We start from the raw sequence: 57671 nt of genomic DNA on the forward strand, positions 1-57671 counted from the left end.
GATCACCTGGCACATCAAGTCGACCACCAAGGCGCATCAGGGGCTTTACGAATACGATGCCGTCAGCCGCCTGCGTGACTCGCAACTGGGCGTGGACAAGGTCCACGATGTGCGCAACTACCTGAAGAAAGGCAAGCTCTGGGAAGCCTTCGAATCCGAAGAACGCGTGATCCTGCTGATCGACGAAATCGACAAGGCCGACATCGAATTCCCCAACGACCTGTTGCAGGAACTCGACAAGATGGAGTTCTACGTTTACGAGATCGATGAAACCATCAAGGCGAAACAGCGCCCGATCATCATCATTACCTCCAACAACGAAAAAGAGCTGCCGGACGCCTTTCTGCGTCGCTGCTTCTTCCATTACATCGCCTTCCCGGACCGCGCGACGCTGCAACGTATCGTCGACGTGCACTACCCGAATATCAAGAAAGACCTGGTGAGCGAAGCGCTGGACGTATTCTTCGATGTGCGCAAGGTGCCTGGACTCAAGAAGAAACCCTCGACCTCCGAACTGGTGGACTGGCTCAAGCTGCTGATGGCCGACAACATCGGAGAAGCCGTGCTGCGCGAACGCGATCCGACCAAGGCCATTCCGCCGCTGGCCGGCGCACTGGTCAAGAACGAACAGGACGTGCAATTGCTGGAGCGACTGGCGTTCATGAGCCGTCGCGGCAATCGCTGAGTCTCTTCATTCATCCTGCTACGAAAAAGGGCGACAGCCATGCTGCTCAACCTGTTCAACGAAATGCGTGCAGCCAGGGTGCCGGTGTCCCTGCGCGAGTTGCTGGACCTGATCAATGCGCTGAAACAGCGGGTCATCTTTGCCGACATTGACGAATTCTACTTTCTGGCTCGCACAATTCTGGTCAAGGATGAGCGCCATTTCGACAAGTTCGACCGGGCGTTCGGTGCCTACTTCAATGGCCTGGAAAAGCTCGACGATCACTTGCAGGCGCTGATCCCCGAAGACTGGCTGCGCAAGGAATTCGAACGTTCTCTGAGCGAAGAAGAACGGGCGCAGATCCAGTCCCTGGGCGGCCTCGACAAGCTGATCGAAGAATTCAGGAAACGTCTGGAAGAACAGAAAGAACGCCATGCCGGTGGCAACAAATGGATCGGCACCGGCGGCACCAGCCCGTTCGGCTCGGGCGGTTACAACCCTGAAGGTATAAGGGTCGGCGACGCAGGCGAACGCAAGGGCAAGGCGGTAAAGGTCTGGGATCAGCGCGAGTACAAGAACCTGGACGATCAGGTGGAACTGGGCACGCGCACTATCAAGGTTGCCTTGCGCCGCTTGCGCAAGTTTGCTCGTCAAGGCGCAGCGGACGAACTGGACATCGACGGCACTATCGACCACACCGCCCGCGATGCCGGCCTGCTGAACATCCAGATGCGCCCGGAGCGACGCAACACCATCAAGTTGCTGCTGCTGTTCGACATCGGTGGCTCGATGGACGCACACGTCAAGGTCTGCGAAGAGCTGTTCTCGGCCTGCAAGACCGAGTTCAAGCACATGGAGTATTTCTACTTCCACAATTTCGTGTACGAATCGGTGTGGAAGAACAACCTGCGCCGCGGTTCGGAGCGAACCTCGACTCAGGACCTGCTGCACAAATACGGCGCTGACTACAAAGTGATCTTCATCGGCGATGCTTCCATGGCGCCCTACGAGATCACCCAGCCCGGCGGCAGTGTCGAACACTGGAACGAAGAAGCAGGCTATGTGTGGATGCAGCGCTTCATGGCCAAATTCAAGAAGATTGTCTGGATCAACCCTTACCCGAAAGACACCTGGGGCTATACCGCCTCGACGCACATCGTCCGTGACCTGGTGGAAGACCACATGTATCCGCTGACACTACGCGGCCTGGAAGAAAGCATGCGCTACCTGGCCAAATAAGCGGATGTCGCTGTAAACAAGGCCAGTCATCGACTGGCCTTTTTCGGCCCGACCAACAGCATTTTCCTTTTGTAACTCCGAACTACGCTCAGGTTTCTGACAATCATTCAGACGGTCATGTGCTGACTGAGTAAGTTTTTCTGCCGTTACTCCATCGTTTTGCCTGAGCAACCGTCGCGACTTCGCGGGTTACTTATGATTGAAACGCTTGGGATCATGCAGCCTTACTTTTTCCCCTACATCGGTTATTTTCAACTTATTGCCGCGGTGGAGCGCGGACTGGTTTTCGATATCGTCAAATATAAACGCAAGAGCTGGATGAACCGCAACCGGGTATTGGACGGCTATGGCGGCTGGCAATACATCAAGGTCCCGGTCAGCGCCAGAGACGACACGCTGATCAAGGACGCCACGATCAGCGATTACAGGGCCGCCCACACACGCATCAAGAACCAGTTGCAACATTACCGCGGCAAGGCGCCATACTTCCGATACGTGATGCAGTTGATCGACCTTACCTTCGACACGCCGGACACAACACACATCTGCGATTTGAATACGCGTTCATTGAAGGTGGTGTGTGATTATCTGGACCTGCCGTTCAATTGGAAAACCTGCTCGGAGATGAAGTTCGACTTGCCTGTCATTCAACATGCCGGGCAATGGGCACTGGAAATCAGTACGTTGATGGAAGCCCGTCAATATATAAATGCCACGGGCGGCCGCGGTATATTTGTCGTCGACGAATGGCAGGAGCGCGGTATCGAACTTCGCTTCCTGGAGCCCTCTTCATTCCGTTATGACACCGCCCAGCCTTTCAACTTCATCGAGAATCTTTCGATACTGGACGTCCTGATGTGGAACGCCCCTGAAACAGTGCTGACCTATATACGCAATGAAACAAGGGCCGTCGTATGAGCGACCCCTCGGCATCATTCATGTTTCATGTGCCTCACGGTTTGGCGCGGTTTGTCCAGCCGACGGCTCGCCAAAGGCTGCGCGGATACGCTGGACGCCGGCATCGCAGCTCAGTAACAAGCTGCCCGTGGGCTTTCTCCCGAGTGAAGGCTCGACTGACGCCTAGCGCCAGTCTCTTTCCAACTGCGGCTTGCGACGCCCGCCGTTCACGACCCAGCCGAGCAACAACACAAGGCTTTCGATTACCAGCGCCAGCAGCAGTGCGCTGATGATGCCCCAGGCAATGACCTCAGGGGCCAGCAGGACTTGCCAGGTGTAACCGTTGAGCGTCTCGCGACGGATATCAGGGTCGGAAGACGTGGCGACGTAGAAAGCCCGCGAATACCAAGGTCCCTGGAGCCCCAGCCACTGACGCTCCAGCACATGCGTGCGGGTCAGCAGGGTCTCGATATTATCGGCATCGCTACGAAACACAGGGTCTTCGCTGCTGCGATAGTGTTGAATCAGTGCCTGGATATCGCCCTTGAAGAACTGCGCAGCGGTGTTGTTATAGCCCTTGATCGCTTGCTGGGCTTCGATCAGGTGCGCCTCGACACGCTTGCTGTAGTCACTGATGAAGCCTGGCACCTGAACGCCAAACAGCAGACCTGCCGTGAACAGGACCAATCGCAGATAACTTCGCAGCATGGACATCCCTCTTGCGTTGAATTCCGTATGACCGAGGCTTATGGCGTGACCGATTCGGTCGAGCCCTTGCAGACACATTCGCCCTTGCGCCACAGACTCCACTGTCCCGGCTCGTAGGCGTTCCAGTTTTCATTCGCGGTCAACGGCTCGGTGGCAATGACTGTGACCACATCGTGGGGCGTGGTTTCCGCCTGAAAATCGACAATCACGTCAACGTCCTTCAAACGGGCCGGACCGAATGGCGCGCGACGGGTGATCTGAACCAGTTTGGTACTGCAAAAGCAGAACAGCCAGTCGCCGTCACTCAGCAGACAGTTGAACACACCTTTGCTGCGGTATTCGGTGCAGGCCTGGATCAATGTCGGCAGCAGTTGTTCGACTTCGACCGGCTCGGGAAACGCTTCACGCACGCGGTTAAGCAGGTCGCAGAATGCCGCTTCGCTGTCCGTATCACCAACAGGTCGATAGAAGGTGACGCCCGGGCGGAACTCGGCCAGTTGACCGTTGTGGGCGAAACACCAGTTGCGGCCCCACAATTCGCGCACGAAAGGATGCGTGTTGGACAGGCAGACCTTGCCGACATTGGCCTGACGAATGTGGCCGATCACGACTTCGCTTTTGATGGGATAACGCTGCACCAATTGCGCGACTTCCGACTCGCTGCTGGCGGCCGGGTCCTGGAACAGGCGCAGGCCGCGTCCTTCGTAGAAGGCGATGCCCCAACCGTCGCGGTGCGGGCCGGTCTTGCCGCCACGCTGCATCAGCCCGGTAAAGCTGAAAACGATATCGGTAGGGACATTGGCGCTCATGCCCAGTAATTCACACATGCTCAGATTCTCGCTTCAGGACGTTTTGCAGCGGTCATGCGCCGCATGCTGCAGCGCAGGCCAGCGAAGCGGGACGCTACAGGCGCGGCTCGACCCGTGCGCCGCGTGCCGTAGTGGCCGGAGACGGCGCAGCGTGCTTGCGAGCATAGCGTTCGTCGCCGGCAAACGGATCGTCTTCAGCGTCTGTTTCGACGGGTTCGGCGACCGGCTGCGGTTGACGGGCCTTGCGGCTTCTCTCGATCGGCCAGCGGATCAGCACGAACAGCAGGTACGCACCGAAGGCGAACATGCCGTACATCGCCAGGTCCGAAACGGCAGTCCAGACATTGCTGCCGACCTTGAACATCAGGTCCAGCGCAGTAATGGCAACGGCCGGAGCGTAGGCGTCCTTGACGGGGTCAACCAGTGTCGGTGTGAACAGCAACACAGCGGCGATGACACGCAGCGGTTCCTTGAGGTAGCGCCACATCCAGCCGGTCATCAGAAACCACACCAACAGGCAACCCAGCGCGGCAAAGGCGTAGAGGCTCCAGGCGATCAGATAGTCGTTCTCGGTCATGTCGTCCGTTGGCAAGGCAGGTAAAGAGGCGCTTATGATAACGGCTTTTCACCGGCCCGGCTTGCCTGGGTTGTTTAATCGGCGCAGCGTGTCTTCATAATTCATCTGATTGCCACTTTAAAGAGAGCCCCGCATGTCCTTTTCGAATGCAACCTCACGCGCCCCGATCGCTCGCAAGGCTCAAGGCTCGGATCCCTACGCCTGGCTGCAGAACCGCGACACCGATGAAGTGCTCGACTATCTGAAAGCTGAAAACCAGTATCAGGAAGAACAGCTGGCGGACCAGAGCGCGCTGCGTGAAACGCTGTTTCAGGAAATCAAAAGCCGCATTCTGGAAACCGACCTGTCACTGCCCTCGCCCTGGGGTCCGTATCTGTATTACACGCGCACCACAGCGGGCGACGAATACGCACGCCATTACCGTTGCCCGCGTCCGGCGGATGACTCGAACACAGTCGATGAAAGCCGGGAAGAACTGCTGCTTGATCCCAACGTGCTGGCCGACGGCGGATTCTTTTCACTCGGTGCATTCAGCATCAGCCCAGACCATCAGCGCCTGGCCTACAGCCTGGATACCAGTGGCGATGAGGTTTATCAGCTCTACGTCAAGGAACTGGGCACCGGACACGTCAGCAGCCTGCCGTTCGAGGATTGCGATGGCAGCATGACCTGGGCCAACGACAGCCAGACGCTGTTCTTCGGTGAACTGGACGACACCCATCGTCCACACAAGCTGTATCGCCACAAACTCGGTAACGAGACCGCCAACCTGGTATTCAGTGAGCCGGACGGCCGCTTCTTTCTGCACTGCTTCCGTACCAGTTCCGAACGCCAATTGGTGCTGCTGCTCAACAGCAAGACCACCAGCGAAGCCTGGGTGCTGGACGCCGAGCATCCCGAGCAGGCTTTTACCTGCCTGGCGCCGCGCGTCGAAGGTCATGAATACTTTCCTGATCACGGGCTGCTTGATGGCGTCTGGAGCTGGTTCATTCGCAGCAACCAGAGCGGCATCAATTTCGCCCTGTACCACGCACCCGAGAAAGCGACCGGCGTTCCAACCCGCGATGACTGGCAGACGCTTATCCCGCACAGCGACTCGGTGATGCTCGAAGGTGTCGGCCTCAACGCCAAAGGTCTCAGCCTGAGTTTGCGCGAAGGTGGCCTGCCGATCATTGAGATCCGTCCTCAGGACCTGCCCGCCTATCGCGTGCAACTGCCAGACGCGGCGTACAGCCTTTATGTGCAGGACTCGCTGGAGTTCGACAGCCCACGAATTCGCCTGCGTTATCAATCGCTGAACCGCCCGCCTCAGGTCCGTCAGCTGGAACTGGCAACCGGTAAGCAGGTTGTGCTCAAGGAAACGCCCGTACTGGGGACCTTCGATGCCGACGCCTATGTCAGCCAGCGCCTTTGGGCGACCGCCGCTGATGGAACCCGGGTGCCAATCAGTCTGGTGGTCAAACGCGAACTGGCCGGTCAGGCGACGCCGCTTTATCTGTATGGCTACGGTGCCTATGGCGAAAGTCTGGACCCGTGGTTTTCCCATGCACGTCTGAGCCTGCTGGACCGGGGCGTGGCGTTCGCGATCGCGCATGTGCGGGGAGGCGGCGAGTTGGGCGAAACCTGGTATCGCAACGGCAAGCAGGAACACAAACAGAACACTTTTGGTGACTTCATTGCCTGCGCCGAGCACCTGATTGCCCAGGGGTTGACGCACTCCGGGCAACTGGTGATCAGTGGCGGCAGCGCTGGCGGCCTGTTGATGGGCGCTGTGCTCAATCAGCGTCCAGACCTGTTCAAGGCGGCGATTGCGGAGGTGCCGTTCGTGGACGTGCTCAATACCATGCTCGATCCCGAGCTGCCGCTGACCGTCACCGAATATGACGAATGGGGCAATCCGCAAGAGCCTGAGGTCTACGAGCGCATCAAGGCCTACGCACCTTATGAGAATGTCCGCGCCCAGGCGTACCCGGCCATGCTGGTGATCGCCGGCTACAACGACAGCCGCGTACAGTATTGGGAAGCTGCCAAGTGGGTCGCGAAATTGCGTGCCACGAAGACCGATGACAACCTCTTGCTGCTCAAGACTGAACTGGGTGCCGGGCACGGCGGTATGAGCGGCCGCTACCAAGGCCTGCGTGATGTGGCACTGGAATACGGGTTCATCTTCAAGGTATTGCAGACCGGCGAATGAACTTGGCACCCAACACCTGTCTTACTAGCACCGGGGGCACGGATATGCCCCCTTCTCTGTCGCCTGATTACAAGACCGAACCATGTCAGAACAACTGTCCAACCTGAACAATGCCATTCGCGACATGCTGCTGGACTGCGGCCTGTTCGACACCCTGCTGCCGAGCGATTTCCTTGCCGTGGCGGGCTACTTCAGCATCACCGACATCGAAAAGGGTGAAGTGGTGTTTGCCGAGGGCGATGCCGGAACGTTCATGTGCATCATTCATCAGGGCACGGTGTCCGTGCAGAAGCTCAACAGTGAAGGTCAGCAGGTCGAAATCGCCACGCTGCGCCGCGGCCGGGCATTCGGCGAGATGGCGGTGCTGGACGGCGAACGCCGTTCGGCCAGTTGCATCGCAGCGACAAGCTGCCAATTGCTGAACCTGGGTCGCGACTCGCTGGACAAGATGCTCGATGAAGCACCGAAGATTGCTGCCAAGATCATCCGCGCCCTGGCCATCTCGCTGTCACGACGCCTGCGCATGGTCGACGGCCAATTGCTCTCGCAACAGGTGTGAGTTTGCTCGTCCGGCGCTAAACTTGCCGATATTCCGCTTTCAATGCGCACACGAACAGGTGACACCATGAGCACGGCCAACCCGCCTTCCCACACTGCCAAGCTGGACCGTATTCTGGCCGACGCCCAGCGCGACCGCGAAATGGGCTACCGCGACAAGGCCCTGCGCATGTACCCGCACGTCTGCGGTCGCTGCGCCCGGGAGTTCGCCGGCAAGCGCCTGAGCGAACTGACCGTTCACCACCGCGACCACAACCACGATAACAACCCGCAGGACGGCTCCAACTGGGAACTGCTCTGCCTGTACTGCCACGATAACGAACACTCACGTTATACCGACCAGCAGTACTTCTCCGACAGTTCCCTCAGCTCGCCGAAAACCTCCAAGGCAACGCACAACCCGTTTGCTGCGCTGGCAGGGCTGATGAAGAAGGACGAATGACGGGAAAGCCTGCACCTATCGCTCAGCGAAGCATCTGCATGATCAAACACGTCGGGGGCGCAGGGCGTCCCATGATGGACGCCCACGCGGAGCGATGGGCACGATCAGTGTCGATGCCGACGACGCCTCGTGGTAGCAACGCTCCGGACGCACCGCGTGCTCAGTTGACGTGGCGCAACCTGACTGTCATGTAATCCCCTTGCCTTATGCCTTACGCCATCTTTCTGCCAAATCCGCAGGCTGTCCGGCCTGCGACGAACCGACCGAACGGATACGCCATCATGCTTCCCGGAACATCAAGACGAACCTTTGTGAAAGGACTGACAGCAGGGGGTCTGCTGAGCGGGCTGGGGCTTTGGCGCAGCCCGGTCTGGGCAGCGCCGCGCCCAGGTGAATCACTGGAACTGTCAGGCACGGAATTCGATCTGTTCATCGGCGAAACGCCGGTCAACCTTACTGGCAGCCCGCGCACGGCCATGACGGTCAACGGCGGCCTCCCCGGCCCTCTGCTGCGCTGGCGCGAAGGCGACACCGTCACGCTGCGCGTGAAGAACCGTCTCAAGGACAGCACGTCCATTCACTGGCACGGCATCATCCTGCCCGCCAACATGGACGGCGTTCCGGGCCTGAGCTTCGACGGCATCGCCCCGGACGGCATGTACGTCTATCGCTTCAAGGTCAGACAGAACGGCACCTACTGGTACCACAGTCACTCCGGCTTTCAGGAGCAGTCCGGGGTCTACGGGCCGCTGATCATCGACGCCAGAGAGCCTGAACCCTTCAGCTACGAGCGCGAGCACGTCGTGATGCTCACTGACTGGACGGACGAAGACCCGACCCGGCTGATGAAAAAGCTCAAGAAGCAGTCCGATTACTACAACCAGAACAAACGCACCGTGGGCGATTTTATCAACGACGTCAGCGACAAGGGCTGGAGCAAGACCGTTGCCGACCGGGCCATGTGGGCGCAGATGCAGATGGATCCGACCGATCTGGCGGACGTCAGCGGCGCCACTTATACCTACCTGATGAACGGCCAGGCACCGGACATGAACTGGACCGGCCTTTTCAAACCCGGTGAGCGAATCCGTCTGCGTTTCATCAACGGCTCATCCATGACCTACTTCGATGTGCGCATTCCCGGCCTGAAGATGACCGTCGTCGCCAGCGACGGCCTGCATGTCAAACCGGTGAGCGTCGACGAATTTCGCATCGCCGTGGCCGAAACCTTCGACGTGATCGTCGAGCCTGCCGAAGGCGCCTACACGGTGTTCGCCCAATCGATGGACCGCACCGGTTATGCGCGAGGCACACTCACCAGCAGGCCGGGCATGAAAGCAGATGTGCCGTCCCTCGACCCGCGCCCGTTGCTGAGCATGGACGATATCGGCATGGCCGGCATGGATCATGGCGCAATGAGCCACGGCAGCACGAATCAAGACAGCATGCAGGGCATGGACCACAGTCAGATGGACCACGATATGCAAGGCATGGATCACACCACCATGCCCGTGAACACCTCGCAGTCGCACCCTGACAGCGAGACCGACAACCCACTGGTCGATATGCAGGCCATGAGCACCTCATCCAGACTCGACGATCCGGGTATCGGCCTGAGAAACAACGGACGCAGAGTACTGACCTACGCCGACCTGCACAGCACATTCGACGACCCGGACGGCCGCGAGCCGAGCCGTACGATCGAGTTGCACCTCACCGGTCACATGGAAAAATTCGCCTGGTCGTTCGACGGCATAAAGTTCTCCGACGCCGAACCCTTGAAGCTCAAATATGGCGAACGAGTTCGCGTGGTGCTGGTCAACGACACGATGATGACGCACCCGATCCACCTGCACGGCATGTGGAGCGATCTGGAAGACGAGAATGGCCGGTTCAAGGTGCGCAAACACACCATTGACATGCCACCGGGCTCAAAACGCAGCTATCGCGTGACTGCCGATGCCCTCGGGCGCTGGGCGTATCACTGCCATATGCTTTATCACATGGAAATGGGCATGTTTCGCGAAGTGCGGGTAGAAGAATGAAGACTCACGTGTTGACCCCGATCCCGGGCCACCCTCGCCTGCCGATGGTACTGCTGATGGGCCTCGGCCTGATATTCACGGCGCAGGCCAGCGCTGCCGATATGCAGGGCATGGACCACAGTATGGATCACTCCGGCCACGCCATGCCGGAAACGCAGCCGGCGCAGTCCACGCCCGAGCAGAGCCGGACGCCGATTCCGGCCATCACCGATGCAGACCGGGCGGCGGTCTACACCAGCCACGACGGTCATCAGGTGCATGACGACGCCATCAATTCCTATTTCCTGGCCGAGAAGCTGGAATGGCAGAACGCGAACGACGGCAGTGCGCTGGCCTGGGATCTGTCCGGCTGGATTGGTGGCGACATCGACAGACTGGTGCTTCGCTCGGAGGGCGAACGCGTGAACGGCAAAACCGAGGAAGCGGAACTGCAGGCGCTCTGGGGACACGCTTTAACCCCGTCGTGGGACGTGGTTCTGGGTGCCCGCCAGGATTTCAAGCCCGGCGCTCCACAAAGCTGGGCGGCGTTTGGCGTGCAAGGCTCGGCAATTTCCGACCTCGACGTTCAGGCCACCGCCTTTCTCGGTGAAGCCGGTCAGACCGCTGCACGGCTTGAGGGCGATTACGATCTGACGCTGACCAATCAACTGATCCTGCAACCTACCGCCGAAATCAACGCCTACGGTAAGGACGACCCGCAACGCGGTATCGGCTCCGGCCTTTCGAGCACTGAACTCGGGCTCCGGCTGCGCTACGAAGTGCGCCCTGAGTTTGCGCCTTACATCGGCGTAACCTGGAATCGTACCTACGGCAAAACGGCCGACTACGCCCGCGAGGAAGGCGAAGACGTTAACGACGCTCGGCTTGTGGTCGGGGTACGCATGTGGTTCTGACGCGGGGCAGTCTTGTATAATCGGCGGTTTTCCCCAGAGCACCCTCCCCGTGGCCAACAAACGTTACGCCTGCATCGGTCTGTACAACCCAAAGTCACCGGAAAACGTCGGCTCCGTGATGCGCGCCGCTGGCTGCTACGGCGTGGCTTCGGTGTTCTATACCGGCAAGCGCTACGAGCGGGCGCGGGACTTCATCACCGACACCAAGAAGATTCATCAGGACATCCCGCTGATCGGCATCGAAGACCTCAAGAGCATTCTGCCGCTGGGCTGCATTCCCGTGGCCGTCGAGCTGGTCGATGGTGCGAGGGCGCTGCCGGAATACACGCATCCGGACCGCGCTCTGTACATTTTCGGCCCTGAGGACGGCTCGCTGGATCAGGACATTCGTGACTGGTGCGAAGACGTGGTCTACATCCCTACCGAGGGCTGCATGAATCTGGCCGCAACGGTCAATGTCGTGCTGTACGACCGCATGGCAAAAGGCATCAATACCCGCTCCGGCCCTCAGTTCGGTCGTGAAAAGGCCGATCCGTCCAGCGAAGGATGAAGTAAAAGCATTGAACCAGTCTCGCTGACGGGCAGTCAGTTTCTCTGAACCGACTTACACCACTCTGGAGAGCCATCATGCGCGACACCCCGATTATCGAGCGTATCGACACACCCGAGCCGTTTCAGCCGCATCCCGATCAGAACGTTCAAGGCTGGGAGCGCATCGGCTCGCTGGCAGGCGGCGTCCTGATGATGGGTAAAGGCGTACGTCGCGGCGGATTTCTGGGCCTGATTCAACTGGCCATTGGCGGCGCAGTTCTGGCACGTGGCATCACCGGCCACTGCTCGGCCAAGAGCCTGATGGAGAAAGGTCGCAGCGACCTGCAAAGCGCGCGCTCCACCATCGAACGTGCCGGTGCCGAGCTGAGCGAGTTGCAAGCCAACGCCGAGAAAGCTGTGAAAACCGCGACCGTCCACGGCATCGATGCACTCACCGAGCCAAAGCCCGGCGTCTGATCACTCAGCCTGCACGAAAGATCAGGTGATCCTCCCAGTCGTCCTCGGCCACGCTCAGCTCACTGAGCATGCGTCCGGACTGGGAGATACGCTCGTGATGCACCGCATCGCGGTCGCCGCACACCAGATGATGCCAGAGCGGCAAGTCCTTGCCCTCGCTCACCAACCGATAGCCGCAGGTCGGCGGTAACCACTTGAATTCATCTGCCTGACCCGGCGTAAGCTGAATGCAGTCCGGCACCGAGGCGCGACGGTTTTCATAGTCGGAACACTGACAGGTCTTCAGGTCCAGCAGCTTGCAGGCGATGCGCGTGTAATACACGCTGTTGTCTTCTTCGTCCTCCAGCTTTTGCAGACAGCACAGTCCGCAGCCGTCGCACAGCGACTCCCACTCGTTGCTGTCGAGCTGATCGAGGGTCTTGCGGATCCAGAAGGGTTCAACTTTGGCGGCCATGGTTCGGACAACAGTATCGGCTGTGGAAAAGGCCGCCAGTCTAGTGGCACATCGAGAGCGGGCCAAGCACTTGCGACTGCCGGTAGCCAGGCTCTTGTCAGCGGGAAAGCAAAACAGTAGCGTTAGAGCGCTTTCAATGCGGCCACGCGATGCAGGCCGTCAATGGCCCATCGAGTCACGCTCCCTTTGCCCTTCTCTCTACAGGACTCTCATGAGCACAAACTCTCGCGTCGCAGAACATGCCATCGACCCGCAATTCACCGAACGCTGGTCGCCACGCGCCTTTACCGGCGAAAGCATTCCCGAGGAAACCCTGCTGAGTTTTTTCGAAGCCGCACGCTGGGCGCCTTCAGCCTACAACTCGCAGCCGTGGCGGTTCCTGTACGCGCGCCGCGATACGCCGAACTGGGAGCGTTTTCTGGGTCTGCTGAACGAGTTCAACCGCGGTTGGGCACAGCATGCCTCGGCACTGGTGATCGTCCTCTCCAAGACCACCTTTACTGCACCCGGCGCGACCGAAGAAGGACCGGCGCTGTGGCACACCTTCGACACCGGCTCGGCGTGGGGTTATCTGGCGCTGCAGGCCAGCCTGAGCGGCTGGCACACCCATGGCATGGCCGGCTTCGACCAGGACCTGACCCGCAAGGAGCTGAAAATCCCCGAAGGCTACGCCCTGCATGCTGCCGTTGCAGTGGGCAAACTGGGTGACAAGTCGATCCTGCCGGAATACCTGCAAGGCCGCGAAACCCCAAGCCCTCGCCTGCCGGTTGCGCAGCTGGTGGCCGAGGGTGATTTTTCGCTGTAGGGGAATTGGGGCTGTCTCCCCCGGACACGGAGCGTCCTGAGAGGCGTTCCCACGCTGCGTGGGAGATGCCTGCAACAGGACTCAGGTATAACGATGAGCGCGGAGAGTGAGGAGCGATCCTTCTCCGCGTCCCTTTGGCACGGACTGAGGCGCTGTACGTGTGAGGCTGAATCTCATCCCATCAATACCCGCGTGAAAAATCCACTTCCCCACGTAACGCCGCACCGGCGCTGAAGGCTTTCAGGTTCTCGACAAACAGTTCGGTCATGGCCAGCGGCGAAGTCGGCGCGGAACTGTGTCCGGTCAACAACAGGCCGTAGGCCGTCCAGAATGGATGACGCTGTGGCAACGGCTCCTGACGACAAACGTCGATCACAGCGCCCGCCAGATGCCCTTCCTTGAGGGCTTCGACCAGATCGGCATCGACCACGGCCGCGCCACGTCCGACGTTGAGGAACAGCGCTGTGGGTTTGAAGCTGGCAAACAGCTTGGCGTCATACAGGTCTTGAGTGTCAGGCGTATTCGGCAGCAGGTTGATGACGTAATCCATGTCGCCGACCAGATTGTCGATATCGGTCAGCGCCGACACCTCGACGAAAGGCGCCTGGGTACGCGCCTCGGAGGCCACGCCGAACACCTGCACCCCGAACGGCACCAGAAACTCGGCCACGCGCTGACCGATATCGCCGGCACCGACAATCAGCGCCTTGCGCCCGGACAGACTCTGACCCGGACGATTGTCCCACTTGCGTTCCACCTGACTCATCAGACGCGCCAGCACTTCGCGTTCGTGACCCAGCATGTATGTCAGCAGAAACTCGGCCATGACCTGCCCGAAGATCCCCACGGCACGGGTCAGACGATAGTCACGGAACAGGCCCGGGATGAGCAGCGGCGTGATGCCCGCCCAAGTGGATTGCAGCCATTGCGGCTTGTGCCCCTGGCGCAACAGATTGGCCATCAGGTCCGGCTGCCCCAGCCAGACCGGACAGTCGCTGGCCATTCGGGACAGCTCCGCCGAATCGCCGCTGCTCAGGACTTCCAGATCAGGCGCAGCCTTGCGCAGCAGCTGGGTGTAAATGGGGTAATCGTGCTCGGCAATCAGGACGCGCATGCTTCAGAAACCTTAAAAACGGGACAGACAACCCACGCCAGACGCAGGCCGCTTTAAAACGTGAAGACCGATCACACCGGATCGTTGCGGCGCAGCAGCTCTTCGGGCAGATGTTCGATGTACTCGTCTTCGGCCGGCGGCATCTGCAAGTGATAGCCCTGAACGTCGAGGTTCTCCAGCACCTTGTGAATGTCCTCCCGCGCCAGTGCCCGCTCGGGGCTGAGCACCAGATCGAACGCGTGGTGCGGGGTGCCAAATGCTGCCAGCAGTTCTGGCGGCACACGTTTGAGCACGTCGCTTTTCAGGACATACAGATACATTTCATTCTTTTTCGGGCTGCGGTAAATAGAGCAGATACGCTTCAAGGCTGTTCTCCCGGCGTTGCCAGACTGTCGAGCAGCGCCTGGCCCATCAGTTCGCGACGCCAGCCACGCAGCGAATCAGGCAATTGGTAGGGACCATCGGGATAACCGCTCTTGAGCAGCGCTTCGAGGGTCTTCTTGCGCAGCATCAACTCCGGTGCCATGTCCAACTGCTCGGCGTACTGCTGTCCGATGGCGCGCAGACGCTTGAGCGAACCCGAAGCATCGACCGGCAGCGGCTCAGGCAAGGCCGCAGGCCATTCTTCAGGCGGGACACTGGCCGCGGTCTTGATCAACTCAAGCAGGAACTCGCCATCCTGACGCACGGTGCGCGGGTGCATGTCTTCGATGCGAGCCAGAGCGCCGAGGTTGTCCGGCTGGGTCTTGGCCAGCGGCCAGAGCGAGTGTTCACGCACGATGCGGTTGCGTGGCACGTTACGGGCACGGGCCTGCACCTCGCGCCAGGCACACAGGCCGCGCAACACCGCCAGCTGGGCACGGGACAGTTTCCAGGCCAGCTTGGCTTCGCGATACACCTCGTAAGGGTCGATTTCACGACGCAGGTTGGCAACCAGCTCCGCACCGTCCTCGAGCAGCCACGCAAACTTCTCGTCAGAGAGGCGCGGACGCAGGATGGCGAACAGTTCGGCCAGATGCACCGCATCTTCTGCGGCATAGCTGATCTGGGTCTCGGACAACGGACGCTGCAGCCAGTCGGAACGGGTCTCGCCCTTGGGCAGGTCGATGTTGAGGACCTCCTGCACCAGACGCGAGTAGCCCATGGAAAACCCGAGGTTCAGGTAGGCGGCTGCCAACTGAGTGTCGAACAGCGGAACCGGCAGGCTGCCAGTCAGGCGCAACAGCACTTCAAGGTCTTCGCTGCAGGCGTGCACGACCTTGATGACGTCGGGGTTCTCCAGCAGCGCGGACAGCGGACGCCAGTCGTTGATCAGTAAAGGATCAATCAGCCAGGCACGCGAACCGTCGCCGATCTGCAGCAAGGCAGCGATGGGATAAAAAGTGTCGACCCGCATGAATTCGGTGTCGAGCGCAACGAACGGCAGGGACTGCCACTGAGCGCAATGCAGGGCGAGGCTGTCGTCGTCGCGAATCCAGTGAATATCGATGGCCACACGGCTCTCCCTTGAACAATGGCGCGCAGTATATATCGCCGCCGGGTGTTATCGCGCATCTGTCGTCCCGGTCTTGCGCATCTTGATGAAAATGATTGCAGAAAATGACCGCAGACCCGACGCTGCCTGCACAGCGATCAGACTCATTGAGCACTGGCCGCTGCCTCGCTGCGGCACCCGGCAAACAGGTCCAGTGCGGGGTTGTAGACCTTGGTGTCGACTTTCAACAGACCCAGCATGGAATGAAAGAGATTGTCCTGACTGAGCGGCGTGTTGCGCTCCCTGGCCAGGCATTGTGGCGTGACGGCGTAGGAACGCTGATAGTTTTCCGACAACCAGATAAGCATGGGCACGTGTTTCTGCTGATCCGGCGCCAGCAGATACGGCGTGCCATGCAGAAACAGGTTGTACTCGCCCAGCGATTCGCCGTGGTCGGACAGATAGATCATCGCGGTATCGACTTTGTCCTGATGCGCGCGCAATACACCGATCAGCTTCGACAGCACGTGATCGGTGTACAGCAGCGTGTTGTCGTAGCCATTGACGATACTGTCGCGGCTGCAGTTGTTCAGCGCGTTGCTTTCACACACGGGGGTGAATCTTTCATATTCTTTCGGATAGCGTTTGAAGTATTCCGGCCCGTGACTGCCCATCTGGTGCAGCACCAGCACCGTATCCTTGTCCAGACTGTTGATGAACCCTTCCAGGCCCTGCAGCAGAATCTCGTCCCGGCATTCGTGGTCGTTGCACAGTTGCGGATCCTTCAGGTTGCTGACGTCCTGAAAGTCGACACGGTCGCAGGTGCCCTTGCAGCCGGCCTGATTGTCGCGCCACACCACCTGAATTCCGGCGCGCTGGAGCACATCCAGCAGACCTTCCTGATTATGAGCTTTGGTGCCGTCGTAATCCTTTCGCCCCAGGTTGGAAAACATGCACGGTACTGACACCGCCGTTTCAGTCCCGCACGAATACACGTCGGTAAACGCCACAAGGTCGCGCTCATTGCTCAGGTTTGGCGTGGTATTACGTCCGTAGCCCAGGATGCCGAAGTTTTCGGCCCTCGCACTTTCACCCACAACCAGTACGGTCAGTGACTTGCGGGTATGCGCCGCCATATCTGCAGAGCGTTTCGCATCCTCGCCGAGTTTCACGAAAGGGCGTCGGGCAGACATGACCTGCTCATTCAGATAACCCACCGACGCGCCAATATAGTTACTGGGCACTACCATCAGGCGCAATTCGTGATGATTGCGAAACAGTGAAGAAAGCCCTTGGTAATTGGCCAATGCAGCGCCACCGATTGCAAGACTGCAGACGACGCCCACGACCAGTTTACTGAACAGGTCGCGGTGCCAGCGGCGGTAATTGATCGGGGTTTTCCACAACAGCAGCGACGGCAGGATGCCCAGTAACAGGATGTAGCCAATCAGTTTCAGCGAAAGCAGCCCCTGCACTTCAGTAGCGTTGGTTTCCGCAACGTTGCGAAACATGCCCGCGTCGATCATCACGCCGTATTCGCCCATGAAGTAGGCGACTCCCGCACTGATCATGAACATCAGCATCAACACAGGCTTGAAAACGCGCCTGAACGCCACGAGCGTCAGGCATAGATTGAATACACAGAAGAGCATGACGCCGAACGCCACGCGCATGGCAATGCCTTTGGTGTCGGAACTGGTAACTGCAAACAGATGCTGCCAGAGATTGAAATTGAAAAACGACAGTAAAAAAAAGCTGGCCAGTAACGTGACGGTCTCTGGTCTGACACTTCTGATTTTCGGCATCGCACTCTGCTTATCTGATTGATATGTACCGGGTGAAGCATCAACGAGGCAACTTCCCCAATCGGGCGGACTGTAAGCAGCGCCCTATCAATTTTATGTGAAAAGTGTGCGAACACCGGGTTGGATTAATATTATTTCACGGCGAGACAGGCAGGATTCAGGCAAACCGCTGATTCCCCTCATAAAAACGCCCCCGCAAGCAGGCTTGCGGGGGCGCGTTCCATACCTTTCAGTCAATCAGACCGAACGACGACGGTAGGCACGGTAATCGGGCAGCCAGAAGTTGCGCTCGATGGCAGCCAGCAACACCTCTTCGGTGGTTTCCAGCGCCAGGCCTTCGGCCTGTGCCTCTTTGGCGACTGCCAGCGCGATCTTGCGGCTGACCTGCTGGATTTCCTTGAGCGGCGGCAGCACCGCGTCGCCCTGCCCTGTCACCATCGGTGAGCATTCGGCCAATGCGTTGGAGGCGGCCATCAACATACGGTCAGTGATGCGCGTGGCCTTGCAGGCTACTACGCCCAGACCGATGCCAGGAAAGATGTAGGAGTTGTTGCACTGAGCGATATGCACGGTGCGGCCATTGATTTCGACCGGGGCAAATGGACTGCCCGTGGCGACCAATGCGTTGCCGTCGGTCCAGCGCAGAATTTCTTCCGGCGTGGCTTCGACCTTGGAGGTCGGGTTCGACAATGGCATCACCAGCGGTTTGGCGCAGTGCTTGTGAACTTCGCGGATGACCTGCTCAGTGAACAGCCCTCGCTGACCCGATACACCGATCAATACGGTGGCGCCAGCGTGGGTGACCACGTCGAGCAGCGTCGGGAACGTCTCGGAGCCGGCAATCCACCCAGACACGTCTGCAGTCTTCTGCGCCAGACGTTTCTGAAAATCCAGCAGGTTGTCCATGCCATCGGTCAACAGGCCGAAGCGATCCACCATGAAGATGCGCTGACGGGCTTCGCTTTCGCTCAGGCCTTCGATCTGCATCGCCGCGATGATGTGTTCGGCGATCCCGCAACCGGCGGAACCTGCGCCAACGAACACGACTTTCTGCTGCCCCAGTTTTTCACCCTTGGCCTTGCAGGCCGCCAGCAAAGTGCCCACGGCAACCGATGCGGTGCCCTGAATGTCGTCGTTGAAGCAGCAGAGTTCATCGCGGTATTTCTCCAGCAACGGCATGGCGTTGGACTGGGCGAAATCCTCGAACTGCAACAGCACGTCCGGCCAGCGGCGCTGGACGGCATTGATGAACAGGGCGATGAAGTCTTCGTACTCCTTGCCCGACACACGCTCGTGACGCCAGCCCATGTACATCGGGTCGTCGAGCAGTTCACGGTTGTTGGTGCCCACGTCCAGGACGATCGGCAAGGTGTAGGCCGGGCTGATGCCACCGCAGGCGGTGTAAAGCGACAGCTTGCCGATCGGGATGCCCATGCCGCCAATGCCCTGGTCGCCCAGGCCGAGAATGCGCTCGCTGTCGGTGACCACGATGATCTTGATGCGGTCCTTGGTGGCGCTGCGCAGGATATCGTCGATGCGGTCGCGTTCAGGGTAGGAGATGAACAGACCACGGTGCGTGCGGTAGATCTTGGAGAATTCCTGGCACGCCTGGCCAACCGTCGGCGTGTAAATGATCGGCAGCATCTCGTCCAGATGCGAGTCCAGCAGCCGGAAGAACAACGTTTCGTTGTTGTCCTGAATCGAACGCAGGTAGATATGCTTGTCCAGATCGGTCGCGCACTGCTTGTACTGACTGTAGACCCGCGTGACTTGCTCTTCGATCGTTTCTACGTTCTGCGGCAGCAGCCCGATCAAATTGAATTCGACCCGCTCTTGCGGGGTAAAGGCACTGCCCTTGTTCAGCAGGGGCATTTCCAGCAGTGAAGGTCCTGCATAGGAAATATACAAAGGTCGCGAAGTGTTGGTCATTTTTTCTGATCGCCTTTTTCGTCTACTCGTTGATTCTGTGCGTCGACCGGGGCGGGCAGCCTGGCTTTTTCTTCTTTTTCTTTATATGCCAGTTCTTTCAGGGCCATACCGGACAGGATTCGGTGTTTTGAGTCAGGGCCACATCTTACCCGCCTGAAGGCCGATTGCGGCATTTTGTCGCGCAGAGAATGGCAAGATGATACTAGCGATTCAACGAGCAGACCTGCTTTCACGCCTTGCACGAAGAGGGCGCGAACGGGCATCTTTACTGCTCATTCGATGATTGCGAGACCAGCATGCCTGACCATAAGCCCTTCGCCGCCTTTCTGTTCGACATGGACGGCACTCTGCTCAACTCCGTGATTGCCGCCGAACGGGTGTGGGCGAAATGGGCCCAAAAACATGGGCTGGATGTGGACAGTTTCCTGCCAACCATTCATGGCGTAAGAAGCATCGACACGGTCCGTAAGCAGAATATTGAAGGGATCGACGTGCAGCAGGAAGCGGAAGCCATTTCCCAGGCCGAGATCGAAGATGTGGAAGGCGTGGCCGCAATTGAAGGCGTGGCTGAGTTCCTGACCTCGTTGCCCGCAGATCGCTGGGCGGTGGTCACCTCCGCCCCACTCGCCCTGGCGAAGGCACGCATGAAAGCTGCTGGTTTGGCCCTGCCTGATGTCGTCATCACCGCCGAGGATGTGACGAAAGGCAAGCCTGCGCCGGATGGCTTTCTACTCGCGGCACAGCAGCTGGGTGCTGAGCCCGGGCAATGCCTGGTGTTCGAAGATGCGCCGGCCGGCATTGCAGCAGGCAAAGCAGCGGGAGCCAGCGTGGTAGTGATCACGGCGGCCCATCTGCATCCCTATGAAGCACAGGATTGGACCCTGCCCAATTATCTGGGTTTGAAGGTCAGGGTCGAGAACGGACAACTCATTCTGACTTCCTGAAAGGTGCGCGGGTCGGGTCACTGATCGAAAACATTGAACCATCGTTTTAATCAGCTGTTCACAAATATTGAATATGAGAGGCATTTGATTACTGGAGACAAGCATGTCCCCCCCGGCAATTAACACATTCATGTGCAATCTCGCGTTCTTCGACCTTCTGCTTGAGCAATTCAGAGGCGCTGAAGGCGAACTCCCCATGGCAACGGAGTACCTGAGTCAGGCGATCACTGAAGACAACCCTGCCCACAAAGCCGCGCTCATCCGGATTGCCAAGGAAAAAATCAAGAATGCACGGGTTCTTGCCTCAATTCTGCTGGAACTGGCCAAAGGTCAAACGTCGAACCTTTCCGGCGTACCTGACAGTGCAGATTTCGGCGCCTTGCTAAAAGGAAAGGGTATTACCAGCAACACACTGGAAATGACCGAAGCCTCGGCAGAGCAGATGGATGACGACACTCAGAAGTCTTCCAGGAAGGTGCGCGATGCGAAGCAGCTCGATCATTATCTGCGCTCGAACATTGCCACAGAAGAAAAGCAGATAGCCGTGTACGAGCGACTCACGTCACTCACTTCAGACAGTCACTTCATCAGAGTCTTGAGTCAAGCAAAGCGACGTCAAATGAAGCATCTGAATGAATTCGAAGCGATGCTGAAGAGCATCAAACGCTGAGCGATCATTACCAGAGGCCCCGAGGTTGCCGGGGCGGAGTGCACTCTGTATGAGAACGCTGAAAAGCGCTACTTCTTCGCAATCAAGCCGATGGTGAATCCATCTACCGCTGCGATCCTGCCTCGCCACAACACCCCGGATTCACAAATCGGATTGCCGTCGCTTGAGTAGGTCTGACAGTCCTTCAGGTGGATAAAATGAAAAGCGGGTGTGTCTTCAGACGAGTCGCCCGGCTTGAATGACAGGATCATCTCCTTCATGGACGCGTCGGCACCGTTCGAGAACTGGGTGAACGGGGCGGAAATATCCTCGGCCAATTGCTCGAAATACGCATCATGGGAAATGAGATTACCTGACACAAGATTGCCACCGACCGTCAGAGTGACGCCCATTTCGACTTTGGTATTGGCGACAAACTTGACCAGCCACTGCAGCAGCCAATCAATCTGCTTGCCCTGCCACTTGATCTGCGCAATGACATCATCGTGATTCTGGCTGGGGGAAGGTTGCGCGTGTTCGGTTTGATCGACGTCCGACATCTGAAAGCTCCTGGCTTCACATAACGTGAACCCAAGGTATAGATCACATCGGCTGAAAGCGAAACCCGTTCAGCGCGTAATTCCTCTTTGCATCGCCACACATCACGTGTTGCTTGAATCGGCGGGACGAAAAATCAGATCGGGACAGTTTCGAGACCCATTTTTCCTGCAGGTGCACAACCGGGACTTCAGCCAAAACCTGTGAAAATTAACTGCGACGCAATGTCGCATTCAGGTATCGTTTGGTAAATTGCAACAAATTGTATCAGTGCCTGCCAGGGAGGCCTTGGCCAGAATCCGAATAGAACCGATTGATAAAGGGGGTCCGTGTTGGATCTGTCGTCCGCTGCCTGGGTGTTTCACGATACCCGTCTTATTGTCTGCTGCCTGATTGCAATCGCCACGATCATCGTGCTTATCAGCGCTACCAAACTCCCACCTTTTCTATCGATACTGGTCGGTACGTTCATTGCCGGGATAGGCGCCGGGCTGCCCGCCGAAGCCGTTGCCAAAGCGTTCAGCAAGGGCGCGGGTGGTATTTTGGGCGAGGCTGGCATCATCATCGCACTGGGTGCCATGCTCGGTGCGCTGATGGCCGAATCCGGCGCTGCGGACCGCATCGCATCTACCCTGTTGGGGCTGGGCAAGGGCAAGACGCTGCCGTGGGTCATGGCGCTGGTAGCAATGGTCATCGGTCTGCCGTTGTTCTTCGAAGTCGGCCTGGTGATGATGGTGCCGATCATCTTCGTCATGGCGCGCCAGTCGGGTCAGCCACTGCTGAAAATCGCCATCCCGGCGCTGGCCGGCATGACGACGCTGCATGCGCTGATGCCTCCCCATCCCGGTCCATTGATTGCAGTCAGTGCCTTGCACGCCGATCTGGGGCTGACCATGCTGCTGGGGCTGTGCGTTGCAATTCCCGCGGTCATTCTTGCAGGGCCTCTTTACGGTAACTGGCTGTCAAAGCGCATGCACATCGAAGAGCCTGCCGATCTGGGCAAGCTGTTCAGTGCCAAGCCTGACGTCAGCCGCCAGCCTGGCTTTGGCATGTCGCTGCTGATCATTCTGCTGCCAGTGATTCTGATGCTTGGCAGCACGCTCGCCAAAGTGGCAATGGAGCCTGAAAGCAACGTTGCGCTGACCTTGAAGTTTCTCGGCGAACCACTCGTTGCACTGAGCATCGCGGTGCTGGCGGCAACCGTGTGCCTGGGCTGGGCCAATGGTCTTTCCCGTGAACATGTCGGCGGCACATTGCGTAAAAGCCTGGCGCCAATTGCCGTGTTGCTGCTGACCATCGGTGCCGGTGGTGGCCTCAAACAAACCTTGCTGGATGCCGGGGTCAGCCAGACCATCAGCAAGGTGGCCGAAGGTGCGCACATGCCATATCTGTTGCTGGCCTGGCTGATTGCCGTCGCGCTTCGTCAGGCCACCGGTTCCGCCACGGTGGCGACCACTACCACAGCAGGTATCCTGGCCCCGATGATGGCCGGGCTCGCCCCCGTCGAAGCCTCGCTGGTAGCGCTGGTGATTGGCGCAGGCTCGGTGTTCTTCTGCCACGTCAACGATGCAGGCTTCTGGATGGTCCGCGAATACTTCGGCTTGCAACTGAAGCAGACACTGTGGGTCTGGTCGGTACTGCAGACTATCGTGTCAGTGGTCGGGCTGGTGGGCACGTCGCTGCTGTGGCATTGGTTGACGTGAGACGTAACGGTATGCCGCCTCGATGACGGGGATTTCCTGACATACCGCGCTGACTGTGTCCGCTGCGCGCTTGCGTTGTGTCAGACGGACAGAACCCTGTCACGCCCACCCTGTTGATACTCCCTGGGCGTGCAGCCGAACTCGCGGCGGAACACGGTGTGCAGGTATTGCGCCGAGGTGAAGCCGCAGTCGCGGGCAATGTCGGCAATGGCTGAATCGGTGTTCTCCAGCCCGCTGGCCGCTGCGGCAAGTTTGAAGCGCAGGATCTCGTCGTGAACGCTGCAGCCCCGAACCTTGCGAAAGTGTGATTCCAGCGAAGAGCGCGAGATTCCAACATAGGCTGCCACTTGCGCAGTCTTGATGCCCTGGCACGCGTATTGGCGGATGAACAGCAGCGCCTGCATCACGTAAGGGTCGCCCAGCGGTTGGTGCAGACTTGAAGCTTGCACATTGATCGCATCGGGCGGTATCAGAATCTGCGTCCCGGCGGACGGCATGCCGTGCAGCATCTGGTGCAGCAGGTGCGCGGCGGTCCGCCCCATGGTTTCGGTGCCCTGAATCACCGAACTCAGCGGAACTCGGGTCAGCGTGCGGGTCAGCGGGTCATTGTCGATACCGATCAACGCCACCTGCTCCGGCACGGCAATGCCGGCCGTCAGACAGGCTTGCAGCAACTGCCGGGCTCGAGCGTCACTGACGGCGATGATGCCGATAGGCTTGGGCAGGCTTTGCAGCCAGGCGATCTGCTGCTCGACGGCGCTGTCCCAAAGCGGTGCGCTGGTGCCCATGCCGCGATAGATATCGACGTTTAAACCATCACGCTGCAGCAACCTGCGAAAGGCCTTCTCCCGCTCCTGCGCCCAGCGATTGGCCTGCGATTCGGGCAGGCTGAAGCAGGCAAAACGGGTCAGTCCGGCTTCTATCAAATGCTCATAGGCCAGCTTCATCAGGGCGTCGTTATCGGTGGCGACGTAGGGAATGCCCTTCGGATATGCCCGGGCATCCTGATAACTGCCGCCCACCGCGACCACCGGTAACCTGATGCCGGCCAGTGCCTCGCCGATCAAGGGATCGTCGAAATCGGCAATGATCCCGTCACCCTGCCAGCGCTCGATCCCGCGCAGACGACATAGGAAGTCCTCCTCAAGGAACAGGTCCCAGGACGCACGGGTGCTGCTCAGGTAATTACCGATGCCGCTGATGATGCCGCGGTCGTAGATCTTGCTGCCATTGAACAGCAGGGCGATGCGGTGAACGGGAGGGACAGTTTTCATTGTTTTTACACTGCATTATTAAACAGCGCGTTTAACGACAGCCTAGGCGTGCACGACGCGAATCTCAACTCAAAATCGCACTGCCGGTTGGTGACTTTCATAATCAACGGCAACAGGGCCGTTGCTAGTATCGGGAAACCGCCAAGAACAATAAGGAACACGCCCATGTCGTATTTCCCCACGGTCGACAGGATCGTCTATGAAGGTCCTGCCAGCGATTCGCCGTTTGCCTTCCACCACTACGACGCCGACAAGCTGATCCTCGGCAAACCCATGCGCGAGCACCTGCGCATGGCGGTCTGCTACTGGCACACTTTCGTCTGGCCAGGCTCCGACGTGTTTGGTGCTGGCACCTTCAAGCGCCCCTGGCAGCAGGCCGCAGGTCCAATGGAGCAAGCCATCGGCAAGGCTGAAGCGGCCTTCGAGTTCTTTTCCAAACTGGGCATCGACTACTACTGCTTCCACGACACCGACGTGGCGCCGGAAGGCAACTCGCTGAAGGAATACCATAACAACTTCGCACAGATGATCGATCACCTGGAGCGCCATCAGGAAGAAACCGGCATCAAACTGCTGTGGGGCACGGCCAATTGCTTCAGTAATCCACGCTTTGCCGCCGGTGCCGCCAGCAACCCCGACCCTGAAGTATTCGCCTTCGCCGCAGCTCAAGTGTTCAGCGCCATGAACGCCACCCAGCGCCTGAACGGCTCCAACTACGTGCTGTGGGGTGGCCGCGAGGGCTACGAAACCCTGCTCAACACGGACCTGAAACAGGAACGCGAACAACTGGGCCGTTTCATGCGCATGGTGGTCGAGCACAAGCACAAGATCGGTTTCAAGGGCGATCTGCTAATCGAACCCAAGCCGCAGGAGCCGACCAAACACCAGTACGATTACGACAGCGCCACGGTGTTTGGCTTTCTGCAGCAGTTCGGTCTGGAGAACGAGATCAAGGTCAACATCGAAGCCAACCATGCGACCCTCGCCGGGCATAGCTTCCATCATGAAATTGCCACAGCGGTCTCGCTCGGGATTTTCGGCAGCATCGACGCCAACCGCGGCGATCCGCAGAACGGCTGGGACACGGATCAGTTTCCCAACAGTGTCGAAGAAATGACCCTGGCCACGTACGAGATTCTGAAAGCTGGCGGCTTCAAGAATGGCGGCTTCAACTTCGACTCCAAGGTTCGTCGCCAGAGCCTGGATGAAGTGGACCTGTTCCACGGCCATATCGCGGCCATGGATGTCCTTGCCCTTTCGCTGGAACGTGCAGCCGCGATGGTACAGAACGACCAGCTTCAGAAATTCAAGGATCAACGTTACGCAGGCTGGCAGCAGCCGTTGGGCAAAGCCGTGCTGGCAGGCGAGTTCAGCCTTGAGTCGCTGGCCCGGAAGGCTTTCGCCGACGAACTGAATCCTCAGGCGGTCAGCGGTCGACAGGAGATGCTGGAAAACGTGGTCAACCGGTTCATCTACCGCTGACCAAAGGCCGCAAGCGCCAGACCTTGGAGAGTCGGCAGGCCGGGCGAAGCGGTTACATTCCCGCGACAATTCTCTGCTCGCAGGGCCACGCGACTCTCTACAGTTCTACCGGCAATTCGTTAAACGTCAGGCAGTGTCTTCAAACAACAATAAAAGGACGCACCACCATGAAAAAGCTACGACTCACGTTACTCGCCAGCGCGCTGGCTCTGCTTTCGCTTCCCGCCATGGCCGACTCGGCCAATCCGAAAATCGGTTTTTCCATCGATGACCTGCGCCTTGAACGCTGGTCACGAGACCGTGACTACTTTGTCGCAGCCGCAGAGAAGATGAACGCCAAGGTCTATGTGCAATCGGCCGACGCCAACGAGCAGAAGCAGATTTCACAGATCGAAAACCTCATTTCCCGCGGCGTCGACGTGATCGTCATCGTGCCGTTCAACGCCACCGTACTGACCAACGCCGTGGCCGAGGCCAGGAAAGCCGGGATCAAGGTGGTGTCCTATGACCGACTGATCCTCAACGCCGACATTGATGCCTATATCTCCTTCGATAACGAAAAGGTCGGCGAGATGCAGGCCAGCGGTGTGCTGCAAGCCGCGCCGAAGGGCAACTACTTCCTGCTCGGTGGCGCACCCACCGACAACAACGCCAAGATCCTGCGCGAAGGCCAGATGAAAGTGCTGCAACCGGCCATCGATAAGGGCGACATCAAGATTGTCGGCCAGCAATGGGTCAAGGAATGGAACCCGACCGAAGCCTTGAGCATCGTCGAAAACGCCCTGACCCGTAACAACAACAAAATCGACGGCATCGTCGCCTCCAACGACGCCACTGCCGGCGGTGCCATTCAGGCCCTCGCCGCGCAGAAACTGGCGGGCAAGGTGCCCATCTCCGGGCAGGACGCCGACCTGGCAGCGGTCAAGCGCGTGATCGACGGCACCCAGACCATGACCGTCTACAAGCCGCTCAAACTGATTGCCTCGGAAGCCGCCAAGCTCTCCGTGCAACTGGCGCGTAACGAAAAACCGACCTACAGCTCGCAGTACGATAACGGCAACAAGAAGGTCGATACCATCCTGCTCACGCCAACCCCACTGACCAGGGACAACATCGACCTGTTGGAGAAGGATGGCTTTTACACCAAGGCGCAGATCGCCGGGCAATGACCGATCAGGCTTGCCTGAATGCCTGAGGATGAACCGCAGGACTGGATGAGACCGGTCCTGCGATACGTCTTGTGCTGCCTCTGTGTGAGTGCCTCGCCATGTCCGATTATCTGCTGCAAATGAACGGCATCGTCAAAACCTTCGACGGCGTCAAAGCCCTGAACGGCATCGACATCAAGATCCGGGCCGGAGAATGCGTCGGCCTGTGCGGCGAAAACGGTGCCGGTAAATCCACGCTGATGAAAGTCCTGTCGGCGGTCTATCCCTACGGCACCTGGGAAGGTGAAATTCTCTGGGACGGCCAGCCGCTCAAAGCGCAGTCGATCAGCGAAACGGAAGCCGCAGGCATTGTCATCATCCATCAGGAACTGACCCTGGTGCCTGATCTGTCGGTCGCTGAAAACATCTTCATGGGCCACGAACTGACCCTGCGTGGCGGGCGCATGAACTACCCGGCCATGATCCATCGGGCCGAAGCGCTGATGCGTGAACTCAAGGTGCCGGACATGAACGTGGCGCTGCCGGTTTCACAATACGGCGGCGGCTATCAGCAACTGGTGGAAATCGCCAAGGCGTTGAACAAACAGGCGCGGCTGCTGATCCTCGACGAGCCCTCCTCGGCCCTCACCCGCTCGGAAATCGAGGTGTTGCTGGACATCATCCGCGACCTCAAGGCCAAAGGCGTGGCGTGCGTCTATATCTCCCACAAGCTCGATGAAGTGGCTGCGGTATGCGACACCATTTCGGTGATTCGCGATGGCAAACACATCGCGACCACCTCCATGGCCGACATGGACATCCCGAAAATCATCACCCAGATGGTCGGTCGGGAAATGAGCAACCTCTACCCCACCGAGCCCCACAACGTGGGCGAAGTCATGTTCGAAGCACGCCACTTCACCTGCTACGACGTCGACAACCCGAAGCGCAAACGGGTCGACGACATTTCATTCGTGCTCAAGCGTGGTGAGATTCTGGGCATTGCCGGGCTGGTCGGTGCCGGACGCACGGAACTGGTCTCTGCGCTGTTCGGCGCCTATCCCGGTCGCTACGAAGGCGAGGTCTGGCTGGAAGGTCAGCAGATCGACACGCGCACGCCACTCAAAGCGATCCGCGCCGGGCTGTGCATGGTCCCGGAAGACCGCAAGCGTCAGGGAATCATTCCTGATCTGGGCGTGGGCCAGAACATCACCCTCGCCGTGCTGGACAGCTACTCGAAGATGACCCGCATCGACGCCGAAGCCGAGCTGGGCAGCATCGACCGGGAAATCTCGCGCATGCACCTCAAGACCGCGAGCCCGTTCCTGCCGATCACCAGCCTGTCCGGCGGCAATCAGCAGAAAGCCGTGCTGGCCAAAATGCTGCTCACCAAACCCCGCGTGCTGATTCTCGATGAGCCGACTCGGGGCGTCGATGTCGGTGCCAAATACGAGATTTACAAACTGATGGGCGCACTGGCGGCTGCAGGTGTGTCGATCATTATGGTGTCGTCGGAACTGGCCGAAGTGCTGGGCGTCTCCGACCGCGTACTGGTGATCGGCGAGGGCCAGTTGCGTGGCGACTTCATCAATCAGGATCTCACCCAGGAACAGGTGCTCGCCGCCGCGCTCAGCCACCCCGACGGCCATGACAATAATGATCGGAAGACCGCGTAGATGAATCAGGTCAAACAGCTCTTTTCCCGCTACAAAATGCTCGCCCTGGTCATCGCCGTGGCGATCATCTGGCTGTTTTTCAGTTGGCAGACCGAAGGCGGCTTTCTGACCCCGCGCAACCTGTCCAACCTGCTGCGGCAGATGTCGATCACCGGCATCCTCGCCTGCGGCATGGTGCTGGTGATCATCAGCGGCGAGATCGACCTGTCGGTAGGCTCGTTGCTCGGCCTGCTGGGCGGGCTGGCGGCAATTCTCGACGTGATCTACCACATACCGCTGCTCGCCAACCTGAGTATCGTCGCCCTGTGCGGACTGATGATCGGCCTGGCCAACGGCTACATGACCGCCTACCTGCGCATTCCGTCGTTCATCGTCGGCCTGGGTGGCATGCTGGCGTTCCGCGGCATTCTGCTGGGCATCACGGGCGGCACCACCATCGCGCCGGTCTCGCCGGAGCTGGTCTATGTCGGCCAAGGCTACCTGCCGCATGCTGTCGGCACCGGTTTGGGCATGGTGCTCTTTGCCCTGACTCTGTTCCTCACCTGGCGACAACGCCGTAACCGCGCCCTGCACGGCCTTGCCGCCCACTCCATGGTTCGAGACGCCACCCGCGTCGTGCTGATCGGCGCCGTGCTGGCCGGGTTCGTCTACACCCTCAACAGCTACGACGGCATCCCGGTGCCCGTGCTCCTTCTGCTGGTTCTGCTGGGCGTGTTCAGCTACGTCACCAGCCAGACCGTATTCGGCCGCCGCGTCTACTCGGTGGGCAGCAACATGGAAGCCACACGCCTGTCCGGCATCAACGTACAGGCCGTCAAACTGTGGATCTTCGGCATCATGGGCGTCATGTGCGCCCTCGCCGGCATGGTCAACACCGCCCGCCTCGCCGCAGGCTCGCCCTCCGCAGGCAACATGGGCGAACTCGACGCCATCGCCGCCTGCTTCATCGGCGGCACCTCCATGCGCGGCGGCTCCGGCACAGTCTACGGCGCGCTGCTGGGAGCGCTGGTCATCACCAGCCTGGACAACGGCATGTCGATGCTGGATGTGGACAGCTACTGGCAGATGATTGTGAAGGGCAGCATTCTGGTGCTGGCGGTGTGGGTGGATGTGAGTACGCGGACAGGGCGGCGTTGAAGGGTGTCTAAGCTGTTCGGACCTCGCTCAGGAGTTCGGGGTGTCGATCCAGCAGTCTTAAAAGCTTGATCAAAGAAAGGGGCGGTTTCGTCTTGCCGTTTTCATAGCGTGAAAAAGCATTGACACCACCGCCGAAAATTTCCGCTGCCTCGCGTTGATCAAGCGCCAGCTTCTTGCGAACCGTGGTGATGAACGCAGGGTCCACCAGCGATGCGTTTACCTGCCTGTTGAACTCAAGCATCGCATTGCTGACCCGTGTGGATTCGAACGAAGCCAGGACAACCTCGCCACACGCAGGGCAATAATCGCCCGTCACCAGAGGAATCAACGTCGATTCGGTTTTGTACGTGTATGGCATATCACGTCTGTCATGCATCAGCTCTGTAGCGCCACAGGATGGGCATTTCATGTTCACAGCTCCTTGAAGGACACGATGAGCACATCATCAATGACCGTCAGTTTCAGATAGATCTCACCCGCAACCGTCTTGCAACGATAAACGTCCTGCCAGATCCGATGGTCCGCATGCGTTGTCATGCTTTTGTAGAAGTCCGATGGCACCAACGCTCCGGCGATCGCGACAATTTCGTCAAAATCGAAACCTAGCGCCGCGCCCCCCATCAGAGCTGAACGCGTTGAGCGCACCTTACCGGCTTCAATCAGGCTTCTGACGACCGTTAGTTTGCAGTGAGGTGTCCTTTTCTCGATGCTCAAAAAATTAACCTACTTGGTTTAAATTGGCAAGTAGGTTAATTGAGATGACTAGCGCAGGCTACGCGGGGTTTGTAGCTGGCCGTGACAGAGGTTTTCGAGGTTTACGATGAATGCAGCCTAAACGATGCTGTTGCAGTTCTTACGCCTGGACAGAGTCAGCAGCAGTAGCAACTTGAGATCATCAACATAAACCTGTTAGCTTAGGTTCGAGCAAGCTAAAGCGGCTCTCGTGAATCGCATACTTGCCTCACGAAACGGTGGTAAAGGGAGTTACACATGGCACGTGATAAGGCAAAAGACGATAGAATGTTCAACTGCTCACAAGACCATGAACGGGCATATGTAGCAAGCCTATATGGTACAAATGCTGAAACCGTAAAAGAATTCCTCATAAAAAACTGCGAGAGTGGCAGTATAAAAAACAGTACCCACAAAGCTGTTTATGAGCTCATAAAATCCAAACTGGGCTATTCAATCCCTGGCTGAGCATCCCTATCGAAGCCTAACCTGCATTAAAAGCACGATGCCGTCTCCGACTTCTTTTAAATCGAGGACGGCAATTTAGCGCTAGAGAGCATGGAGGCAGAACCTAAAGAAATGAACATTAGTATGTTAGTCATGAAAACAACAATAGAGAACGATAGCCAATTAGCAGCATAGCAACCATGCCCTTCATGTAGGAGACAGCCCCCATAATTGCTGACAACAGAGAAGGGCAACGAAAATTCTTTGCCAGTCAAAGCCAAGAACGCACCCAACTTTCTAACTGTCAATCCGACGCCCTTAATCACGCGATATCTTCGAGTACCACACGCGATGCCCTCACCGCATTCAACGCCGAAAACGACCCTGACGGAATAAAGTTTGCACAGCGTATATTCGGGTGCGAGGACGATGGTGGTGTCGTTCATAAAGCTGATTTAATCAGTGAAGCCAACCTGATTGCCTGCGTTGCAATCACTCGCAATTCGTAAGATAGCTTTGGGAATGACTGAATGGCCTAGTGGTGCCCGTGCCGCTCACAGACAACTTCTACATCCACAACGTCAAAGACGCCCTTCCGGCTGGAGAGCTTAAAGATCGCCTGAATGACGCCCTAATGTCCGAGTGGTTCGGATATACGCACGCCTTCATGAACACGGTCAAACATCCTCAGCTGATCGTCCACAATGCGTCCATCTCATTCATCGATGAGAACAGGGGAGCCAAAGTCGAAGGCTTTAGGCACAAGGAGAAAGATTATCCGGCGTGCTGGGTTCGGGAGGTGTCTAGGAAACCAGGGGCGATTCATTACTTAGTTGAATTTTGCAACGAAGCATATCAAAAAATCAACATCAAAAAACCTAAAAATCGCTCGCAGTTTTATTTCACAAAAAAACATGGGGTATTGGTCACGTTAAAATTTCAAAAAAATCGAAAGTAGCCAATTTCCTACAGGACATATCCCCGAAGCAAAACCTGAAATAGTTGAAGGTTTGGAGATACAACCTTGAAGCATTGACATATCTAAACCCTATGGTATTGGTATTGTATCAACATAGGATTTCTAATTATGAACAAGATGAAATATGCAGGAAAAATAGGGGGTATGGTTGGGGGGTTTTAAAAGACTTGAGCGTCAAAAATTTTTAATTATTTTTGTAAAGATAATAGAGATGAATGAGCTTAATGAAGTCCGAATGACCTCTAGCCTAGCCAAAAATCTAATAGTGGCGTTTTCAGGCTACCAATCAATATCTAATGATGCTCTTATCAAAGAGTTTGCTAGAAGCGGGAACAGTGTCAAACAACAAAACCTCGATATAATTGTCCATTCATTACTAGCACGATGGCAAGGTTACTATAATGAACAATGGAAAGAGGCAAAAACAAGAATAGACATTGAAGCAGATGAATACAAGCAATCCATTATCGAAAAGCTGGATATTAGATTATAAAAACATGTAAACCCCCACTTTACATGCTTATACCCGTGGAGCTACTTAATTACTTTGCAGATACAATCATTTCTACACGATAGGAATTACGACCACTGTGTATCCCAACACGATACATGCTTTTATCTTTTAATCAATAAACTACCTTCACGGACATATACCCTACTCCCACAGAGTAGAACACGTCCACAAACACCTACCCCCAAACTAAACAATCATAGGTTTAGAGATATATCCTTGAACCTTTGTTAGCTAACCGTTTCGCTCTCGCAGAATTGACTTTGCTATATCTTGCTCTTCCGTGGTCGCAGAGAAGCTACTTTTTACGATCCTTTGAAGTTCATGGTCATCTTTATCTTCGAATCGCTCCCGTATTTCCTCCCTACGGATCTGCCCTTTTTCTATAATATCGGGCAGTTCTTTAATAAATGCTACGCCTAACCTTCCTGCATAAAGCCCAGTATTGAAGAGTGTTTTCCCTAAAATTTTTGCTGTCGCGGCTACTTTGTCTTGACCCGACCCCGATGAGAAATCCGACTTCACTTCATTCCAAGCTTCATCAAGGTCATAATACCTTATGGTATCTGGCTTTTCTTCATCCTCGACCATATTACATATCCTTATGACTAATTACTTCTGCAAAAAATAAAAAGCCACCAAAGTGGCTTAAGCAAAAATCAAGACTACCAGAGCGTTAGCCTTTCTTAGCTTGGTTCTCTTTCATTTTCTCAATTGTTTCAGGCAGCTTTTGGACAAATTTAACCCCCAAAAATAAAGCCCCCTTTCCAAGCAATTTTGCTGTCGAGGCGGTTTTATCCAGCGTGCTGCCATGGGAAAAGTCGCCTTTTACTTCTACCCAAGCATCACCCATCATTTTATTCAAGGCAGAATTAAAAGTTGGCTTTGATCCGTTGCTCATAATTTTAGTCCTTCCCAGTGCCGTCACAGGAGGGGCACGGAGCTAGCTTCTGGGAACCCCCACAGGAAGGACAGCTATCAGGGTGACGCCCACCATATTCCAGTGGACACGAAGCTACCCCCTTGCCTTCACACATGTAGCATTGATCTTCTTCGTCATCATCATATCGAGCCATAACAGTTTCCTTCTGCATGTGGCCAGTGATGGCAAAAAATATCACTTGCCTACCCCGGATGTAAACTCAAAGCACAGGCCGCCAATCAGGAGGATGCGAAGCCTCCACCCGCTTGGCGACCTCGATCAACGTGAAGCAGGAAAACAGATCAGCCCCGCTATCAGGCGTATTTTGCACCACACCCACGACATACATTATTAAAGACTTTCAGCTCACTGCAGTTTGAGCATTTACGACCCCGACCACCTTTGCCACCGTTTGCAGGTAATGTCATTGTGTGGTGACACTTTGTACATTCCCGACCAGTTGAGGTTTCAAAAAAGGTCTGCTCTTCACAGTTAGGGCATTTTTTACCTGCCATTTCAAGCTCCGCATGTATGTATATATATGTGTGTGTGTATGTGTGTGTATGTGCTTCGAAGATATCCACATTAGTGGCGATAAGCAACTATATTGCCACTACACCTCCGCAGAGATCTTTTTGCCTCCGCACCTTTGGCGACCCTGATCCTGAACCAAGCAAGGAAGCAGCTTAGAGCCTCATAGAGCCCCCAGAACGTCAGCGATAGGCAAAGGTAGCAGCGGAGGCAAAAACGCTCAGAACGAGCAAGGTAGGCTCAAACGACAGACGAAAAAAATGACGATATGCAGGTTAGGTTTTTGCTACAAAACCCTGCTACAAATCGTCATTTCTTGATCCTTTTAAATCGTTGATTTATAAGGACTTTTTAATAATGGCGGAGAGATAGGGATTCGAACCCTAGGTACCGGTGAAGGTACAACGGATTTCGAATCCGTCCCATTCGGCCACTCTGGCATCTCTCCAACGGCGCGCATCATAACAGCATCGAGGCGTAACGCGAAGCCCTTAGGCCATTTTTTTTCGTGCTATCAAACGCTTGCGTCGTTTTTGCAGCTTAAAGCGGTACGCCCAGACGGTTGGCGACTTCTTCGTAGGCTTCGATGACGTCACCGAGGCCCTGGCGGAAGCGGTCCTTGTCCATCTTCTTGCGGGTGTCTTTGTCCCACAGACGGCAGCCGTCGGGGCTGAATTCGTCGCCCAGGACAATTTCGCCGTGGAAGACGCCGAATTCAAGCTTGAAGTCGACCAACAGCAGGCCTGCGTCGTCGAACAGCTTCTTCAGGACTTCGTTGACCTTGAGCGACAGTTCTTTCATGCGGACCAGTTGCTCGGCGGTGCCCCAACCGAATGCCACGACGTGGGATTCGTTGATGAACGGGTCGCCCTTGGCGTCATCCTTGAGGAACAGTTCGAAGGTGTGCGGATCGAGCTTCGTACCTTCTTCGATGCCCAGACGCTTGACCAGGCTGCCGGCGGCGTAGTTACGCACCACACACTCGACCGGGATCATGTCCAGCTTCTTGACCAGGCATTCGTTGTCGCCCAGCAGCTTGTCGAATTGGGTCGGAACGCCCGCTTCTTCCAGCTTCTGCATGATGAAGGCGTTGAACTTGTTGTTCACCATGCCTTTGCGGTCGAGCTGTTCGATGCGCTTGCCGTCGAACGCCGAGGTGTCGTTACGGAACAGCAGGATCAAGCGGTCGGCGTCGTCGGTCTTGTAAACCGATTTGGCTTTGCCGCGGTAGAGTTCTTCACGTTTTTCCATGATGGGCTCCGCTTGCTAAGTAGTTGGGCTAGGCGATGTGTCGCCAGTCGAGCCCTGAATCTTGATCGGCCAGTTGCAGCCAGTCCGGGTCGCACCCGAGGGTGTCGACAAAACATTGCCGGGCCAGATGCGGCAGGTTGTTCTTGCTGCTGAGATGAGCCAGCACGAGGTGCTGCAAGCTCTGCCATCCCAGTTCGCTCACCAGGTTGGCGGCCTGATGGTTGTTCAAATGTCCTGTTTCACAGCCTACACGCTGCTTGAGAAAGACCGGGTAATGGCCCCGGGCAAGCATGTCGCGGCAGTGGTTGGCTTCGATCATCAAGGCATCCAGGCCGTGATAACGCTGCAGCACGTTCGGGCAATAAGACCCCAGATCGGTCAACAGGCCAAAGCGGCGTCGACCGTCATTGAAGACGAATTGCGTGGGTTCGAGCGCATCGTGCGAGACGGACACCACGTCGATGTCCAGCGCGCCGACTTGCAGTCGCTCGCCACCCGTGAGCAGTCCGGCCGCCTCGACCGGCTTGCGCATCCCGCGCAAGGTGCCGCCACTGAGGTAGACCGGCAAATTGTAACGCCGAGACAGCAAACCCACGCCATGCACATGATCGGCATGCTCGTGGGTCACCAGAATCGCGCTCAGTTGTTCGCCGGCGACACCCAGCCGAGCCAGACGTCGCTCGGTTTCCCGCAGGGAGAAACCGCAATCGACCAATACGTACGTATCGTTGCTTGCGACCAGCGTGCCGTTGCCACGGCTGCCGCTGCCCAGAACCGCGAAGCGCACTTAACCCAGGTTGTCTTGAATAACGCTCAATACGCGGCGGGCAACATCTGCCGGCGCAACGGTATTGATGTTCTTCTCGACCGTGACCTGAACGTTGTCACCCACCTTGCTCAGGCGAACCTGATAGCGCTCGGCGCGTGCATCAATCTCTTCCTTGCTGGTCTTGCTGCCGAACATGCGGCCGAAGAAACCGGGCTCGTTTTCAGGCTTCTGAGCCTTCTCTGCGAGGTTGATGTAGTACAGGCCCAGGCTGCGGTTGATGTCTTCGACACGCCAGTCACCCTGATCCAGCGCACGGCCCACACTCGACCATGCACGATCCAGATCGGCACCCAGGTTAAGGACCGGGTTGCCGCTGCCGTCTTCACTAAGGGCGACACGGCTCGGGGTATCAAAGTCACGCGCTGCCAGCAGGGAGATGGAACCGCCCTTCTCGGCGTTGCGGCTCATGCTGGCCAGCAGATCATCGGTCAGCGCTGCATCCAGCCCCAGGTTGGTGGTGCGGTTCGGGAACGCCACATCGGCAGTGCTGCCTGCAGGACGCTCGACGCTGACCACATAGACTTCGCTGGTGTTGCGCTGCACGCCCGGCTCGATACGGACCCGCACTCGGGTTTCCGAGTCGGCCGACACGCCGCTGGCGGTCAGACGCTTGGCCACCGAAGCGGACAATTCGTCGAGGCGCTGCCAAGACGAGCTGAATTCACCGGTCTGCGGACGCTCTTCAGCGATGCGAAAACCGTTGTCTTCGAAGTACTGATGGGCAACCGGCCAGACTTCGGCAGGCTGGCGCTGAGCCAGAATCCAGTGAGCGTCACCGCTCTTTTGCAGACTGAAATCGCTGGACTCGGAGGCGGTTCCCAGCGGCAACGGACGCGGAACGACGTATTCACCGTCCTTCTGCGTGCTGTCGGCGACATTGCGCGGGATCGGCAGCAGCGGGTCAAGGCGCTTGACGCCGGAAACGTCGGCAGGCACCTGCATCGGCGCTGTCTGGGACGCTTGAAGGTAATCACTGCCGCGATCACGGAAATAACCGTCTTCGCCCCAGAGCCAACCGCAACCGCTGGTGCTGGAGATAATCAAGGCAAGTGCAGAAAGTCCGGCCAATCGCTTCATTGCGTAGTGCTTCCTCAATTAAACCAGGACGCCGGACTGGCGCATGGCCTGTCGCAGCGGTTCGTGGCAGGCTTCGCTGAGCCAGGTGAGCGGCAGACGGATACCGTCCGGCATCAGACCCATTTCATGCAAGGCCCATTTCACGGGGATAGGGTTGGATTCGATAAACAGTGTGTTGTTGAGCGGCATCAGCTTTTCGTGAATCGCACGGGCAGCTTCGGCATCGCCACGCATGGCCGCAGCGCACAGATCGCTCATGGCGCGCGGTGCAACGTTGGCGGTGACGGAGATATTGCCCTTTCCACCCAGCAGCATCAATTCGACGGCAGTGGCGTCGTCACCGGAGTAGACCAGGAAATCGCTGCTGACGCCTGCAAGGATGTCACGGGCGCGCTGCAGGTTACCGGTGGCTTCCTTGATGCCGATGATGTTCTTCACGGCAGACAGGCGCACGACGGTCTCTGGCAGCATGTCACAGGCGGTACGGCCCGGCACGTTGTAGAGAATCTGCGGAATGTCGACCGCATTGGCGATATGGCTGAAATGCTGGAACAGGCCTTCCTGGGTCGGCTTGTTGTAGTAAGGCGTTACCAGCAGGCACGCGTCGGCACCTGCGGTCTTGGCGTTGGTGGTCAGTTCGACCGCTTCACGCGTCGAATTGGCGCCCGTACCGGCAATCACCGGAATGCGTCCAGCCACCTGATCGACCACGCGACGGATGACCTCGATGTGTTCGTTCACATCAAGCGTCGCCGACTCGCCGGTGGTGCCGACGGCAACAATGGCGTTGGTGCCCTCTTGCAAGTGGAAGTCCACCAGTTTGCTCAGGCTGTCCCAGTCCAGACGACCTTGTGCATCCATGGGTGTGACCAGTGCCACCATACTGCCCGCAATCATGCAACCGCTCCTGCCGGAAAAAGAGAGCCGTAATGGTACTGGCGCTATCATGCTTGTACAAGCGAAGTACCGCGCTCTGAGCATTCCCCTGAGCGATGGTTTTCGCTACCCTTCGTCCTTTGATCGGTACTGGTCACCTGCGCACCTCGCTCAATCGGTCGAATTTGTCGCCAGAAGCCCCGCCCCAGCGCGTTCCAGCCCAGCCATGGCCAGGCCATGCACGCCAGACGTAACGGGGCTCAGGTCGGTGTCTCGCGCTCTCGATTGTCGAAAAAGCCCCGCAAGACCAAAAAAGTACCGACCGCTCATCGTCTAGGAATGCTGCATGTCGTCCACCCCCACAGTTCGCGAACAATTCCTTGTCATCAGTGCCCTTGGCGCAAACCCCATGGAGCTGACCAACGTCCTGTGCCGAGCCAGCCATGAAAATCGCTGCTCGGTGGTTACCTCGCGCCTGACCCGCCACGGCGAGTGCAGCGCACTGATCCTTCAGGTTGCCGGCAGCTGGGATGCCCTGGCGCGCCTCGAAACCGGCCTGCCGGGCCTTGCCAAGAAGCATGCGTTCACGATCAGCGTCGTGCGCAGCGCCACCTCCGAGAGCCGCCCGGAAGCCCTGCCCTACGTGGCCTACGTCAGCTCGGCGTACCGCCCGGACATCATCAATGAGCTGTGCCAGTTCTTCATCGACCACAACGTCGAACTGGAGAACCTGATCTGCGACACCTATCAGGCCCCGCAGACAGGCGGCACCATGCTCAACGCCACCTTCACCGTCACGTTGCCTGCCGGCACGCAAATCAGCTGGCTGCGTGATCAGTTCCTCGACTTTGCCGACGCACTGAATCTCGACGCGCTGATCGAACCCTGGCGCCCACAAGCACCGATGTAAGGAATCCTCATGGCCGTTGCAGTAGACCAATCCGTTCCCGACTTCCAGGCAGCCGCCACCAGCGGCCAGACCGTCACCCTGTCAGAGCTCAAGGGCCAGCAGGTGGTGATCTATTTCTATCCGAAAGACAACACGCCGGGCTGCACCACGCAGGGCCAGGACTTTCGCGATCACATCGCGCAGTTTCAGGCTGCCAACACCGTTGTGCTGGGCGTGTCCCGCGACAGCCTGAAGACCCACGAAAACTTCAAGGCCAAGCAATCGTTCCCGTTCGAACTGATTTCGGACAAGGACGAAGCGGTCTGCCAACTGTTCGACGTGATCAAGCTCAAGAAGCTGTATGGCAAGGAATACCTTGGCGTCGATCGCAGCACCTTCCTGATCGACAAGAACGGTGTGCTGCGTCAGGAATGGCGTGGAGTGAAAGTGCCAGGTCATGTAGCCGAAGTACTGGCCCAGGCCGAAGCCCTGAACAAAGCCTGATGTGGCCAATCGCTGCGGCGCGCAATGTACCGCAGCGACATTCGCCCGACGCTACAGCAGTGGTGCCACGGTCGGCTCATTGCGCGGCCAGGCATCAAGGACGGCCTTGAACAGGGTCGCCAGCGGAATCGCGAAGAAAATCCCCCAGAAGCCCCACAGCCCGCCAAACAGCAGCACGGCGCAGATGATCGCGACCGGGTGCAGGTTGACCGCCTCGGAGAACAGCAACGGCACCAGCACGTTGCCATCCAGCGCCTGAATGATGCCGTGCACCATCATCAGGTAGATGAACTGATCGCCCCAGCCCCACTGAAACAGGCCGATCAATGCAACAGGCACGGTCACCACCACTGCGCCGACGTAAGGCACGACGACAGAAATGCCTACCAGCATAGCCAGCAGCGCTGCGTAATTGAGCCCCAGCGCGACGAAAGCGACGTAGGTCACGCCGCCGCAGATGAAGATCTCGATCACCTTGCCACGAATATAATTGGCGATCTGGCGATTCATTTCTTCAGCAACGCGATTGAGCAGCGCCCTCTCGCGCGGCAGATAACCCCGCGCCCACCGCCCGATCATGCGGCGGTCCTTGAGGAAAAAAAACACCAGAATCGGCACCAGCACCAGATAGATCATCAGGTTGACCACCAGCGGCAGACTCGACAGGGACAGAGTGACTGCCAGTTGGCCCAACTTGCCGATCTCGCCACGAGCCACCTCGATGGCCTGCAGCACCTGCTCATCAGACACCAGATGCGGATAGCGCTCCGGCAGCAACAGCAGCAGGGACTGCCACTTGGCGAGCATGCCCGGCAGTTCGTTGAACAGCGTAATGAGTTGGTGCCAGAGCAATGGCACCAACACCAGCAGGAACACCAGCAGCGCGCCGATGAACAACGCAAACACGAACCCTACCGCGCCCACTTCCGGCACGCGAAAACGCTCCAGAAAATTGACCACGCCCTGCATCAGAAACGCCAGCACCAGCCCGGCCAGGACCGGCGCCAGCATTCCGCCCAGCGTCAGCACCAGGGTAAACGCCAGAAACAACAAAACGGCCAGAACCACGGCTTCTTCGTCAGAGAAGTAGCGTTGCACCCAACCGCGAAGCACATTGAACATCAAACATCCCTTTCAGAAAAATCGCGGCTGATTACGCCTTGCGCAGCCAGTAACGGTAGACTCCCGCGTCCACCTCTTCATGCACAAGCTCATGGCCAGCCAGCCTGGCAAACGTTCGGAAATCACGCTGGGAACCGGCGTCGGTCGCGATGACTTTCAGCACGGCACCGCTGGCCAGACGATTGAGCGCCATCTTGGCCTTGAGCAGGGGCAACGGACAGTTGAGTCCGCTCGCATCAAGCTCGGCGTCACACGCCTCAGGGCGCGCTACTGGGTCAGACATCGTTTCTCTCCTGGCGGACACATCGAATTACAAAGCTGGCTGCGAAAGGCATCGCTGGCCAGCCAGCAAGAATACCTCACTCTGGTCAGCACGCCATTTAGCCAGCTACAGTACAGGCTCTTCAGAAAAGAGCTCCGTGCATGAATTTTTTGCGTCCCACACTGCTCACGCTCGCCTGCCTGTTTTCCGTACCGAGCATGGCCGATGACCTGCCATCCCTTGGCGACGCGAGTTCTTCCATCGTTTCTCCCGAGCAGGAACACAAACTGGGCCGCGCCTGGCTGGGCCTGCTGCGTGGCCAGGTCAGCCAGCTCTCGGATCCTCAGTTAAAAGACTACGTCGAGACGACGGTCTATCGCCTGGCCGAAACCAGCCAAGTCCAGGACCGGCGACTTGAGTTCATTCTGATCAACAGCCCCCAGTTGAACGCCTTCGCCGCACCCGGCGGGATCATCGGCGTCAACGGCGGCCTGTTTCTCAATGCCCAGACCGAAGGCGAATACGCTTCGGTGCTCGCCCACGAACTCGCCCACTTGTCTCAGCGCCACTTCGCCCGAGGCATCGAAGCGCAGCAGCGCATGCAGGTGCCGGTCATGGCCGCCATGCTGGCCGGTATCGTGATGGCTGCCGCAGGGGCCGGTGACGCAGGCATCGCCGCGATTGCCGGTTCACAGGCTGCGGCCATTCAGGAACAGCGTCGTTTCTCACGCCAGAACGAGCAAGAGGCCGATCGCATTGGCATCCTCAACCTGGAAAAAGCCGGCTATGACCCACGCAACATGCCGACCATGTTCGAGCGTTTGATGCGTCAGTATCGGTTCGATGCCAGACCGCCAGAGTTTCTGCTGACTCACCCGGTCAGCGAGTCGCGGATTGCCGACACCCGCAACCGCGCCGAACAGGCCAAACCCGGCGGCAAGGAAGACAGCGTGCTGTATCAGCTGATGCGGGCACGGGTTGCGCTGATCTACGAGGAAACACCGGGCATCGCCGCCAAACGCTTCCGCGCCCAGCTGGTTGAAAACCCGAAATCGGAAGCCGCGCGCTATGGCCTTGCCATCGCACAGATCAAGGGCGGTCAGCTCAATGAGGCCCGCGAGAGCCTCAAGCCATTGCTGGAGAAATCCCCGAACGACATCACCTACAACCTGACGCAGATCGAACTGGACATCACCAACAACCGCCTGCCTGACGCGCAGCAACGGGTCGACCGCATGCTGGCGCTGTACCCGAACAACTACCCGCTCAACGATGTGCGTATCGACGTGCTGCTCAAGCAGAATCGCACCGCCGAAGCCGAGAAAAGCCTTGAGGCGCTGCTCAAGACGCGCCCCGACGATCCGGACATCTGGTATGTCGTGGCAGAAACACGCGGTTTGAACGGCAACACAGTCGGTCTGCATCAGGCTCGCGCCGAGTACTTCGCACTGGTGGGTGATTTCCGTCAGGCCATCCAGCAACTGGATTTCGCCAAGCGTCGCTCTGCCAACAACTTTCAGCTGGCTTCACGTATCGATGCGCGGCAGAAGGACCTGATCGAGCAGGAACGCATGGTCAAGGAAATGATGAACTGACCGCACTGCCCCCTCCGTCACAGAAACACAAAGCCCGACCTGAAAGTCGGGCTTTTCGTTTGCGCGCCAATACAAGTCAGGCGTTGCCTGCCTGCTTCATACGCGCCGCATGGGTGAAATCCAGCATGCGCTGCAAGGGGCGTATAGCGTTGGGTATCAGCGCAGGATCGACGAATATCTCGTTGGAGCCCTCTCTCAGACACTGCAACGTGCGTTCAAGGGTGTTCATCGCCATCCAGGGACAATGCGCGCAACTGCGGCACGCCGCACCATTACCGGCCGTTGGCGCCTCGATGAAGACCTTGTCCGGGCACAATTGCTGCATCTTGTAGAAGATGCCGCGGTCTGTGGCCACGATAAAGGTCTTGTTCGGCAAGCGTTGCGCGGCGGCGATCATCTGGCTGGTCGAGCCCACGACGTCGGCCAGTTCGATGACGGCCTCCGGTGACTCAGGGTGCACCAGAATCGCCGCTTCGGGATACAGCGCTTTCATGTCCTCGAGCTGCTTGGATTTGAATTCCTCGTGGACGATGCAGGCGCCGTCCCACAGCAGCATGTCGGCACCGGTTTCGCGCTGGATGTAGCGCCCAAGGTGCTTGTCCGGTGCCCAGATGATCTTCTCGCCGTTGTCCATCAGGCTCTCGACGATTTCCAGGGCGCAGCCCGAGGTCACCACCCAGTCAGCGCGGGCTTTGACCGCAGCCGAGGTGTTGGCATAGACGACAACGGTACGCTCCGGATGCTGATCGCAGAACACCGAGAACTCATCCACTGGGCAACCGACATCCAGCGAGCAGGTCGCTTCCAGCGTCGGCATGAATACCCGCTTCTCCGGATTAAGAATCTTGGCCGTCTCGCCCATGAAACGCACACCCGCCACCAGAACCGTGCTGGCTTTGTGATTATTGCTGAAACGCGCCATTTCCAGCGAGTCGGCCACACAGCCACCGGTTTCCTCGGCCAACGCCTGTATCACCGGATCGCAGTAATAGTGAGCCACCAGCACCGCATCCTGCTTCTTGAGCTCGGCTGCGATTTCGGCACGGTAATGCGCCTGCTCTTCTGGGCTCAACACCTTGGGCTGTTTGGCATCAAGATGCGCTTGTACCAGAAAGCGTTCGGAAATCTGTGTCATGTTCGCGGGACCTGAAGGCGCTAGAGCGCGAGAGGCAAGTTTACACCCGAAAGACAGGCATTAAAAAAGCCGGCGGTGCTCATTGTGACGAGACCTTCCGGCTTTTGCGCAGGCGGCAGTCCTGTGCATGAAGGCGGGGCCGATTCTAACTTTAAAAAGCTGATTTAACAGCAGTTTTAAAAAGCGCCCGCACAATGAGAATGACTCGTATCGTGTGAAGCGGGATGCCGATCATTCTTACGAAATCGCCCCTTTAAAGGTGTGGCACGACGGCCTTGCAATTACCCGTAATGGGCTCGCCTGAAAATGCCTGGTGAACAAACTTCAGCGAATCGGTCAGCGAGCCGTTTACCGTCCCCGAATGATCCAGTTCGGGATAAAAATGCCATTCGATTCGGCTGCCTGCTTTACAGGCATCAGCCACCAAAGCGGTCTGCTGGGCAACGGAGACGTCGTGATCTCGCCCGCCGGTCCCGATGAAGATTGGAATATCCGACTTCAACGTCGGGTAGACCGACGCGAGGTTTATCGGGTCGAGCACGGGTTCTGGTGAACGCTTGAAACTGTTGTCGAACGTCAGGTGATCCGCAATCACTTGCTGTTCGATGGCATGGAGACAGGCGCGTTGGCTGAGTTTGTATGCTGCAATCGCACGCTCGCTCAGGTAGTCGGCAGGTACAAAGGTTGGATCGAGCAACGTCCCGGTATTGAGCCTCAACAGGTTGTACGAGAACGTCGACGGCGTTGATCCGCCCGCCTTGCTTGATCGTTTTTGCACACCGGCGTAAGGCGTGCCTGTAGCGACCACGCCAACAATACTCAACTCAGGCGCATACGTGCTGGCATAGACCGCCGTGGCGAAGGCTGCACGTCCACCTTGAGACTGACCGAATACCACAACCCGTTTCGAGAGGGGGAAACCGCTGCCCATGACGGCTCGAATGCTGTCAAGAATGTCAAACGCGAGTGGACGAGTCAGCCCATAAGGGTGCGGCCCTGGCGTACCAAGCCCCTGATAATCGGTCGCGACCACAGCGTAGCCTTGCGCAAGCCATTGATTCAGGTAACGGGTATCACGCGCGCTTCGCCCTGCGAAAGACGGCGCGCAGACATCGGCACTGCCCACCGTGCCATGCGCCCACGCCATCAGCGGCCAGCCACCCGCCGGCGGACTGCCCTGAGGAATGAACAGCGCACCAGAGACGATGACCGGCTCATGGCCTTCAACGCCCTCGGTGGAGGTGTATAGAAAGCGGATATTTCTGGACGCTTCCTCAAGACTCTGCGAGGCCGTCATTGGCTCGGTTCGCAGCATCTTTCCCGGCACCGCCGGCACGCTTTCGGTCCAGGTGTAAAAGTCCGGGACACCGCCATCGCCCACAGAAATGCTGTCAACGGCACCACTGCACCCGCTCTGCAGTGCCATCAGCATCAGCAACACGAACAAAGCGCTCATCAAACGGCACGTCGAGCCATGCAGTGGGTACATATCAGCCTCTCAAGTGTTACGGCATACCCGCGCTGCATGATCGTGATATCGCTGCTGCCAGCTCGTCAGGATTGTCATAAGCGATCATGTGTCGGCAGTGAGCGATCAACTCCACCCGACAATCCGCTCGCTGAAAACCCTCGATATCTGCGGCACGGGCAGAATCAGGCAGAATGACGCTTTTGGGCATGGGCAGAGCTGCCAGGGTCTCTCTCCATGGCGCGGCATTGTCTTCCAGCGCGCTTAAAGCCCATTGATAAACGGCCCTGGCTGAGCACATTCGAAGCGGGCCTAGCCAGGCATCGTTGCCGCCAGCCTCCTTGAGATGCGCCAAAAGCCGGGAGAATCCGGTATCGATGAATTCAGGCTGACTCATCAGGGCAATCTTCTGCAGCATCAAGACGCCATAGTCATTCATTCCAGGCGCGCAGAGAATCAAGCGCTCAATGGATGACGGCATCAGTGCTGCCAGCTTAAGCGCCACAAATGCTCCGGCACTGTGCCCGAACAAGGCCAGTCGGGACGTATCCTGAGTGCAAATCCAGCGCTGCAAAAGGAAAGCCTGAGCAGACGACCCGTAATCTTCGCAGTCAGGCTTGTCGCTGAAACCTGACCCTGGCAGATCCACGAGCCAGGATCGGATTGATGGGTATTCCGGCGATGTCACGACGCGGACATAGTCACTGCTGGAGGCGCAACCCAACCCATGGACGAAAATCAGCGGCACGCCGCCTGCATGCACATCGTGCCATCGCAGTGAGTTTTCATGCTCATCGAAGTGCCAGGTATTCATATAACAGCCTCGGCGTTTGCAGAAAAAAGCTTCGCAGTTCAATAAAACTCCGACTCCTTCCGGGCAACAAAAGCTTGTCGACGCTACCCGCTTTTCTGCCCCTCTTCGCATGAAGAAATGTTAACCGGAGACGCAAATTCTTTAAGTTACGCTTATCGACGCACTGACTGCAGGCAACCACCCGCCGACACGCTGCATGAAGATATGGTCTCGGTCCAAACGGCGATCACAGCCCTCTGCGCAGTACATGGATCCGCTAAAACATGAAAAAGATTACCTGCTTACTCACCCTGCTTTTTGCATCCAGCGGAGCCATGGCCGGATCGACGCTTGATGAACAGAATATGGTCTCTTACATCGATAGCCGCAGTGCAGAACAGATAGCGCTACTTGAGCAACTTGTGAACATCAACAGTGGCACCGACAACGCAGCCGGTGTCATACGAGTCGGCAATATCATGAAGCAGAAATTCGAAGCCTTGGGTTTCGACACCCGCTGGCATGAACTGCCGACGGAAATGAAACATGCCGGAAGCCTTGTCGCGCGGCATGAAGGAAACAGGTCTGCAAAACGACTGTTACTGATCGGCCACCTGGATACGGTTTTCCCGGAAAGCAGCAACTTTCAGACCTTCACTTACACCGAGGGCGGCAAGAAAGCCAAAGGCCCTGGGGTGATCGACGATAAAGGCGGCATGGTGACAATGCTCTACGCCCTTCAGGCCCTGAAGAGCACCGGTGCGCTCGACACCATGAACATTGTGGTCGTACTGGTCGGCGACGAGGAGTTTGCCGCCAAGCCAACCACCCTTTCAAGAAGCGTACTGATAGACGAGGCGAAAAAAAGCGACATTGCGCTAGGGTTCGAATTCGCCCTGTCGCCCAACCAGTTGGTGACTGATCGCAGAGGCTTGAGCGAGTGGTTTCTGACCAGCACCGGTCTGGATAACCACTCCGCGACCATCTTTCAACCTAAAACCGGCTATGGCGCGGTGTATGAATCGGCTCGTGTGCTTGACGAGATTCGCTCGACGCTTTCCACCGAAGACGGCTTGACCATCAACCCCGGCCTGATTCTTGGCGGTTCTACCGCAAGCGAGGACGTCGCGAGCGGGCAAGGCACGGCTTCCGGCAGAAAGACCACAGTGGCCAAATCAGTGCTCGTGCACGGCGACCTGCGCTTCAAGAACGACGAGCAACGACAATCGGCAGAGACTCGGCTGAAGGAAATCGTCAGCCGCCCATTACCGCAGACCACCAGCGAAATAACGATCAAGGCGATCATGCCCGTCATGGCCGAACGCGACAGCAACCAAAAGTTGCTGGAGGCCTACAGTCGCGTGAGTCGAGACCTGGACGGCCCGGCGCTGGAGTCTGCACCGTCCGCTGACCGGGGTGGAGCAGACGTGTCCTATGTAAACCCTTACGTGAGCGCCAGTCTTGATGGGCTGGGTGCCTGGGGCACTGGCGCGCACAGTGAGAACGAAACACTGGACGTGAGCTCTCTACCGATCGCGACCAAGCGGGCTGCGATTTTCATGAGCCGTTATTGATAACGCGCTTTCGCAGCGTTTGTACTGGCGTCTGGAGCATCCGCGGCGATTCACGCATTCGATTTTTCGAGCGATACCCATACGTTTTATTTCTCGGTTCAGCGTAAACAAAAATTCATTGTGAAAACTACCGAAACGTCTGCACTGTCATGCGTAAACGCTGCCTGCTATGTGATCAACCTTTCGGCAAACGCTGGATAAGGGCACTGTCGCATCAGGTTCAACCGTACATTCGCCGGTCAATGACTCCATGAAACCTGACCGGCAGAGTCGGCAATCAGGACCGGTGAATGGTCATCATCGCCGCACTCGGATTGATAAGAATTTAAAAATGATTGCAAACACGATACGAAGAATACTTGTGTTGGCTTTAACATCGGTGGCCATGACAGGATGCGCCATTCCTGAAACCGAAGCGCTGAACAATCCCTCTCATCAACCGACAGCGACACGCCCGTCCACGAACTTGAAACTGGATATTTACACCTCTACAAAAATTGACGCGATCCTGAAAGCTCAAAAAGAAAGCCTCGAAGCGACAGACCAGAGAGCCAACGCCATTTCAGCGTCTTTCATGGGTACGCCGTACCGCGCCAACATGCTGAAGGGTTCGAACAACGCTGCAGAACAGTTGGTCATTGATTTTAGAGGGCTGGATTGTTTTACCTATCTGGAATACGTGGAAGCGCTGAGAAAATCCTCATCGAAACCGGATTTCGTACACAACCTGATCGAGACCCGTTACAAGAACGGCACCCTCGGTTTTTTGAACCGCAGGCATTTCTTCAGCGACTGGGCGAACGATAAAGACCACAGCCTGGCAGACGATTTGACTGCTCAGATAAGCCCCCACGCAGTCAGCATCGAAAAGAACCTCAATGCAAAGAACGATGGCACGTTCTACCTCCCCGGTTTGCCCACGGTCAGGCGTACGATCACCTATATCCCCAGCAAGTTCGTCGACAAAAAAGTGATCAGTCACTTGCAGACGGGTGATTACATCGGTCTCTACACAGCGCTTCCGGGGCTTGACGTGACTCACGTCGGTTTCTTCATAAGAACGGACAAAGGCCCGGTTTTGAGGCATGCCTCGTTGAAAAAAGGAAAGGTGGTCGACCTGCCCTTTCTGGAGTACGTGTCGCAGAAACCGGGAATCATTGTTTACAGATCCAAAATACAAGCCGACTCATCACCTCCCCTCCTGACACATCTCCAGTGGGATGGCGCCAGACATTTACCTATCACGCCTTAACGTTCTTTCTATTAGAAATCTTCGCGAAGAAGGCTAATCTGAGTGGGCGTGGCGAAAGCCGTGTGGTTTTACCCTGATGATAAGAATGCGCTCAAACCTGCGTTGCGCGCTGTGGACCTGTCTCGCAGCAATCTGTTCACCGCAATGCAGTGCAACGTACCCGTGGAGATGGCCTGATCATTGATCGAGAGGCGGGTATGAACGTAGCGCTATTGAGTTCCATCCCTACTGTCTGAAGTCCCGCGAGTGGACCGGATGGCGGCACGCAATGACAAAAAGGTATACCAAGCATGTCAACTGAATCGAAATGCCCCTTCAACCATGCTGCTGGCGGCGGCACCACCAACCGTGACTGGTGGCCCAAGCAGCTGAACCTGAAGATTCTGCATCAGCATTCCTCGCTCTCCGACCCGATGGGCGAGAGTTTCGACTATGCCAAAGAATTCAAGAGCCTTGATTTCGAAGCGGTCAAACAGGACCTGCGCGCTGTCATGACTCAGTCACAGGACTGGTGGCCGGCAGACTTCGGCCATTACGGCCCGCTGTTCATTCGCATGGCCTGGCACAGCGCCGGGACTTACCGTACAGGTGACGGCCGTGGTGGTGCAGGTGCCGGTCAGCAACGCTTTGCACCGCTCAACAGCTGGCCCGACAACGTCAGCCTGGACAAGGCACGTCGCCTGATCTGGCCAGTCAAGCAAAAGTATGGCCGCAAGATTTCCTGGGCTGACCTGATCGTTCTCACAGGTAACGTTGCGCTGGAGTCCATGGGCTTCAAGACGTTCGGTTTCTCCGGCGGTCGTCCGGATGTCTGGGAGCCGGAAGAAGACGTGTACTGGGGCTCCGAAACCACCTGGCTGGGTGGCGAAGAGCGCTACGGCGCGCAGAAGAAAATGCAGCAGCCGGGCGACGGTACGCTGGTGGCCGAGCCTGAAAACCACGCGAACGAAGAAAGCCGCACCGATAAAGGCGAGCGAAATCTGGAAAACCCGTTGGCCGCAGTGCAGATGGGCTTGATCTACGTCAACCCGGAAGGGCCTGAAGGCGTGCCTGATCCGGTTGCGTCGGCGAAGGATATCCGTGAAACCTTCGGCCGCATGGCGATGAATGACGAAGAGACCGTGGCCCTGATCGCTGGCGGTCACGCCTTCGGCAAGACCCACGGCGCAGGCCCAGCCGACAACGTCGGTCCTGAGCCCGAAGCCGCCGGCCTTGAAGAGCAGGGATTTGGCTGGAGCAACAAGTTCGGCACCGGCAAGGGTGGCGACACCATTACCAGCGGCCTCGAAGTGACCTGGACGTCGACGCCGACGAAATGGAGCAACGAGTACCTCGAAAACCTGTTTGGCTTCGAATGGGAACTGACCAAAAGCCCGGCTGGCGCGCATCAATGGACACCGAAGAACGGCGCGGGCGCGGGCAAGATCCCCGATGCTCACGACCCGGCCAAGCGTCATGCGCCCAGCATGCTGACGTCGGACCTGGCGCTGCGCTTCGATCCGGCCTACGAGCAGATCTCGCGACGCTTCCTGGCCAATCCTGATCAACTGGCCGACGCATTTGCCCGCGCCTGGTTCAAACTGACTCACCGCGACATGGGCCCGCTGGCCCGTTATCTCGGCCCGGAAACACCTGCTGAAGAGTTGCTGTGGCAGGACCCGATTCCGGACGTTGATCACGCGCTGGTGGATGACCAGGACGTTGCCGCACTCAAGGCCAAAATCCTCGCCTCGGGCCTTTCGGTCCCGCATCTGGTTTCAACCGCATGGGCAGCAGCCTCCACCTTCCGTGGCTCGGACAAACGCGGCGGTGCCAATGGCGGTCGTCTGCGTCTGGCTCCACAGAAGGATTGGGCTGTGAACCAGCCTGAGCAGTTGGCAGGTGTCCTGAAGACACTTGAGGGTATCCAGAGCGAATTCAACGCAGCCCAGTCGAGCGGCAAGAAGGTTTCACTCGCTGACCTGATCGTCCTGGCAGGCAGTGCAGGTGTCGAGCAGGCTGCGAAAAATGCAGGCCAGCAGGTCACGGTTCCGTTCACCCCGGGCCGCGCAGACGCTTCTCAGGAGCAGACCGACGTCGAGTCGTTCAGCTTCCTGGAACCGATTGCCGATGGCTTCCGCAATTACCAGAAAGGGCATTACAAAGTCTCGGCAGAATCGTTGCTGGTCGACAAGGCGCAACTGCTGACCCTGACCGCACCGGAGATGAGTGTGCTGCTGGGCGGTCTGCGGGTCTTGAACATCAACGTCGGCCAGAGCCAACACGGCGTGTTCACTGACAAGCCGGGCACCCTGACCAACGACTTCTTCAAGAATCTGCTGGACATGAGCGTCGAGTGGAAAGCGACCTCGGGTGCCAACGACACCTTCGAGGCTCGTGATCGCAAGACCGGCGCCGTCAAATGGACCGGCACCCGTGTCGATCTGGTCTTCGGTTCACACGCTCAACTGCGAGCGATTTCCGAGGTTTACGGCAGTTCGGATGCGCAGGAGAAGTTTGTCAGAGACTTCGTCGCAGCCTGGACCAAAGTGATGAATCTGGATCGCTTCGATCTGGCTTGATGTTCTGGATGCATCAAGTGCTCAGGAACGCCTCCCTTGTGGAGGCGTTTTTTTGTCTGATATCGAGCAAAAGCCCCGCCTGCACGATTAGATTACAGATTTCAATCTCCCCTTGCCGCCGGCAGTGACCTCGGAAAGCACCTAACGGTTGGGCAGCGCAGACGTCAATAACGTGCAAGGCAACGTCGGACGGTTGATCGCCAATACACGGAAGTTCAAAGGCAGTCTTGGCTACTGATCGCGGTTCAGCAACAGCAGCAGCTAGCTGACGCCGCAGCCAGGTCGTTGAAGGACAGCTTCGCACCCGTCTACCCCTCGGCAGGACCGACCACGCCTGCAACGCGCCTCAGATGCTGCGCAACACCCACTACCTTCCCGCTGGTTTCAGCAACACGAAAGCCTTCGATCAATCAAGCTGTAAGGTGCTCGTGACGCAGACGTACGGCTTTCAAAAATCGACTAGCTATCAGGCACATCCACTACCAAGGACGAGAAATGAGGAAAAAGTGCATCTGGCGAAGGCGTCGAAACGATCTACGCTTACCCTCAAACTGATCTCCCGGATTCGTCGTTTGTTCACTTAGATCAGAATTTTTGTGCACCCTCAGGCAAACACCTTTGGCTGAGGGGATAAGAGGTTCGCAATGCTATACAGCGTTCAACTGGTGGGCTGACGCGCTAGCCAAACTCCAGTAGCCACCCTCTCGATCAAAAGGCCGGTCGGTGCAGCGCGGCGCGACATCGAGAGTGCTTACTGCTCTCGTCAGCGTGAACATCTGAAGGACTGAACAACACACTAATGGGGGCATTTTTTGCGTCTACCCCCCTTTGAAGCAGCAAGGAGTGCGAGCTTTTGAAGGCCAACGGTTTCAATGTACTCAGCAGATGGATTGCGCCTGTTTTGCTGGTAGGACTGCTGATCAGTTATGTCGCCAGCCTTGAACAATCCAAAATAATCGACCGAGAAACAAATGGGGCACTTGAGGAAGTAGGAAGAGTTTTCGGTGACAGTCTGCAGGCCCGACTCAGGGTCTATGAATATCGCCTGCGAGGCCTGCGCGGGGCCATCCATATGCTCGATCTGGATCATGTCGACAGCAGTCAGATGAGCCGCTACAGCCAAGGACGGAACATAGAAAAGGAATACCCTGGCGCGCGAGGATTCGGCTTCATTCGGCGAGTTTCAGCTAAAGAGGAGTCCACGTTTCTTACCCGAGTAAGAGCGGATGGAAATCCCCAATTCAGTGTGACCCAGCTCAATAGACATTCCGGTGATCGATTCATCATTCAATTCATTGATCCGCTGGCGCGCAATGCTCAGGCACTGGGGCTGGATATTGCCTCTGAAGAGCGACGTCGTGATGCAGCTGTTCATGCCATGCGCACCGGAGCTGCAACCCTGTCTGCGCCCATCACACTGAAGCAGAACAGCGAAGACCATTTGCGCTCCTTTCTTTTCCTGCTCCCCGTGTACCGCACGGCTGAAACACCAGCTGATGTGGAACAGCGTGAAGCAGCCCTTATTGGCTGGACTTATGCACCTCTGGCCATGCGGGAGGTCATCAGCAACCTCGACCCGGCCAACCAGAGATTGCATTTGGCGCTGTATGATGTAAGCGATGGCGAACAATTGCTCTATCAGTCTCCTGGCGGTACCTCGGAGCCGGAGGTTGTGTATACGCACACCCTGAAACGCGAGATATATGGACGCGTGTGGCGTATTGAAATCGCAGCTTATCCTAGTTTCGTAAGCGGACTCGGTGCAGCTCCAGCCAGCCGGGTATTTTTGATCGGGATTATGGCAAGCCTTTTTTTGACAGGGCTGATCGCCACCCTGATGCTCTCCCGTCAGCGCAAGCAGCAGGTGATTGCGGGCCAAGCCAGACTGGCAACCATCGTTGAGAACTCCAGCGATGCCATCATCGGTGAAGCGCTGGATGGAACGATCATTACCTGGAACCGAGCGGCCGAGCAGATGTTCGGTTACAGCGAGCAAGAGGTACTGGGCAATCCGCTTGCTCCTCTTCTGGTTCCCTCCTCTCGGGTTCATGAGGACGAGGAGCTGCTTGAAGGCGTCGCGCGAGGTGATCGGGGTTCGACCCTGGAAACCCAGCGCCTGCACAGAGAGGGTCATCTGATTGACGTGACCATCACCTGCAGCCTGATCCGCGAAACGGATGGAACCATTCTGGGCGCTGCCAAAATGATGCACGACATCACTGACCGAAAGCGCGTCGAGCGCTACCTGATGGAGTTCAACGCCCAGCTTGAGCGGCAAGTTGCTGAACGCACCGCCGAACTCTCCAGACTTGCCGGCCTGCTGCAGGCGGTACTTGATGCCTCCTCGAAAGTGTCAATCATTGCCACCGACCTTCAGGGACAGATCATCGTCTTCAATCGAGGCGCCGAATTGTTACTGGGCTACAGCAATTCGGAAATGCTCAGGCGCAGAACGCCCATGGATTTCCATCTTCAAAAAGAAATCGATCAGCGCTCCAAAGAACTGAGCATCGAATATGGCGTGCCCATCGAAGGTGTGGATGTCTTTTGCTACAAAGCAGCCATGGAGGGCTCTGAAACGCGAGAATGGACCTATGTACGCAAAGACAGCTCAACGATACCGGTGTCGATGATCATCACCCCGATCCGGACAGCCGAGGGTGAACTGACAGGCCATCTGGGCATTGCTCAGGACATCACAGAGCGACTTCGCAACAGCGCAGAGATACAAGCCGCCAAAGCGAGCGCAGAGGCCGCCAATGCGGCCAAAAGTCTGTTTCTGGCCAATATGAGCCATGAAATTCGTACTCCCATGAATGCAGTGATCGGCATCGCCCATCTGCTCTACAACACGCCCTTGAATGAGCAGCAACGCCAATTGCTATCAAAACTGCAGATTGCCGGACGATCCCTGATGGGGATCATCAACGACATTCTGGACATTGCCAAAATCGAGGCCGGAGAATTGCGGCTGGAAAGCAATCCCTTCAACCCGCGGCAACTGCTCTCCGAGCTGCGCGACCTGTTCACCCCACAAGCTCAAGAAAAAGGTTTGCACTTTGCCGTCAGCGTCCTCACTCAATTACCGCCATGGCTCATTGGCGATGCGTTGAGAATTACTCAAATCCTGATGAATCTAGTGGGCAACGCTTTGAAGTTCACGGCTGAAGGCGGAGTTGAGGTGACCGTGAGTAGTGAGAGCCTGGACGCTGACGGTTGCTGGCTTCGGTTTACTGTTCGCGACACAGGTTGTGGCGTGGCGCCTGACGTGCTTGATCAGCTGTTTTCTCCATTTACCCAGGCTGATGCTTCCACTACCCGGCGTTTTGGCGGCACCGGGCTTGGGCTATCAGTGGTACGCGGGCTGGCCGAGCAGATGGGAGGCCAGGTGGGTGTAGAAAGTGAACCTGGCTCAGGCAGTGCGTTCTGGGTCTTGCTGCCCTTCAAGGTAAGCAAAAGCGATATCGACCCCTCGGGAATGCCAGGTAGCCTGGAGGTACTTATCATTTGCGAGGACACATACGCGTCCAAAGCGCTGCAACGGTTATGCCGTGGCTTTGGCTGGCGCGCGACCTGCCCTGTGGACGAACAAGGACAGCGCAGCGTTTTGGAGCAACTCAACCAAGAGGGCCATCCGCAACCTGATGTGCTGCTGCTGGAGTGGCAAAGCCCGAACACACAGGACATTCAGCGCCTGATCAAAACCACGCATATCCCTGTCATTCTGGTTACCGAGCCTTCGACCAAGCTGGAACTGGAACTGGTCGCCACCAAAGTGCTGCTTAAACCATTGGACAGCTCCGCACTGTTTAATGCCGTCAACACGTGTGTTGCGGAATACCAAGGCAGTACTGAAAGGGTCATCCAATCGACACGCATGGACACCTCCGTCAACCAGTGGCTCACAGGACTGAACCTGCTGCTCGTCGATGACAGCGAAATCAATCTGGAAGTCGCAAGCCTCCTGTTGCAACAACAGGGCGCTTTGGTACAGACCGCAGCAAATGGTCTGCTAGCTCTGGAAAGTCTGCGTAAAACCCCCGATTTCTTTGATGCTGTTCTGATGGACGTGCAAATGCCGGAGATGGACGGGTACGAGGCGACGCGACGGATACGAAGCGAACTGGGTCTCACACGGCTGCCCGTCCTGGCACTGACGGCAGGCGCACTGGCCGAAGAGCGGCGGCGGGCTGAACTGGCAGGCATGAACGACTTCCTGACCAAACCTCTGGAACCTGTAGCCCTTATCAGAGCCATACGCCTGGCGGTTGAGCGAGCGCGAGGCGCTCCGCTGTCGGTGGGCAAGACCTCGCAAAATATACAGCCGACCGCGGAGTGGCCTCAAATAGAGGGAATTGAAATAAAAGAAGTTGCCGACAGGCTTGGAAATGACCTGCCATTATTTCTGACCTCCCTTCGACGCTTTTTTAGCGAGTTTGCCAGGTTCGGAGATAGAACATCGGCTTTGCGCCTAATAGATTCAGCCCCAAGTGAGTTGATTGCAGATCTACACAAACTGCGCGGCGTTGCGAATTTGCTAGGCGCATCGACGCTGGGAAAACTTGCCGGGCAGGCGGAAACACTGCTGCTCGACGGAAAGGATCCATCGCATGCTTTGGAAGCGGTAAGCGATGACTTTTCGCTGTTTCAGAATCGGTGTGCACATTTGCAGAACGCCCCCTTGCCTACCCCACGTGCCGATAACGACATAGAGACAGCGACACAGGCATTGGCGGTTCTACAAAAACTGCTCAAACACCGCGATATCGCGGCACTGGATCAGTTTCCGATGGCAGTTACGGCTCTACAGGCCGCCGCTGGCAACGCATTGGTTGAGCAACTTTGGCAAGCTATTGAAGGCCTTGAGTTCGAGAAGGCCTTGCAGTTACTCGAGCGCGCCGATTTGCAAACGGAGTCTTGAGATGCAATCTACCCCCAGCTTATTGATCGTGGATGACGACATTTCTGCCATCCGGGTACTGAGCAAAACCTTGCAAGGGCTTGGTCAGATACGCTTTGCCACCGGAGGTGCTCAGGCCCTGAAGATGATTCAGGAAGTACGCCCGGACCTGATCCTGCTTGATGCAGAAATGCCGGGAATGAGCGGATTTGAAGTTTGCGAAATCATTAAGGACGATCAACTCCTTAGAGACATTCCCGTTATATTCATCACAAGCCATACTGAAACCCGAATAGAAGAAGCCGGGCTGGCGCTGGGGGCGGTCGACTTCATCGGGAAGCCTATTCAACCGTCAATCGTGACAGCCCGCGTAAAAACACATCTACGTCTGAAAATGGCCATTGATCAGCTCAATCTGTTGGCACAGACGGATGGCCTTACCGGATTGGCCAATCGTCGTTTTCTTGACCAGAACATTGAGCGCGAATGGCTGCGTGTCCGGCGCACTCAAAGTGCGTTTTCACTGTTACTGCTGGATATCGACTTTTTCAAGCGTTACAACGATGCCTACGGCCATTTGAAAGGCGACGAATGTCTGATTGCCGTCGCTCACGCTCTGAAGGATTGTGTAAATCGATCCACGGACTTGGTGGCCCGCTATGGAGGTGAGGAGTTTGCGATTCTCTTGCCCGACACAGGAGCAGAAGGCGCATGCAGGTTGGCGGATGAAATTGTCACTCATATCTTCAGCCTGGGCTGGCCTCACGAGACCAGTGAATGTGGACGTTTGACCGTTTCTATCGGGGTGGCCAGTCTTGAAGCTGGCACAGACACTGTCATAAACAGTGCAAAGACTGTCGCCACTCCGTCCGACTTGATGGTGGTGGCATTACTGGCAGAAGCTGATCGCGCCCTCTACAAAGCCAAACATGACGGTAGAAATTGCAGCAGGCTGGTACCAATAACGCTCAAGGATTGAGGTGATCAAGACGACAAAGCAAGAGGCTGCGGGCTCGATCAAACAAAACCAGTGGACTTGCCCCTGCAAAACCGGACACTAATACCCAGCCCCCACAATCGCAACAGGCTAAGTCGCGCCATGCGAGCGGCTGGACTGATAGGTATGACTCAGCAGACTACGATGGCATTCACCTCCAGCAGATGTTTGCGGAACCGGCCTGCATAATCCTCGGCGACAGCCACCTTAACGCTCGCGCGGTTGGCCAGCGCATGCCGCCACTCGGCAATATGGCCAAGTCCATCAAACAATGGATG

At 57.3% G+C, this 57671-nt stretch carries 55 protein-coding genes, 1 tRNA gene and 2 pseudogenes (2 of these 58 cut by a window edge); 31 read left to right on the top strand and 27 right to left on the bottom strand.

Features of this window, described 5'->3' with window-relative positions; all coding sequences use genetic code 11:
* The 3 genes from KDX39_RS05055 to KDX39_RS05065 all read left to right on the top strand — a co-directional run.
* A protein-coding gene (locus KDX39_RS05055; protein ID WP_025994938.1) for an AAA family ATPase crosses the window boundary here: on the top strand, nucleotides 1-685 show its 3' portion. 161 nt of this gene lie to the left of the window's left edge; only the last 685 of its 846 coding nucleotides appear in the window; its start codon lies beyond the left edge, outside the window; the stop codon is at nucleotides 683-685.
* A gap of 39 nt (nucleotides 686-724) precedes the next feature.
* Nucleotides 725-1903, top strand: coding sequence for a vWA domain-containing protein (locus KDX39_RS05060; RefSeq protein ID WP_231659601.1), 1179 nt, complete (start codon nucleotides 725-727; stop codon nucleotides 1901-1903).
* 195 nt (nucleotides 1904-2098) lie between these two features.
* A complete protein-coding gene (locus KDX39_RS05065) occupies nucleotides 2099-2821 on the top strand; it encodes a WbqC family protein (protein ID WP_231659602.1) in 723 nt (240 codons plus the stop codon).
* A 162-nt stretch (nucleotides 2822-2983) separates the two neighbouring features.
* On the opposite strand, the gene KDX39_RS05070 is transcribed toward KDX39_RS05065, so the two are convergent.
* The 3 genes from KDX39_RS05070 to KDX39_RS05080 all read right to left on the bottom strand — a co-directional run bounded on the left by KDX39_RS05070 (nucleotide 2984) and on the right by KDX39_RS05080 (nucleotide 4894).
* The gene (locus KDX39_RS05070) at nucleotides 2984-3508 is read right to left on the bottom strand and encodes a DUF2937 family protein (protein ID WP_099229871.1); all 525 of its coding nucleotides are present in this window, start codon (nucleotides 3506-3508) and stop codon (nucleotides 2984-2986) included.
* A 38-nt stretch (nucleotides 3509-3546) separates the two neighbouring features.
* Nucleotides 3547-4335: a class II glutamine amidotransferase gene (locus KDX39_RS05075; protein WP_231659603.1), complete on the bottom strand. Its 789-nt coding sequence runs from the start codon at nucleotides 4333-4335 to the stop codon at nucleotides 3547-3549.
* A 76-nt stretch (nucleotides 4336-4411) separates the two neighbouring features.
* Nucleotides 4412-4894, bottom strand: coding sequence for an MFS transporter (locus tag KDX39_RS05080; RefSeq protein WP_099229867.1), 483 nt, complete (start codon nucleotides 4892-4894; stop codon nucleotides 4412-4414).
* A 133-nt stretch (nucleotides 4895-5027) separates the two neighbouring features.
* On the opposite strand from KDX39_RS05080, the gene KDX39_RS05085 reads away from it, so the two are divergent.
* From KDX39_RS05085 to KDX39_RS05115, 7 genes are all read left to right on the top strand, one after another.
* Entirely contained in the window at nucleotides 5028-7088 is a 2061-nt protein-coding gene (locus KDX39_RS05085; RefSeq protein WP_231659604.1) for a S9 family peptidase, read from the top strand.
* Nucleotides 7089-7170: 82 nt separating this feature from the next.
* Nucleotides 7171-7647, top strand: a complete 477-nt coding sequence (locus KDX39_RS05090) for a cyclic nucleotide-binding domain-containing protein (RefSeq protein ID WP_231659605.1) — start codon at nucleotides 7171-7173, stop codon at nucleotides 7645-7647.
* Nucleotides 7648-7713: 66 nt separating this feature from the next.
* Nucleotides 7714-8088, top strand: coding sequence for a YajD family HNH nuclease (locus tag KDX39_RS05095; RefSeq protein ID WP_231659606.1), 375 nt, complete (start codon nucleotides 7714-7716; stop codon nucleotides 8086-8088).
* Between the two features lie 281 nt (nucleotides 8089-8369).
* Nucleotides 8370-10133: a copper resistance system multicopper oxidase gene (locus KDX39_RS05100; RefSeq protein WP_231659607.1), complete on the top strand. Its 1764-nt coding sequence runs from the start codon at nucleotides 8370-8372 to the stop codon at nucleotides 10131-10133.
* A complete protein-coding gene (locus tag KDX39_RS05105; RefSeq protein WP_231659608.1) occupies nucleotides 10130-11026 on the top strand; it encodes a copper resistance protein B in 897 nt (298 codons plus the stop codon). The genes KDX39_RS05100 and KDX39_RS05105 overlap by 4 nt, the downstream gene beginning before the upstream one ends.
* A gap of 49 nt (nucleotides 11027-11075) precedes the next feature.
* Nucleotides 11076-11576: an RNA methyltransferase gene (locus KDX39_RS05110; RefSeq protein WP_184319083.1), complete on the top strand. Its 501-nt coding sequence runs from the start codon at nucleotides 11076-11078 to the stop codon at nucleotides 11574-11576.
* A gap of 77 nt (nucleotides 11577-11653) precedes the next feature.
* The gene (locus KDX39_RS05115) at nucleotides 11654-12034 is read left to right on the top strand and encodes a YgaP family membrane protein (RefSeq protein ID WP_231659609.1); all 381 of its coding nucleotides are present in this window, start codon (nucleotides 11654-11656) and stop codon (nucleotides 12032-12034) included.
* 4 nt (nucleotides 12035-12038) lie between these two features.
* On the opposite strand, the gene KDX39_RS05120 is transcribed toward KDX39_RS05115, so the two are convergent.
* A complete protein-coding gene (locus KDX39_RS05120) occupies nucleotides 12039-12488 on the bottom strand; it encodes a YcgN family cysteine cluster protein (RefSeq protein WP_210040527.1) in 450 nt (149 codons plus the stop codon).
* A gap of 211 nt (nucleotides 12489-12699) precedes the next feature.
* Here KDX39_RS05120 and KDX39_RS05125 point away from each other — a divergent pair, with 211 nt between their 5' ends.
* Complete coding sequence (locus KDX39_RS05125) at nucleotides 12700-13293, top strand: nitroreductase family protein (RefSeq protein WP_231659610.1); 594 nt, start codon at nucleotides 12700-12702, stop codon at nucleotides 13291-13293.
* Between the two features lie 181 nt (nucleotides 13294-13474).
* Here the strand turns inward: KDX39_RS05125 and KDX39_RS05130 are convergent, their stop codons facing one another.
* The 6 genes from KDX39_RS05130 to KDX39_RS05155 all read right to left on the bottom strand — a co-directional run bounded on the left by KDX39_RS05130 (nucleotide 13475) and on the right by KDX39_RS05155 (nucleotide 19878).
* Complete coding sequence (locus tag KDX39_RS05130) at nucleotides 13475-14407, bottom strand: D-2-hydroxyacid dehydrogenase (RefSeq protein ID WP_231659611.1); 933 nt, start codon at nucleotides 14405-14407, stop codon at nucleotides 13475-13477.
* Nucleotides 14408-14478: 71 nt separating this feature from the next.
* On the bottom strand, nucleotides 14479-14772 hold the full coding sequence (locus KDX39_RS05135; RefSeq protein ID WP_231659612.1) for a YcgL domain-containing protein: 294 nt from the start codon (nucleotides 14770-14772) through the stop codon (nucleotides 14479-14481).
* A complete protein-coding gene (rnd, locus tag KDX39_RS05140; protein ID WP_231659613.1) occupies nucleotides 14769-15902 on the bottom strand; it encodes a ribonuclease D in 1134 nt (377 codons plus the stop codon). The genes KDX39_RS05135 and rnd overlap by 4 nt, the downstream gene beginning before the upstream one ends.
* A 143-nt stretch (nucleotides 15903-16045) precedes the next feature.
* Nucleotides 16046-17686: a phosphoethanolamine transferase gene (locus KDX39_RS05145; RefSeq protein WP_231659614.1), complete on the bottom strand. Its 1641-nt coding sequence runs from the start codon at nucleotides 17684-17686 to the stop codon at nucleotides 16046-16048.
* Nucleotides 17687-17923: 237 nt separating this feature from the next.
* The gene (locus tag KDX39_RS05150; protein WP_231659615.1) at nucleotides 17924-19615 is read right to left on the bottom strand and encodes an NAD-dependent malic enzyme; all 1692 of its coding nucleotides are present in this window, start codon (nucleotides 19613-19615) and stop codon (nucleotides 17924-17926) included.
* A complete protein-coding gene (locus KDX39_RS05155; protein WP_231659616.1) occupies nucleotides 19612-19878 on the bottom strand; it encodes a hypothetical protein in 267 nt (88 codons plus the stop codon). Before KDX39_RS05155 ends, KDX39_RS05150 begins: the two co-directional genes overlap by 4 nt.
* Nucleotides 19879-19911: 33 nt before the next feature.
* On the opposite strand from KDX39_RS05155, the gene KDX39_RS05160 reads away from it, so the two are divergent.
* A complete protein-coding gene (locus tag KDX39_RS05160; protein ID WP_231659617.1) occupies nucleotides 19912-20559 on the top strand; it encodes an HAD-IA family hydrolase in 648 nt (215 codons plus the stop codon).
* 103 nt (nucleotides 20560-20662) lie between these two features.
* Complete coding sequence (locus KDX39_RS05165) at nucleotides 20663-21229, top strand: manganese catalase family protein (RefSeq protein ID WP_231659618.1); 567 nt, start codon at nucleotides 20663-20665, stop codon at nucleotides 21227-21229.
* Between the two features lie 68 nt (nucleotides 21230-21297).
* On the opposite strand, the gene gvpU is transcribed toward KDX39_RS05165, so the two are convergent.
* Complete coding sequence (gene gvpU / locus KDX39_RS05170; protein WP_231659619.1) at nucleotides 21298-21768, bottom strand: gas vesicle accessory protein GvpU; 471 nt, start codon at nucleotides 21766-21768, stop codon at nucleotides 21298-21300.
* A gap of 330 nt (nucleotides 21769-22098) precedes the next feature.
* Between gvpU and KDX39_RS05175 the strand changes: the two genes are divergently transcribed.
* Entirely contained in the window at nucleotides 22099-23469 is a 1371-nt protein-coding gene (locus KDX39_RS05175; protein WP_231659620.1) for a GntT/GntP/DsdX family permease, read from the top strand.
* Between the two features lie 80 nt (nucleotides 23470-23549).
* Here KDX39_RS05175 and KDX39_RS05180 read toward each other — a convergent pair whose 3' ends face one another.
* A complete protein-coding gene (locus tag KDX39_RS05180; RefSeq protein ID WP_231659621.1) occupies nucleotides 23550-24743 on the bottom strand; it encodes a XylR family transcriptional regulator in 1194 nt (397 codons plus the stop codon).
* A gap of 165 nt (nucleotides 24744-24908) precedes the next feature.
* Here KDX39_RS05180 and xylA point away from each other — a divergent pair, with 165 nt between their 5' ends.
* The 4 genes from xylA to KDX39_RS05200 all read left to right on the top strand — a co-directional run bounded on the left by xylA (nucleotide 24909) and on the right by KDX39_RS05200 (nucleotide 30186).
* Entirely contained in the window at nucleotides 24909-26225 is a 1317-nt protein-coding gene (xylA, locus tag KDX39_RS05185; RefSeq protein ID WP_231659622.1) for a xylose isomerase, read from the top strand.
* Between the two features lie 167 nt (nucleotides 26226-26392).
* A complete protein-coding gene (gene xylF, locus KDX39_RS05190; RefSeq protein ID WP_099229827.1) occupies nucleotides 26393-27394 on the top strand; it encodes a D-xylose ABC transporter substrate-binding protein in 1002 nt (333 codons plus the stop codon).
* Between the two features lie 98 nt (nucleotides 27395-27492).
* On the top strand, nucleotides 27493-29049 hold the full coding sequence (gene xylG, locus KDX39_RS05195; RefSeq protein ID WP_231659623.1) for a D-xylose ABC transporter ATP-binding protein: 1557 nt from the start codon (nucleotides 27493-27495) through the stop codon (nucleotides 29047-29049).
* Nucleotides 29050-30186: a sugar ABC transporter permease gene (locus KDX39_RS05200; protein WP_231659624.1), complete on the top strand. Its 1137-nt coding sequence runs from the start codon at nucleotides 29050-29052 to the stop codon at nucleotides 30184-30186.
* Between the two features lie 7 nt (nucleotides 30187-30193).
* Here KDX39_RS05200 and KDX39_RS05205 read toward each other — a convergent pair whose 3' ends face one another.
* Together KDX39_RS05205 and KDX39_RS05210 are read right to left on the bottom strand one after the other, a co-directional pair.
* Nucleotides 30194-30595, bottom strand: coding sequence for a type II toxin-antitoxin system MqsA family antitoxin (locus tag KDX39_RS05205; protein WP_231659657.1), 402 nt, complete (start codon nucleotides 30593-30595; stop codon nucleotides 30194-30196).
* 2 nt (nucleotides 30596-30597) lie between these two features.
* The gene (locus KDX39_RS05210) at nucleotides 30598-30894 is read right to left on the bottom strand and encodes a type II toxin-antitoxin system MqsR family toxin (protein ID WP_184320136.1); all 297 of its coding nucleotides are present in this window, start codon (nucleotides 30892-30894) and stop codon (nucleotides 30598-30600) included.
* 282 nt (nucleotides 30895-31176) lie between these two features.
* Between KDX39_RS05210 and KDX39_RS05215 the strand changes: the two genes are divergently transcribed.
* The 3 genes from KDX39_RS05215 to KDX39_RS05225 all read left to right on the top strand — a co-directional run bounded on the left by KDX39_RS05215 (nucleotide 31177) and on the right by KDX39_RS05225 (nucleotide 32837).
* On the top strand, nucleotides 31177-31386 hold the full coding sequence (locus KDX39_RS05215; protein WP_231659625.1) for a hypothetical protein: 210 nt from the start codon (nucleotides 31177-31179) through the stop codon (nucleotides 31384-31386).
* Nucleotides 31387-31906: 520 nt separating this feature from the next.
* Entirely contained in the window at nucleotides 31907-32323 is a 417-nt protein-coding gene (locus tag KDX39_RS05220; RefSeq protein WP_231659626.1) for a hypothetical protein, read from the top strand.
* 232 nt (nucleotides 32324-32555) lie between these two features.
* Entirely contained in the window at nucleotides 32556-32837 is a 282-nt protein-coding gene (locus tag KDX39_RS05225) for a hypothetical protein (protein ID WP_231659627.1), read from the top strand.
* A 252-nt stretch (nucleotides 32838-33089) separates the two neighbouring features.
* On the opposite strand, the gene KDX39_RS05230 is transcribed toward KDX39_RS05225, so the two are convergent.
* The 7 genes from KDX39_RS05230 to dapA form a co-directional block, all read right to left on the bottom strand.
* Nucleotides 33090-33446, bottom strand: coding sequence for a hypothetical protein (locus tag KDX39_RS05230; RefSeq protein ID WP_231659628.1), 357 nt, complete (start codon nucleotides 33444-33446; stop codon nucleotides 33090-33092).
* An 85-nt stretch (nucleotides 33447-33531) separates the two neighbouring features.
* Nucleotides 33532-33756, bottom strand: coding sequence for a hypothetical protein (locus KDX39_RS05235; RefSeq protein ID WP_131188560.1), 225 nt, complete (start codon nucleotides 33754-33756; stop codon nucleotides 33532-33534).
* Nucleotides 33757-34666: 910 nt separating this feature from the next.
* A tRNA-Ser gene (locus KDX39_RS05240) sits at nucleotides 34667-34756 on the bottom strand.
* Between the two features lie 92 nt (nucleotides 34757-34848).
* Nucleotides 34849-35559 (bottom strand): phosphoribosylaminoimidazolesuccinocarboxamide synthase, encoded by a 711-nt coding sequence (gene purC / locus KDX39_RS05245; RefSeq protein ID WP_231659629.1) that lies wholly within the window; start codon nucleotides 35557-35559, stop codon nucleotides 34849-34851.
* Nucleotides 35560-35587: 28 nt separating this feature from the next.
* Nucleotides 35588-36346, bottom strand: a complete 759-nt coding sequence (locus KDX39_RS05250; protein WP_004879212.1) for an MBL fold metallo-hydrolase — start codon at nucleotides 36344-36346, stop codon at nucleotides 35588-35590.
* The gene (bamC, locus tag KDX39_RS05255) at nucleotides 36347-37465 is read right to left on the bottom strand and encodes an outer membrane protein assembly factor BamC (protein WP_099229811.1); all 1119 of its coding nucleotides are present in this window, start codon (nucleotides 37463-37465) and stop codon (nucleotides 36347-36349) included.
* Nucleotides 37466-37483: 18 nt separating this feature from the next.
* On the bottom strand, nucleotides 37484-38362 hold the full coding sequence (gene dapA / locus KDX39_RS05260; RefSeq protein ID WP_004879206.1) for a 4-hydroxy-tetrahydrodipicolinate synthase: 879 nt from the start codon (nucleotides 38360-38362) through the stop codon (nucleotides 37484-37486).
* Nucleotides 38363-38687: 325 nt separating this feature from the next.
* Between dapA and KDX39_RS05265 the strand changes: the two genes are divergently transcribed.
* Together KDX39_RS05265 and KDX39_RS05270 are read left to right on the top strand one after the other, a co-directional pair.
* Nucleotides 38688-39251 (top strand): glycine cleavage system protein R, encoded by a 564-nt coding sequence (locus KDX39_RS05265; protein WP_004879204.1) that lies wholly within the window; start codon nucleotides 38688-38690, stop codon nucleotides 39249-39251.
* Between the two features lie 9 nt (nucleotides 39252-39260).
* Nucleotides 39261-39734: a peroxiredoxin gene (locus tag KDX39_RS05270; RefSeq protein WP_122208440.1), complete on the top strand. Its 474-nt coding sequence runs from the start codon at nucleotides 39261-39263 to the stop codon at nucleotides 39732-39734.
* Between the two features lie 51 nt (nucleotides 39735-39785).
* Here the strand turns inward: KDX39_RS05270 and KDX39_RS05275 are convergent, their stop codons facing one another.
* Both KDX39_RS05275 and KDX39_RS05280 read right to left on the bottom strand, forming a co-directional pair.
* Complete coding sequence (locus tag KDX39_RS05275; RefSeq protein WP_231659630.1) at nucleotides 39786-40856, bottom strand: AI-2E family transporter; 1071 nt, start codon at nucleotides 40854-40856, stop codon at nucleotides 39786-39788.
* Between the two features lie 31 nt (nucleotides 40857-40887).
* Entirely contained in the window at nucleotides 40888-41139 is a 252-nt protein-coding gene (locus tag KDX39_RS05280; RefSeq protein ID WP_231659631.1) for a sulfurtransferase TusA family protein, read from the bottom strand.
* Between the two features lie 140 nt (nucleotides 41140-41279).
* Here KDX39_RS05280 and KDX39_RS05285 point away from each other — a divergent pair, with 140 nt between their 5' ends.
* Entirely contained in the window at nucleotides 41280-42713 is a 1434-nt protein-coding gene (locus KDX39_RS05285; protein WP_099229805.1) for a M48 family metalloprotease, read from the top strand.
* A gap of 76 nt (nucleotides 42714-42789) precedes the next feature.
* Here KDX39_RS05285 and nadA read toward each other — a convergent pair whose 3' ends face one another.
* The 3 genes from nadA to KDX39_RS05300 form a co-directional block, all read right to left on the bottom strand.
* The gene (nadA, locus tag KDX39_RS05290; protein ID WP_231659632.1) at nucleotides 42790-43848 is read right to left on the bottom strand and encodes a quinolinate synthase NadA; all 1059 of its coding nucleotides are present in this window, start codon (nucleotides 43846-43848) and stop codon (nucleotides 42790-42792) included.
* A 253-nt stretch (nucleotides 43849-44101) separates the two neighbouring features.
* Complete coding sequence (locus tag KDX39_RS05295; RefSeq protein WP_442964523.1) at nucleotides 44102-45337, bottom strand: alpha/beta fold hydrolase; 1236 nt, start codon at nucleotides 45335-45337, stop codon at nucleotides 44102-44104.
* Between the two features lie 16 nt (nucleotides 45338-45353).
* Complete coding sequence (locus KDX39_RS05300) at nucleotides 45354-46064, bottom strand: alpha/beta fold hydrolase (protein ID WP_231659634.1); 711 nt, start codon at nucleotides 46062-46064, stop codon at nucleotides 45354-45356.
* 329 nt (nucleotides 46065-46393) lie between these two features.
* Between KDX39_RS05300 and KDX39_RS05305 the strand changes: the two genes are divergently transcribed.
* The 7 genes and pseudogenes from KDX39_RS05305 to KDX39_RS05335 all read left to right on the top strand — a co-directional run bounded on the left by KDX39_RS05305 (nucleotide 46394) and on the right by KDX39_RS05335 (nucleotide 57375).
* Nucleotides 46394-47683, top strand: a complete 1290-nt coding sequence (locus KDX39_RS05305) for a M20 family metallopeptidase (protein WP_231659635.1) — start codon at nucleotides 46394-46396, stop codon at nucleotides 47681-47683.
* Nucleotides 47684-48029: 346 nt separating this feature from the next.
* The gene (locus tag KDX39_RS05310; RefSeq protein WP_231659658.1) at nucleotides 48030-48935 is read left to right on the top strand and encodes a DUF1460 domain-containing protein; all 906 of its coding nucleotides are present in this window, start codon (nucleotides 48030-48032) and stop codon (nucleotides 48933-48935) included.
* 290 nt (nucleotides 48936-49225) lie between these two features.
* Nucleotides 49226-51496: a catalase/peroxidase HPI gene (katG, locus tag KDX39_RS05315; RefSeq protein WP_231659636.1), complete on the top strand. Its 2271-nt coding sequence runs from the start codon at nucleotides 49226-49228 to the stop codon at nucleotides 51494-51496.
* Nucleotides 51497-51644: 148 nt separating this feature from the next.
* Nucleotides 51645-51731 (top strand): annotated as a pseudogene (locus KDX39_RS05320) (type 4 pilus major pilin); the annotation flags it as partial.
* Nucleotides 51732-51733: 2 nt separating this feature from the next.
* A pseudogene (locus KDX39_RS05325) lies at nucleotides 51734-51909 on the top strand (shufflon system plasmid conjugative transfer pilus tip adhesin PilV); the annotation flags it as partial.
* 440 nt (nucleotides 51910-52349) lie between these two features.
* Nucleotides 52350-56417: a CHASE domain-containing protein gene (locus tag KDX39_RS05330; protein WP_231659637.1), complete on the top strand. Its 4068-nt coding sequence runs from the start codon at nucleotides 52350-52352 to the stop codon at nucleotides 56415-56417.
* Nucleotide 56418: 1 nt separating this feature from the next.
* Entirely contained in the window at nucleotides 56419-57375 is a 957-nt protein-coding gene (locus tag KDX39_RS05335; RefSeq protein WP_231659638.1) for a GGDEF domain-containing response regulator, read from the top strand.
* A gap of 149 nt (nucleotides 57376-57524) precedes the next feature.
* On the opposite strand, the gene KDX39_RS05340 is transcribed toward KDX39_RS05335, so the two are convergent.
* On the bottom strand, nucleotides 57525-57671 hold the 3' portion of the coding sequence (locus tag KDX39_RS05340; RefSeq protein ID WP_231659639.1) for a hypothetical protein. 36 nt of this gene lie beyond the right edge of the window; the window shows 147 of its 183 coding nt (coding positions 37-183); its start codon lies beyond the right edge, outside the window — the gene reads right to left on this strand; the stop codon is at nucleotides 57525-57527.

The sequence above is a fragment of the Pseudomonas sp. CDFA 610 genome, assembly GCF_021147865.1.
GTDB lineage: Bacteria > Pseudomonadota > Gammaproteobacteria > Pseudomonadales > Pseudomonadaceae > Aquipseudomonas > Aquipseudomonas alliivorans.

Coding starts and splice junctions, on each gene's coding strand:
- KDX39_RS05215 (WP_231659625.1), top strand. CDS start 31,177: ATGGCACGTGATAAGGCAAAAGACGATAGAATGTTCAACTGCTCACAA.
- KDX39_RS05230 (WP_231659628.1), bottom strand. CDS start 33,446: ATGGTCGAGGATGAAGAAAAGCCAGATACCATAAGGTATTATGACCTT.
- KDX39_RS05270 (WP_122208440.1), top strand. CDS start 39,261: ATGGCCGTTGCAGTAGACCAATCCGTTCCCGACTTCCAGGCAGCCGCC.
- nadA (WP_231659632.1), bottom strand. CDS start 43,848: ATGACACAGATTTCCGAACGCTTTCTGGTACAAGCGCATCTTGATGCC.
- KDX39_RS05275 (WP_231659630.1), bottom strand. CDS start 40,856: ATGTTCAATGTGCTTCGCGGTTGGGTGCAACGCTACTTCTCTGACGAA.
- KDX39_RS05225 (WP_231659627.1), top strand. CDS start 32,556: ATGAATGAGCTTAATGAAGTCCGAATGACCTCTAGCCTAGCCAAAAAT.
- bamC (WP_099229811.1), bottom strand. CDS start 37,465: ATGAAGCGATTGGCCGGACTTTCTGCACTTGCCTTGATTATCTCCAGC.
- KDX39_RS05150 (WP_231659615.1), bottom strand. CDS start 19,615: ATGACCAACACTTCGCGACCTTTGTATATTTCCTATGCAGGACCTTCA.
- KDX39_RS05080 (WP_099229867.1), bottom strand. CDS start 4,894: ATGACCGAGAACGACTATCTGATCGCCTGGAGCCTCTACGCCTTTGCC.
- KDX39_RS05125 (WP_231659610.1), top strand. CDS start 12,700: ATGAGCACAAACTCTCGCGTCGCAGAACATGCCATCGACCCGCAATTC.
- purC (WP_231659629.1), bottom strand. CDS start 35,559: ATGGAAAAACGTGAAGAACTCTACCGCGGCAAAGCCAAATCGGTTTAC.
- xylF (WP_099229827.1), top strand. CDS start 26,393: ATGAAAAAGCTACGACTCACGTTACTCGCCAGCGCGCTGGCTCTGCTT.
- KDX39_RS05235 (WP_131188560.1), bottom strand. CDS start 33,756: ATGAGCAACGGATCAAAGCCAACTTTTAATTCTGCCTTGAATAAAATG.
- KDX39_RS05060 (WP_231659601.1), top strand. CDS start 725: ATGCTGCTCAACCTGTTCAACGAAATGCGTGCAGCCAGGGTGCCGGTG.
- KDX39_RS05280 (WP_231659631.1), bottom strand. CDS start 41,139: ATGTCTGACCCAGTAGCGCGCCCTGAGGCGTGTGACGCCGAGCTTGAT.
- xylG (WP_231659623.1), top strand. CDS start 27,493: ATGTCCGATTATCTGCTGCAAATGAACGGCATCGTCAAAACCTTCGAC.
- KDX39_RS05120 (WP_210040527.1), bottom strand. CDS start 12,488: ATGGCCGCCAAAGTTGAACCCTTCTGGATCCGCAAGACCCTCGATCAG.
- KDX39_RS05165 (WP_231659618.1), top strand. CDS start 20,663: ATGTCCCCCCCGGCAATTAACACATTCATGTGCAATCTCGCGTTCTTC.
- xylA (WP_231659622.1), top strand. CDS start 24,909: ATGTCGTATTTCCCCACGGTCGACAGGATCGTCTATGAAGGTCCTGCC.
- KDX39_RS05305 (WP_231659635.1), top strand. CDS start 46,394: ATGAAAAAGATTACCTGCTTACTCACCCTGCTTTTTGCATCCAGCGGA.
- KDX39_RS05335 (WP_231659638.1), top strand. CDS start 56,419: ATGCAATCTACCCCCAGCTTATTGATCGTGGATGACGACATTTCTGCC.
- KDX39_RS05285 (WP_099229805.1), top strand. CDS start 41,280: ATGAATTTTTTGCGTCCCACACTGCTCACGCTCGCCTGCCTGTTTTCC.
- KDX39_RS05180 (WP_231659621.1), bottom strand. CDS start 24,743: ATGAAAACTGTCCCTCCCGTTCACCGCATCGCCCTGCTGTTCAATGGC.
- KDX39_RS05100 (WP_231659607.1), top strand. CDS start 8,370: ATGCTTCCCGGAACATCAAGACGAACCTTTGTGAAAGGACTGACAGCA.
- KDX39_RS05145 (WP_231659614.1), bottom strand. CDS start 17,686: ATGCCGAAAATCAGAAGTGTCAGACCAGAGACCGTCACGTTACTGGCC.
- KDX39_RS05160 (WP_231659617.1), top strand. CDS start 19,912: ATGCCTGACCATAAGCCCTTCGCCGCCTTTCTGTTCGACATGGACGGC.
- dapA (WP_004879206.1), bottom strand. CDS start 38,362: ATGATTGCGGGCAGTATGGTGGCACTGGTCACACCCATGGATGCACAA.
- KDX39_RS05075 (WP_231659603.1), bottom strand. CDS start 4,335: ATGTGTGAATTACTGGGCATGAGCGCCAATGTCCCTACCGATATCGTT.
- KDX39_RS05200 (WP_231659624.1), top strand. CDS start 29,050: ATGAATCAGGTCAAACAGCTCTTTTCCCGCTACAAAATGCTCGCCCTG.
- KDX39_RS05155 (WP_231659616.1), bottom strand. CDS start 19,878: ATGCCCGTTCGCGCCCTCTTCGTGCAAGGCGTGAAAGCAGGTCTGCTC.
- gvpU (WP_231659619.1), bottom strand. CDS start 21,768: ATGTCGGACGTCGATCAAACCGAACACGCGCAACCTTCCCCCAGCCAG.
- KDX39_RS05115 (WP_231659609.1), top strand. CDS start 11,654: ATGCGCGACACCCCGATTATCGAGCGTATCGACACACCCGAGCCGTTT.
- KDX39_RS05130 (WP_231659611.1), bottom strand. CDS start 14,407: ATGCGCGTCCTGATTGCCGAGCACGATTACCCCATTTACACCCAGCTG.
- KDX39_RS05205 (WP_231659657.1), bottom strand. CDS start 30,595: ATGAAATGCCCATCCTGTGGCGCTACAGAGCTGATGCATGACAGACGT.
- KDX39_RS05085 (WP_231659604.1), top strand. CDS start 5,028: ATGTCCTTTTCGAATGCAACCTCACGCGCCCCGATCGCTCGCAAGGCT.
- KDX39_RS05105 (WP_231659608.1), top strand. CDS start 10,130: ATGAAGACTCACGTGTTGACCCCGATCCCGGGCCACCCTCGCCTGCCG.
- KDX39_RS05295 (WP_442964523.1), bottom strand. CDS start 45,337: ATGTACCCACTGCATGGCTCGACGTGCCGTTTGATGAGCGCTTTGTTC.
- KDX39_RS05265 (WP_004879204.1), top strand. CDS start 38,688: ATGTCGTCCACCCCCACAGTTCGCGAACAATTCCTTGTCATCAGTGCC.
- KDX39_RS05090 (WP_231659605.1), top strand. CDS start 7,171: ATGTCAGAACAACTGTCCAACCTGAACAATGCCATTCGCGACATGCTG.
- KDX39_RS05095 (WP_231659606.1), top strand. CDS start 7,714: ATGAGCACGGCCAACCCGCCTTCCCACACTGCCAAGCTGGACCGTATT.
- KDX39_RS05070 (WP_099229871.1), bottom strand. CDS start 3,508: ATGCTGCGAAGTTATCTGCGATTGGTCCTGTTCACGGCAGGTCTGCTG.
- katG (WP_231659636.1), top strand. CDS start 49,226: ATGTCAACTGAATCGAAATGCCCCTTCAACCATGCTGCTGGCGGCGGC.
- KDX39_RS05065 (WP_231659602.1), top strand. CDS start 2,099: ATGATTGAAACGCTTGGGATCATGCAGCCTTACTTTTTCCCCTACATC.